The organism is Mesorhizobium sp. B2-8-9 (genome assembly GCF_006439475.1).
In the GTDB taxonomy this organism is placed as follows: domain Bacteria; phylum Pseudomonadota; class Alphaproteobacteria; order Rhizobiales; family Rhizobiaceae; genus Mesorhizobium.
In genome coordinates this window covers 1-56,443 of record NZ_VFTQ01000025.1, presented here as the reverse complement: position 1 = coordinate 56,443, position 56,443 = coordinate 1, and the positions used below count along the sequence as shown (strand labels likewise).

The following is a 56,443-nucleotide window of genomic DNA, read 5'->3' as shown; positions in this document are numbered from 1 at the left end:
GCGCGGCAACCAGTAGCTGGCGATGGTCTGACTGGCCGCGATCGACAGGCTGCCGGCGACGGTCTGCGAGACATCCTCCAGCACGCCACGGGCCGCCACGGCGCGATCCAGAACCGCCTTCGCCTCCGGCAGGAAGCGGTGGCCGGTCTGGGCCAGCTCGATGTTGCGGCCGACCCGGTTGAACAGGCGCACGCCGTGCTGGCTTTCGAGCGCGCGAATGGCAGCCGACGCCGCCGACTGCGAGATGCCGAGCCGCTCGGCAGCCTTGGTCATATGGCCGTGCTCGGCGACAGCGACGAAGATGCGCAACTGATCGAGTGTCATGGGCTAACTAAGAAGCAAAATCGATCGGAATTACAAGAGCTGCTTGTTAGACGCATCAATAGCTTTGTTCTAAGTTTTTATCGGAAGTTGGAAAAATTAGCTGCATTTCCGTCAACGGTTGAAATGATCGAGCGTTTCAAATCCTTGTTCGCGCATTGGAACCGCCGGCTGAAGCGGCAGCTCGCCGGCGAGCGCTATCATCCCGAGCTCCACTATATGCGCGGCCCGGGTCCCAAGACGAAGGCCAAGATGGCGACCGGCAAGAGCGTTCGCGGATCATGAACCCCGGCGCGCCGCGCGGCGCCAATTCCGCACCCTCGCAGCGGCCGCTGGCGGACAGCCGAGCACCAAACGAGGGCGATGGCGTCGAGACCTCGCCCGAAATCTCCGACCGCATCGCCAAGACCACCTGCTACATGTGCGCCTGCCGCTGCGGCATCGACGTCCACATCAAGGACGGCAAGGTGCGCTACATCAACGGCAACAAGGACCATCCGGTGAACCGCGGCGTGATCTGCGGCAAGGGCAGCGCCGGCATCATGCAGCATTACAGCCCGGCGCGGCTGAAGAAGCCGTTGCTGCGCACAGGTCCGCGCGGCTCCGGCGAATTCCGCGAGATCGAGTGGGAGGAAGCGCTGACCATCGCCACCGAGAGGCTGTCGGCGATCCGGCGCACCGACCCGAGGAAGCTTGCCTTCTTCACCGGGCGCGACCAGTCGCAATCGCTGACCGGCTGGTGGGCGTCAAAATTCGGCACACCCAACTTCGCCGCCCATGGCGGCTTCTGTTCGGTCAACATGGCGGCCGGCGGCCTCTATACGATCGGGGGCTCGTTCTGGGAATTCGGCGAGCCCGACTGGGACAACACCAGATACTTCATGCTGTTCGGCGTCGCCGAAGACCACGATTCCAACCCGATCAAGATCGGCCTAGGCAAGCTCAAGGCACGCGGGGCCAAGGTGGTTTCGATCAATCCCTGCCGCACCGGCTACAATGCCATCGCCGACGACTGGATCGGCATTCGCCCCGGCACCGACGGCCTGTTCGTGCTGGCGCTCGTCCACGAACTGCTCAAGGCCGGACGCGTCGATCTCGACTATCTGCTGCGCTACACCAACGCGCCCGTGCTGGTCGTGCAGGAACCGGGGACCGCCGACGACGGCCTGTTCGTGCGAGACGGCGACGGCAACCCGCTTGCTTGGGACAGAGTGGCCAAGCAACCGGTCAACGCAACCGACCCCGAAGCAAAACCGGCGCTGACCGGCAGCTATCAGATCGGCGAACAGCGCTGTGTGCCTGTCTTCCAGCTCATCGCCGAACGCTATCTTGACGAGACCTATTCGCCGGACGCGGTAGCGGAGCGCTGTGGTGTCGATGCCGACACGATCAGGCGCATCGCGGCGGAACTGGCGCATGTCGCCTTCGAGCAGACGATCGAGCTGCCGGTCGCCTGGACCGATTGGGCAGGCCGGCGACACGAGACGATCAGGGGCCGCCCCGTCTCGATGCATGCCATGCGCGGCATCTCGGCCCATTCCAACGGCTTTCACACCTGCCGCGCCATCCATCTGCTGCAGGTTCTGCTGGGCACCGTCGATGTTCCAGGCGGTTTCCGCTTCAAGCCGCCCTACCCGCGCCCGGCGCCGCCGGAGCCGAAGCCATGCGGAAAAAACGTTCGGCCGATGACGCCGCTGGACGGCATGCCGCTCGGCTTCGTCTGCGGCCCGGACGATCTTCTCGTCGACGAGGCCGGCCGGCCCACCCGCATAGACAAGGCCTATTCCTGGGAAGCACCCCTGGCCGCGCACGGGCTGATGCACTCGGTCATCCGCAATGCCTGGGCCGGCGATCCTTATCCGATCGACACACTGATGATGTACATGTCGAACATGGCGTGGAACTCGTCGATGAATACGGTCGAGACCGTTCGTATGCTGACCGACAAGGACGAGGCGGGCGCCTACAAGATCCCCTTCATCATCTATTCCGACGCCTATTATTCCGAGACGGTGGCGTTCGCCGACCTGGTGCTGCCAGACACCACCTATCTCGAGCGGCATGACTGCATCAGCCTGCTCGACCGGCCGATCAGCCATGCGGACGGTCCGGGCGACGCCATCCGCCATCCCGTGGTGCAACCGGACCGCGACGTGCGGCCGTTCCAGTCGGTGCTGATCGAGCTCGGCGCGCGGCTTGGCCTGCCCGGCTTCGTCGACGAGGACGGTTCGGCGAAATACCGCGACTATGCCGATTATATCGTCAATCACGAACGCACCCCCGGCATCGGCCCTTTAGCCGGCTGGCGTGGCGAGAATGGCGACTCGATCGGCAGGGGCGATGTCAACCCCGACCAGCTGCAGCGGTACATCGACAATGGCGGCTTCTGGCACCACGATTTTTCCGACGACCAGCGCTATTACAAGATGGGCAACCGCGCTTATCTCGATTTCGCGGTCGAGATGGGTTTCATTTCCAAGGCCGAGCCTATCGTCTTCCAGCTCTACTCGGAGCCGATGCAGCGGTTCAGGCTTGCCGGGCGCGGCCATGGCGAGGTGCAGCCGCCGGACGCCGAGCGCGGCCGCATCGAGGCCTATATGGACCCGCTGCCCTTCTGGTACGCGCCCTTCGAGGACAGTACCGTCGACCTGCAAAAATATCCGCTGCATGCGCTGACGCAGCGGCCGATGCACATGTACCATTCCTGGGGCTCGCAAAATGCGTGGCTGCGGCAGATCACCAGCCAGAACCGGCTGTTCGTGCATAGGCAGACCGCCACCGAGCTTGGCCTTTCCGACGACGACTGGGTGTGGATCGAAAGCGCCAACGGAAGGGTGAAAGGCCAGATTAAGCTGATCGACGGCGTGAACCCGGATACGGTGTGGACCTGGAACGCGATCGGCAAGCGGCGCGGCAGCTGGGGCCTGAAGGACGATGCGGCGGAGAGCAATCGCGGATTCCTGCTCAACCATATCATCGGCGACCAGACGGCGGCCGATGCCAACGGCAAGCGCTATTCGAATTCCGATCCGGTCACCGGACAGGCCGCGTGGTTTGACGTGCGCGTGCGGATCGTCAAATGCGCGGCGCAAGAAGCCGGCTTGACGGAGCCGCAATTCGAGCGTTTCGCCCAGCCGCCGCATTTCGAGCCTTCGCCGGACGTGCTTCGCTTCGGCGCGGAATTCCGCATGAAGAGGGAAGCCGCCGAATGACCTGTCTTCCCGCTCGAACCGAGAAAAAACTCGGCCTCGTCATCGACCTCGACACCTGCGTCGGCTGCCAGGCCTGCGTCACCGCCTGCAAGGAGTGGAACACTGGCGGCCACATGGCGCCGCTGACCGACATCGATCCCTATGGCGGGCATGTCGACGGCGTCTGGTTCAACCGGGTGCATAGTTATGAGCACACGACGGAACAAGGCGGCCGCACGGTGAACTTCCCGCGCTCCTGCCTGCATTGCGAGCAGCCGGCCTGCGTCACCGTCTGCCCGACCGGCGCCTCCTACAAGCGCGCCTCGGACGGCATCGTGCTGGTCGACGAGGACAAGTGCATTGGCTGCAAATTGTGCAGTTGGGCCTGTCCTTACGGCGCGCGTGAATTCGACACCGATGTCGGCGTGATGAAGAAATGCACGCTGTGCGTCGACCGGATCTACAACGACAATCTGGCTGAGGAGGACCGGGTGCCCGCCTGTGTCGCCGCCTGCCCGACCAGCGCCCGGCATTTCGGCGATTTCGGCGATCCGGCCTCGGCGATTTCGCAGCTTGTCGAGGAGCGTGGCGGCGTCGCGCTGATGCCGGAGCTCGGCTACCAGCCGACCAACAGATATCTGCCGCCGCGCGCCCGCAGCCAACGCCCGGCGAAGGTGGACGCGCCGGCGCTGGAGCCGATCCGGGCCGAGGGCGGCTTCCTCGGCTGGGTCGACCGCATGCTTTCGAACTGATCATGCATCCCGCCTTCTCGGTCGTCTTCTTCACCACTGCCACCGGCGCCGGCTACGGCCTGCTGGCACTGCTCGGCCTGCTTGGCGGATTTGGCGTGATCCCGGCCGATTTCTGGCTTGGCCTTGTCGGCATGGGGCTGGCGCTCGGCCTGATCGCGGCCGGCCTGTTGTCCTCGACCGGCCATCTTGGCCGCCCTGAGCGAGCCTGGCGCGCTTTCTCGCAATGGCGCAGCTCGTGGCTGTCGCGCGAAGGCGTGGCCTCGGTCGCCACCTTGATTCCGGCCGGCCTGTTCGGCATCGGCTGGGTGTTGCTCGGCAGGAGCGGCGGCTGGGTAGCGATCGCCGGCCTGCTGGCGGCGGCAGGCGCGGTCGTGACAATCTGCACGACCGCCATGATCTATGCTTCGTTGAAGCCGATCGCGCAGTGGCACAGTCGCTATACTTTGCCGGCCTATCTCATCTTCGCGGTGATGACCGGAAGCGTTCTCGCCAACGCCTTGCTCCAGGGGTTCAAGCTGGGTTCAACGGCGATGCCGATCTGGGCTCTGCTTGCCACGCTCGCCGGCTGGGGCTGGAAGCTTGCGACTTGGCGCTACAATGACCGGCTGGAAATCCCGACCACCGCCAACACAGCGACCGGCCTTGCCGGCGGCACGGTGCGTTCCATCGAGTGGCCGCACACGGAAGAGAACTATCTGCTGAAGGAAATGGGATTCCGCATCGCGCGCAAGCATAGCGCCAAGTTGCGGCTGATCACGCAGGTGCTGGCATTCGCGGTGCCAGCCATTCTGCTGGCGATCGCGTACTTCCTGCCAAGGCCCTTAAGCGCAATTGCATCCATGCTTGCAGCCGTCGCGCAGTTCGCCGGCATGCTGGTCGAGCGCTGGCTGTTCTTCGCCGAGGCGAAGCATACGGTCACCCTCTATTATGGCAGGGAGTAAGCTTCAGCCCGGTCTGAGCATCGAGCCGGAGATAGCAAAAATGCGTTCGGCGCCCAGCATATAGGCCATTAGCGTCTCCAGCCGGAACAGGCCGGCATAGGCGCGGTCGAGAACGTTGAGCGAGCCGGTATAGGCGCCGAAGGCCGGCATGATCATGCGGCCGCCATCGCCGGCAAAGCAGCGCCGCCTGACCGAGCGCCCGCGCTGAACGATGCGCGCGCATGGATGGAGGTGGCCTGATATCTCGCCCTCCACCCGGACCTTCGACGGCTCGTGACGGAAGAGCAGCGAGCCGATGGCGAGTTCCCGCATGGTCTCGCCCGGCAGGTCGGCTGGCGCATCCGGGTCGTGGTTGCCGGCGACCCAGAACCAGTCGCGGCCGGCCATCATCGCCTCCAGCCTTTCGCGGAAACTCAGATGCATGCGCTCGGCACCGCCGCCGTCATGGAAGGAATCGCCCAGGCTGACGACGATGCGCGGCTGATAGTCGGCGATCACCGCCTGAAGCCGCAGCAGGGTGGCCCCGGTGTCGTAAGGCGGGATCAGCGCGCCGCGCCTGGCGAAAGAAGAGCCTTTTTCGAGATGCAGATCGGAGACCGCGAGCAGCCGCAGATCGGGGAAATAGAGCACGCCGCGCCGGTCGCAGACCGCGCGCTCGCCGGCGATGCCGACAGGGTCGGCCTCGGCGATCAGCGTTGCGCGCGACAGCGAAAAATTCATCCCCTCTTAGGCCTTCTTTCAGTCCGCCATCTCCGGCCCCATGGCCTCTTCGACGAGCGTGGCGGCATCCATCAGCAGCGTCTCGTCTGCCTCGCCATTCACCGGCATCTTGCCGATTTCAAGCATGATCGGCACGGCCAACGGCGATATCTGCTCAAGGTTCTTATGCATGATTCGACCGCGGATGCGCGAGAGCATCTCGGCAAGTCTGCTGACATCGAGCAACCCGGTCGCGGCATCCGTACGGGTGGCCTGCAGCAGAATATGGTCGGGTTCATGGCTGCGCAACACGTCATAGATCAGGTCTGTCGACACGGTGACCTGGCGGCCGCTTTTTTCCTTGCCTGGGTGGCGCTTCTCGATCAATCCGGAAATCAGCGCGCAGTTGCGGAAGGTGCGCTTCAGCAGCCAGCTGTCGGCGAACCAGGCTTCGAGATCATCGCCCAGCATGTCCTGATCGAATAGCGTGGCCAGCGACGGTTTTCTGTTCTTGAACATCCAGCCCATGTCGGCTAGCGACCAGATGGCCAGCGCATAATCGGTAGCGACGAAGCCGACCGGCTTGGCGCCCGCCCGGTCAAGGCGACGCGTGAGCAGCATGCCGAGTGTCTGATGCGCGAGCCTGCCCTCAAACGGATAGGCTACGAGGTAGTAGCGGTTGCCGCGTGGAAAAGTCTCGATCAACAGGTCGTCGCGTTTCGGCAAAACGGACTTGTCCGCCTGAAATCTTAACCAGTCAGCGACCTGCTCAGGCAGTTTCTTCCAGCGTTGCGGGTCGTCGAGCATGGCCCGCACCTGCTCGGCGAGATAGGTCGAAAGCGGGAATTTGCCGCCGCCATAATAGGGCACCTTCGCGTCACTGCCCGGTGCGTTCGAGACGAAGCACTCGTTCTCGCGAATGCCTTCGAAGCGCAGGATCTTGCCACCGAACATGAAGGTGTCGCCGTGGGTCAAAGTCTCCAGAAACGCTTCCTCGATCTTTCCCAGCACCCTGCCGCCGCGCGAGGCCGCCCCTCTGCTGCCGGCCTGGACGTAACGCACATTGAGCGCCGGCACTTCGATGATGGTGCCGACATTCAGCCTGTATTGCTGGGCGACGGCCGGATTTGAAACCCGCCACAAGCCTTCCTTGGTCTGTCGGATGCGGGCATAGCGCTCGTAATTTCTCAGCGCGTAGCCGCCGGTGGCGACGAAGTCGATGACCCGGTCGAATGTCGGCCTGTCCAGGCTGGCGTAAGGCGCGGCCGTCCTTACTTCATCGAACAGCGTGTCGGCATGGAACGGCGCCCCGCAGGCGCAGCCCAGCACGTGTTGAGCCAAGACGTCCAGCCCGCCATTGACAAGCGGCGGCGTGTCCTGGGCGCCGAGATAGTTGGCATCGAGCGCCGCCCGGCATTCCAGCACTTCGAAGCGGTTGGCCGGGATGAGAATCGCCTTTGAGGGCTCGTCCATACGATGGTTGGCACGGCCGATGCGCTGCGCGAGCCGGCTGGCGCCTTTCGGTGCGCCGACATGCACGACCAGATCCACATCGCCCCAGTCGATGCCGAGATCCAGCGTCGAGGTAGCGACGATGGCGCGCAAGGCGTTTTCGCCCATGGCCTTCTCGACGCGGCGGCGCTGGGCGACATCCAGCGATCCGTGATGAAGCGCGATCGGCAGCGTGTCTTCATTGACGCGCCATAGTTCCTGGAACAGCAGCTCGGCCTGGCTGCGCGTGTTGACGAACAGCAGCGTGGTCTTGTGCCGCTTGATCTCGCGGTAGATCTCAGGCGTGGCGTAGCGGGCGGAGTGACCGGCCCAGGGCACCCGCTCTTCCGAGTCGAGGATCGATATCTCGGGCTTCGCGCCGCCGGTGACGACGATGAGCTCGGACATGGCGCCTGGAGAAGCCTGGCTTACCAGCCAGCGCCGCAACTCGTCCGGCTCGGCCACGGTCGCCGACAGGCCTATGGTTTGCAACCCGGGCACAAAGGCGCGCAAGCGCGCAAGGCCGAGCGCCAGCAGATGGCCGCGCTTCGAGGTGACAAGCGAATGCAATTCGTCGAGCACAACATAACGCAAATCCGCGAAGAAGCGCTTTGCGTCGTTTGAAGCGATCAGCAGCGCGAGTTGCTCGGGCGTGGTGAGCAATATGTCGGGCGGCGCCAGTTTCTGCCGCTGGCGCTTGTGCGAAGGCGTGTCGCCGGTGCGCGTCTCGATGGTGACAGGCAAGCCGATCTCCTGGACCGGCTTGCCGAGATTGCGCTCGATGTCGACGGCCAGCGCTTTCAGCGGCGAGATGTAGAGCGTGTGGATGCCGCGGCGGGCTTCGCCCGGCCTTCGCTTGGGACGGTTGGCCAACTCGGTCAGCGACGGCAGAAAGCCGGCCAGCGTCTTGCCGGCGCCGGTCGGCGCGATCAGCAGCACCGACTGGCCGCTTTGAGCCTTCGCCAGCAGCTTGAGCTGATGGACGCGCGGCGACCAGCCCTTTTCGCCGAACCATTTGACGAATGGCTCAGGCAGCAGGACGGCGGCATTCTGTTCGGCAAGGCGCGGCTGCTCGGTCACGCGCAAGAGGTAGCGCGGCGGCAAGCAATCGCCAAGGAAAATCGGAACAAAAGGGGATCAGCGCGATTCTTCCTTCCCCCCTTGTGGGGGAAGGTGGATTGCCGCGTAGCGGCAAGACGGATGAGGGGTGCTGGAAGAAACGAGACCTGACTAGATAAAGGTGCTAAAGACGCTTAGCTCTTCAACGTAGCGATCCGTCCAGCACCCCTCATCCGTCTCGGCGCTGCGCGCCGATCCACCTTCTCCCACAAGGGGAGAAGGGGAGGCTGGCGCTACGGCCTCCGAAACCCAGTCGGACCGCCATAAAGATAGCCGATGCGGTCGACAGCCTCTTTAAGGCCCTCGCGCGAGACGAGCATGGTGTGGCCGTTGGCGTGGATCATGTCTCTTTCGTCGGTCATGATCGCGACATGGCCTTTCCAGAAGACGAGATCGCCGCGCCGGAGACCTGAATAGTCCGGACCCGGCTCAAACGGCGTGCCGATCGACGCCGCCTGCATATCGGAGTCGCGCAGGACATCCTTGCCCGTCATGCGCATCGCCAACTGCACGAGGCCGGAGCAGTCGATGCCGAAGCCGGAGGCACCACCCCAGAGATAAGGCGTGCCGAGGAAGCTTTCGGCGACCGTGACGTAATCCTCGGCCAGCTCGGCGATCGGCCGCAGATGGTGGGCGACGATCGCCTGGCCGGAGGGCAGCAGCGCATAATGCGTGCCGCGCGTTTCGGCCGAACCGGTCACCGTCACGGTCGATCCCATCGACAGCTGCCCGCTGATCGGGAAGCGCAAATCGGGGCCTGGATAGAGGAAGGTGCGCGGCACGGAGACGACATGCGTGGGCGCATGTTCGCGTGCGCCAATCAGATTGTCGGCCACATAGCCGACATAACCGTCGCGCTCGGCCTGCACCCAGGCCCAGCCTTCCGCGTCCTCGAAAACGAGCACGACGTCGCCGAACAGCGCCTGCGTGTTGACGCCCGCGTCGGGGCGCGGCGCCTTGCGCAGGTCGGCGACAGCGGCCGTGATCCGCGCCGGGCGGCCGGTGACGAAACGGTCGGCCGCGACCTCGCCCTTCAGCCTCGCATCGGCAAGGTCGGAGCGGAAGGCATGAAGGCGGGCATCCCTGGCGGTCAAATCGATAATCCAGTCATATCAGATAAGGGCAATGAGGTCAGATGGGCAGTTCGTGCGCCCTGGCGACGATACCATCGCCGAAGCGCTCGACAAAGAGCGCGCCTTCCACCGTGCGCCGGATCAGCACGTTGCGCTTGTCGAGCTCGTCGCGGTGGCGCGAGACCAGCTTCAGCGCGCCCATCGTGTCCAGCGCCCGGGTGATGACCGGCTTGGTGACGTTGAGCTTGGCGGCCAGCCCGCGCACCGTATGGGGCGGCGGATCGAGATAGATGGTGAACAGGATAGCCGTCTGGCGCATGGTGAGATCGGGCTCGCCGTCGCGCACCTGGGCCAGCATCACCTGCTGCCACAGTCGCAAGGCCTGGCTCGGGCGCATCGAGATCGACATCGCCCAAGCATGCCGGCAAATTGTTTCGGTTCCGTTTCAGTGACGATCTGCCACCTTGGTCTTCCGGCCTAGGCAAATCGCTGCGTAATTATCCGCTCCAGCGCGCGAATGCCTTGCGCTTCGCCGCCGGTCAGGCCGTAGGGTCGGTCGGCCGGGTTCCAGGCGAAGATGTCGAAATGCGCCCAGCTGTGAGTCTTCTCGACAAAGCGCTTGAGGAAAAGCGCGGCGGTGATCGATCCGGCAAAGCCGTCCGTCGTCACATTGTTGATGTCAGCGATCTTCGAGGAAAGCTTTGCATCATAGGGGCGCCACAAAGGCATGCGCCACAGTGGATCCTCGACCGCGACCGACGCCGCGGCCAGGTCGGAGGCAAGCGTCTCGTCGTTGGTGTAGAAAGGCGGCAGATCGGGCCCCAGCGCGACGCGGGCGGCTCCGGTCAGCGTCGCCATGTCGACCAGCAAAGCGGGCTGCTCCTCGTCGGCCAGCGCCAGCGCGTCGGCCAGGATCAGCCTGCCTTCGGCGTCCGTGTTGCCGATCTCGACCGTGATGCCCTTGCGGCTCCTGAGCACGTCGCCGGGCCGGAAGGCATTGCCGGCGATCGAATTCTCGACGGCGGGGATCAGCACGCGCAGCCGGACATTCAGTCTCGCCGCCATGATCATGGCGGCGAGACCGAGCACGTTGGCGGCGCCCCCCATATCCTTCTTCATCAAAAGCATGCCCGACGACGGCTTGATGTCGAGGCCGCCGGTGTCGAAGCAGACGCCCTTGCCGACCAGCGTCACCTTCGGCGCGTCGCCCGGTCCCCAAGTTATGTCGATCAGCCGCGGCGCGCCGGTCGAGGCCCGGCCGACGGCGTGGATCATCGGGAAATTCCGCATCAGGAGATCGTCGCCATGGATCACCGAGATATCGGCGCCATGGGCGGTCGCCAGTTTTCGGGCGGCTTCTTCCAATTCGACCGGACCGAGGTCGCTGGTCGGCGTGTTGACGAGGTCGCGTGTCAGGAACACGCTGTCGGCGACACGGCGGACATGCGCCGCGTCGGCGCCCTCCGGAAGCGCGAAGCGCAAAGCCTTGCCGGGCTTCTTGCCGTAGCGAGTAAAGATATAGCCGCCGAGGACAAGCGCGAGCGCCGCGAGATCGGGTTGCGCCGGGCGCGACGCGAAATGCCAGTCGCCTTCCGGCAACGCCCTTGCGAGCGCGCCGAGGGCAAGAACGCTCTCGCCATCGCCTGTGCCGAACAACGCGCCGGCAAGGCCGCCACCCTCGCCCGGCAAGACCAGCGTGCGCCCTGCTTCGCCAGAAAAACCGTTGGCCCTTGCCCAGGCGATGGCGGAGGGCGGCAGTGCCGCGGCTTCAAGGGCGTCCTTCGCCACCAGATAGACAGGCAAGGCGGCTTCCGGCTTCTGCTCAACGAGTTCGACAGGCATGCTATGATCTCCGGCCGAACCGTCCGAGTCGGCGCTTCTTAACGGTCCGTTAGGGTTAACAGAATATTTCTGCCGGAGGGAAGACGGCCAGCCAATGGCCGCACAGGAATGGAGACCGGGCGATGCCGACCGAAGCGTTGAACCTTACAGCCAAGCGTCTGATCACCACGGCTTTCATGGCGGCGCTGGCGACCAGCGTGGCGGGTTGCGGCAGCACCAGCAAGTTCACCACGGGCTCCATCTCCCGCTCCGACAACAGGCCGCTGGAAACGATGTCGTCCGGCGAATTGCGTACCGCCACGTCCAGGCTCGGCCAGTCCTATGCCCGCAATCCGGGCGACAAGCGCATCGCGATGAATTTCGCGGCGGCGCTGCAGATGGATGGCGATGCCGACCAGTCGCTGGCGGTGATGCGCAAGCTGGCGATCGCCTATCCCAAGGATCGCGAGGTGCTTGCGGCCTATGGCAAGGCGCTCGCCGCCAACGGCCAGTTCGAACCGGCCCTCGATGCCGTGCGGCGCGCGCAGACGCCCGAATATCCGGACTGGAAGCTGGTGTCGGCGGAAGCCGCCATTCTCGACCAGATGGGACAGAAAGACGAAGCGCGGCAAGACTATCGCAAGGCGCTGGAACTGAAGCCGAACGAGCCTTCGGTGCTGTCCAATCTCGGCATGTCCTATGTGCTCGAAGGCGACCTGCGCACGGCAGAAACCTATATGCGCTCGGCCGCGCAGCAGCCCGGCGCCGACAGCAGGGTGCGGCAGAACCTCGCGCTGGTCGTCGGCCTGCAGGGCCGCTTCGACGAAGCCGAGAAGATCGCCTCGCAGGAACTGTCGCCCGAACAGGCGCAGGCCAACGTCGCCTATCTGCGCCAGATGCTTGCCCAGCAGAACGCCTGGAGCCAATTGAAGGATCAGGACAAGAACAAGGCGAAGGTCGCCACGAACTGACCGCGGACGGCATTGCCAATCGACCACCGTTGAAATCAAAAAAGCCGCGCGGATCCCGCGCGGCTTTTTTGATTTGAAGCGAACGGCCCTATCTCTTTGTTTTTACGCAATTCCGGACGGAAAACCGCTCAACACTTTTCCTGGAATTGCTTTACTGGCTCGAGGAGCTGTGCTGGTCGCCGAAGATGCCGCGCTGGCTGACCTGGATGCCGGCCGGTCCCAGAATGATGGCGAACAGAACCGGCAGGAAGAACAGGATCATCGGCACGGTAAGCTTCGGCGGAAGTGCCGCGGCCTTCTTCTCGGCGGCGTTCATGCGCATGTCGCGGCTTTCCGAGGCGAGCACGCGTAGCGCGTGCGCCACCGGCGTGCCGTAGCGTTCGGCCTGGACCAGGGCCTGGGACACCGACTTCACCGATTCCAGGCCGGTGCGGCTTGCCAGGTTCTCATAAGCGTTCTTGCGGTCCTGCAGATAGGACAGCTCCGCATTGGTGAGCACGAATTCCTCGGCAAGCGCAACCGACTGCGTGCCGATCTCGTCGGCAACCCTGCGCAGGGCCGCTTCCACCGACATGCCGGATTCCACGCAGATCAGCATCAGGTCGAGCGCATCCGGCCACGCCAGCTGGATCGACTGCTTGCGCTTGGTCGCGCGGTTGTTGACGTAGAGGATCGGCGCATAGAAGCCGCCATAGGCGACAACGACACAGACGAACAGCTTGATGAAGGCCGGCTGCTGCGGCAGGCCGCCGAGCATGAACAGATAGATGGCCGCCAAGGCAAAACCGACGAATGGCAGGACCAGGCGGAAAAAGAGGAAGCGCGTCAGCGGGTTCTGGCCGCGGAAGCCCGCGACCTTGAGCTTCTGGATCGTGCTTTCATCGGCAAGCGCCCGCCTGAGATCCAGGCGGTCGACGATGTTGCGCATGCCGATCGACTGTTCCTCGCGCAGGCCCTTGCGGCGGCGGTCGGCCTCGTTGGCCAGCCGCGCACGCTGCTCGGCGCGCATTTTGTCGCGTTCGAGCGCCACGCTTTTCATACGCGACTTGAGCGACGTGCCGCCGAACGCCGGCATGAGCGTGAAGACGGTCGCGAACACGGCGATGCCGACCAGCATCGCGATCAGGAAAGAAGGGTCGGTGAGTGTTTTGACGACCTGCTCTGTCACCGGATCCGCGCCCCTACACTTCGAAGTTCATCATCTTGCGCATCACCAGGATGCCGATCGACATCCACACACCCGAGCAGCCGAGGATCAGGTTGCCGACGTTGGTGGTGAACAGCGGCATGATGTAGTTCGGGCTCGACAGATAGACGAGGAAGGCGACGACGAAGGGCAAGGCGCCGATGATGACGGCCGATGCCTTGGCTTCCATCGACAGCGCCTGGACCTTGGCCTTCATCTTCTTGCGGTCGCGCAGGACGCGCGAAAGGTTGCCCAGCGCCTCGGACAGGTTGCCGCCGGCCTGCGACTGAATCTGGATGACGATGCCGAAGAAGCCGGCTTCGCTGCACGGCATCGTCTCGGGCATGCGCATGGCGGCGTCGGGCACCGACATGCCCATCTGCTGGGAATCGACAATGCGGCGGAACTCGGACCGGACCGGTTCGGGCGATTCGTTGGCGATCAGGCGGATCGCATCGTTGAGCGGCAGGCCGGACTTGACCGCGCGCACGATGATGTCGAGCGCGTTCGGAAATTCTTCCAGGAAGGCCTTGGTGCGACGTGTGCGGCGAAACGACACGAACCAGCGCGGCAGGCCGAGGCCGCCCACCAGCAGGGCACCGGGCAGCGCCCATAGAGGCGCGCCGAGGAAAAAGAGAACGGCCGTCAGGATGATCCCGCAGACAGCGGAATAGATATAGAAACGCTCGATCGGAACCTGCATGCCGGCTTGGCGGATCTGAACCTTCAGCGGCGGTTTCTTGACGTTGCGATCATTGGCCTTCTGCTTCTCGTCGAGCTGCTTCAGCGTGTCCTGAACATTTTTTCGCCGCTTGACCGCCTCCGCGGCGCGGTCGCGCGTCGCTTTCACCACCGACCGGTCCGTCTCGGCTGTCTTGATGGTCTGAAGCCGTTTGCCGGCCTGCTTCTCGTTGTCGATGCGCGTGAACAGGAAAGCATAGGCCACCGCGCCGGCGCTGAAGCCGGCAAGCACGATGAAAGCCAGTACGGTGGTGTCAATTCCGAACATCGACCGGGGTCCCTAGGGCATTTCGCCGTTCCAAGGAAACGGCGAACCGTCCTGTCTCTTTGCCTTGACGCAATTGCGGACGGAAAGTTACGGCGAAGTCACCGAACCCGACCGCATCACACCTTTCCTGGAATTGCTTCCAACCTCCAGATGCATCAGTCAGCGCGTTTCTCCATCGCCTCGAGCGCATTGGCGAGGCGCTGCTCCTCGCCATAGTAGCGGGCGCGGTCCCAGAAATGCGGGCGGCCGATTCCTGTCGACACATGCTCGCCGACCAGCCGGCCGCCGGCGTCTTCACCCTTGATGTTGTAGAGCACAAGATCCTGGGTGATGATGACATCGCCTTCCATGCCGACCACCTCGGTGATGTGGGTGATGCGGCGTGAGCCATCGCGCAGGCGAGCCGCCTGGATGATCACGTCGATCGAGCCGACGACGATCTCACGCACCGTCCGCTGCGGCAGGGAATAGCCGCCCATGGCGATCATCGATTCGATACGATTGAGGCATTCGCGCGGGCTGTTCGAGTGGATCGTCCCCATCGAGCCGTCGTGACCGGTATTCATCGCCTGCAGCAGGTCGAACACCTCCGGTCCGCGCACTTCGCCGACGATGATCCGCTCCGGCCGCATGCGCAGGCAGTTCTTGACCAGGTCGCGCATGGTCACCTCACCTTCGCCCTCCAGATTGGGCGGCCGGGTTTCGAGACGGACCACATGCGGCTGCTGCAGCTGCAGTTCCGCCGAATCCTCACAGGTGATGACGCGCTCCTCGCGGTCGATATAGTTGGTCAGACAGTTGAGCAGCGTCGTCTTGCCGGAGCCCGTGCCGCCCGAGATGACGATGTTGCAGCGGACGCGGCCTATGATCTTGAGGATTTCCGCGCCTTGCGGCGAGATGGCGCCGAACTTGACCAGCTGGTCCAGCGTCAGCTTGTCCTTCTTGAACTTGCGGATGGTGAGTGCGGTGCCGTCGATCGACAGCGGCGGCGCAATGACGTTGACGCGCGAGCCGTCGGGCAGGCGTGCGTCGCAGATCGGGCTCGATTCGTCGACGCGGCGGCCGACCTGGCTGACGATGCGCTGGCAGATGTTGAGCAGCTGCTGGTTGTCGCGGAAACGGACGCCGGTCTGTTCGACCTTGCCATTGACTTCGATGTAGACGTTCTTGGAGCCGTTGACCATGATGTCGGCTATGTCGTCGCGGGCAAGCAACGGCTCCAGCGGTCCATAGCCCAGAACGTCGTTGCAGATGTCCTCGAGCAGCTCTTCCTGCTCGGAAATCGACATCGCGAAGTTCTTGATCGCGATGATGTCGTTTACGATGTCGCGGATTTCTTCGCGCGCGCTTTCGGGATCGAGCTTGGCGAGCTGCGACAGGTCGATCGTGTCGATGAGTGCCGAAAACACCTGGCTTTTGGTGTCGTAATAGGTCTCGGAGCGCTCGCGCGGGACCCTTCTTGGCGGCTCCGGCGCCATAGGCGGCGCCTCGACGGGCCGGCGCGCCGGCGGCGTGGCCGGCGTGCCGGACGGCGGCGCGACCGGTCGTTCGGCCGTCATCGTCCCGGTTGGAGCGGCGGCGGGAGCGGATGCCGGCGGACGGAATTCGGGCGTTGCCCGGCCGCCGTCGTCTTTGCCTCTTTTACCAAACATGATCGACTACCCGATGCCGCTCAAATCAGCGTCACTTCTTGTTGCGCGAGAGCTTGCCGAGGATCGAGCCCAGGCCTGCTTTCTTCCTTGTCTTGATTTCGCTGCGTCCGGTCAGCACATGCGCTATTTCATTGATGGTGGTCACGACCGGGCTTTTGGCGTCCATCTCGGAGAGCATGCGGCCGTTGTTGGCGGCATTGCCGAACAGCAGCGGTTCGAAGTTGATCACCGCCATCGGCGTGATGCCGAGCGGTTCGGCGAAATCGGACGCCGCGATCTCGGGCCGTTTCGGCACGCCTGCCTGGTTGATGATCAGCTTCGGCGGCGGATCGTTCGGACGCAGCCGCTTCAGCATGTCCACCATGTTCTTGGTGTTGCGAAGATTTGCGAGCTCTGGCGTGGCCGTGATGACGATCTCGTCCGCCTTGATCAGCGTGCTCTTGGTCCACCCGCTCCAGACGTGCGGGACATCGAGGACAAGCAGAGGCGCGCTGCGCTGCGCTGTCTCTATGATCTGCGCGAAGGCCTCGGACTCGAAATCGTAGACGCGCTCGAGCGTGGAGGGAGCCGCGAGCAACGACAGATGCTCGGCGCATTGCGCAAGCAGACGGTCGAGATAGACCTCGTCGACCCGCTCCGGTGAAAACACCGCCTCGGCGATGCCTTGCGCCGGATCCTGATCGAAATTGATGTTGGCGGTGCCGAAGGCGAGATCAAGATCGGCGATGACGACCTCGGACTTGAACAGGGAAGACATCGCCCAAGCGACATTGTGAGCGATGGTCGAGGAGCCGACGCCGCCCTTGGCGCCGATGAACGCGATCGAGCGGCCGATCGGCTCCGAATCCGGATCGACGAAGATCGACGACACGACACTGACGATGTCTGTCATCGAGACCGGCGCGATGACATATTCGGAAATGCCCGAACGGATCAGCTCGCGGTAGAGCCCGACATCGTTGTAGTGGCCGATAACCACCACCTTGGAGGATGGATCACAATATTCCGAGAGGTGGCCGAGCTGTTCGAGCAGCTGCTGCGGTTCGCTGCGCGATTCCAGCAGGATCAGGTTCGGTGTCGGCGCGGACTGGTAGAACTCGATCGCGGTCGGGATGCCGCCCATATGAACCTTGAGATGGGCCTTGGCCATCCGGCGATCCTCGCCGGCGCGCTCGACGGGGTTCGCGACCCCCTCGGTCTCGCAGAAGGCCTGGATTGAAATGCGCGGCACGGGGCGCAGCGCCTGCATGGCGGCGATGTCCTGCTGCGAAAGGTCGCCGGTTTCCGCGGGCGTGTCGTAGGCAAGATTGGTCATCGTCATGCTCTTTCCGTGACTGCTTTCTTCGTCGTCCGGCGCAGCTCAGTAAGTTACTTCCGAATTGGCGAGGAACTCGTCCGAGATGCCCCTGCTCCGATAGATATCGATCACCGCGCCGCGATTTTCGGCGTCGATGTCGGACTGTTTGCGCGGCCCGATCAGATCGTTGGGATTGGCGATTTGAGCCGCGAGGTTGTTCTGATAGGAGCAGCCGAAATCGGCGTAGTGCTTGTTCTCCGACGTCTCCAGCATGTCGTCGGGCCAACGCCCGCATTTGTCGGTCTGGGCCCGCACCGCGACGAAGGCGACGCGCACCGGCGCTGACGCCTCCGGCACCGCCGACTGATAGGATGTCATGACGATACGGTTGCGCTTGACGCCTGCTGCCATGGCGAGCCTGGCAAAATCGCGACCGGCGGCACGGGCGGCAAGCTCATTGGCGGACCCGGCCGGCATCGCGATCGTCAGCGCCGGCGCGGCGCTCTTGTCGTAGCGGTCGAGAAAACCGAGCAGCGTATCGCGCTGCGCACCGGTCATGCCGCGATCACCGGCGCCGACCGGCAGGTCGATCTTCTGGTTCTTCTCGGCAATGACGATCGGATGGGTCGTGCGGTAGTCGTCCGGGATCGACCCGACGGTTACGCTGTCGCGGTTGGCGCAACCTGCGAGCGACGCGGCAAGCATGACCGCCAATGCCGGGACCACCTGCCGACGGATCCTTGCGATACCGGATGCTGTCCGGACCGTCATGACCTTCGATGCTGACTTGGACATATCCGCATTCCCACTCATTTGTAGATGAAGCCTACGACGCCGTGGTAGCGGCCGGCCGGCCTGTCGGTCTGCATGGTGCCGTAGACGCGGTTGACGCGGCCGAGGAACATGCCGGCGCCGTCGCTTGCCGCATTGAAGTTGTCGTCCGGCTTGGCCAGATCGTTGCGCGCCACCGGCCGCGTCAGATAGGGCGTGATGATGATGATGAGCTCGCTCTCGTTGCGCACAAAATCGCGGCTGCGGAACAGCGTGCCGAGGACAGGGATCTTGCCCAAGCCAGGGAACTGGCTGATAGCCTGGCGAACATCGTCGCGGACAAGGCCTGCGATCATCATCGAGCCGCCCGAAGGGAGCTCGACAGTGGTGTCGGCGAGACGCTTGCGAATAGAGAGAATGTTCGCGGCGGGAACGTTCTTTGAGCCGGTCGAAAATGCGGCGGAGCCTTCGGTCGTCGGCTCGGAAACCGCCGTCCGGACCTTCAGGCTGATGCGACCGGCGGACAGGACGACCGGCTGAAATTCCAGTCCGATGCCGTAATCGACCTTGTCGAGCTGGTAGGTCAGCTTCGCAGGAATGCCTTTGGTGATGTCAGGATCGGTAATGGCCTGGCTGGAGACAATATTGTACTCGCCGCCAACCTTGAATGTGGCTTTCTCGCCCGAAACTGCCGTCAGAGTCGGCTCGGCTAGCGTCTTCATCACCCCCGACTGTTCCATGGCGTTGACATAGGCCTGCAGCGACGACGAGCCGATGTTAAATCCCGAATTGCTGAGGGGCTTGCCGAGCCCCATCGGGTTGTCGCCTGTCGACATCCAGCTGATGCCGTTGCTCTCGCCGCTGCCGAACATGTTGACGCCGAGCTGCTTCATCACCGAGCGGCTGACTTCGGCGACGGTCACCTTGAGCGTCACCTGGTCGTCGCCGATGATCTGCAAGAGGTTGACGATCTTGGAGGTCCGGCGCTCCTGGTCGGGATTGTTGATGTCGACGCCGCCATTGACCGAGCCGCCGGCGGCGGTCTGCGAATATTGGCCCGTCGTCGCTTCACCGCCGGACACGAAGATGGTGGCCAGGTCAACGGCACGCTTGGAATCGAGCGGCGTGTCGACCGTGCCCGTCAGCACGACGTTGTCATTGAGAAGCTCGACCTTGATCTGCGAGGACGGGATGAAGCGCTTGAGATAGTCTTCCAGTCCTGCGACGTCACGCTCGACGGCCAGATCCAGGCTGACGATCTGCTCGCCATTGGGGCCGAAGACGAAGATGTTGGTCTCGCCGACCGTCTTGCCGAACAGGTAGATGCGCCGCGCGGTGCGCGTCACGGCATCGGCAACCGCCGGATTGGCGACGAGGATATCATAGGCGTCGCTCGGCAAGTCGATGACCACGGATTTGTTGAGGCCGAGCTTGACGCGCTGCGTGGCAACGGAAGCCGACACGCCGGCTCCCGCGGCTTTGGCTTCGACCAGCCCCGGGGCGCCGGTGCCGAGCACGAAAAAACCGATCGCCGCGGCGGCCAGGAAGGGCAGCAGTTTACCGTTCAGCCTCATTTCCTTGCTCCCACCTCGGAAACCTCGCCGGACTTGATCAGCCGCACGGTTCCGCGTCGGCCGTTGCCGTTGACCAGATAGTCGGCCTCGCCCGTATTCTTTTCATGGATGTCGGTGATCGGGCGCAGCGCCAGCGTCAGGCGGTCGGCCATCTGCTGCGCCACCGTGATGATCTCCGCCTGCTGCGGCGTCAGCTCCAGCGTCGCGGTCTGGCCGACCCTGGTCTTCTTACCTTCCTCGTCTTCCTGGATGGTCTGGTCGATGGCCAGCACGCGGATGTTCTTGAGAATCGTCTCGGTGTTGAAGCCGCTGCCGCCGTTGCCGGTGTCGGCGCGGCGGGTCATGATGACGTCGACGAAGTCGTTGGGCAGGATGAAGCCGCCGGCGGACGTGTCGGCCGATATCGCGGTGGCGACGGCGCGCATGCCGGAAGGCAGGATCGACGACATGAAGCTCTGCCCCTCGCCGACCAGCTTGGAGCGCCGCAACGGCTCGCCGGTATACATGGCTACGCGGGCGACCGAGCCCTTGAGCTTTTCGATCGCGTCAGGCTCGGCGGCGCGCGTGATGAAATTGGCGTTGACGCCATCGGCCGGCCATTGTTCCCAGCCGATGTTGGTGCCGAGCTGGCTTCCCATCGGCACGTCCCCGGAAAGCACCAGCACATCCTGCAGTGCGATCGCCGGCTGCTTGGGCGCATCGACGACGACCTGAGGCGGCGGTGCCACGACCATGTTCTTCGCCACATAGCCCGCGCCACCCGCCGCGATCGCAGCCACGCCCAGAATAATCAATCGGGATGCTGGCATTCGTCCGAAACCCTTCGCCTCAAGGCAAACCACCTCGCCAGGCCGGACTTTGCAGCTGCAATCGTCAAAACAAGGTTAATGCAATACTTACGATCGTGATTAATTTAAGGTTTACTCAAATTAGATGAAACGGCCTGCCGTTAACAAAAAAGAGGCGGCCTGGCCGCCTCCGATCTGACAGAAGGCGGTCAAGCCACCGGGGACCGCCGACATCGATGGTGTCGTCGACATCGACGTAACCAGGCCTATGCCGTGACCCTCTGCAGTGCCCACACCATCAGCGGTGAATCCGGGAAGGTGATCAGCCCACCGGCGCCAAGCGCGATGCCATATGGGATGCCAACATTCTCGTCCGCGAAATGGCGCAGAAATCGGCTGTGACCGGTGTACGTGACGAGCGGCGATTTCCGGTAGGCAAGGATTGCGAGGGTAAGCAGGCCGCCGATGAAAGCCGACGTCACCAGATAGCCGACCAGGTTGATGTTGAGGCCCATCCACAGAGCGGTCGCGGCCAGAAGCTTGGCGTCGCCGCCGCCCATGCCGCCGAGCGCAAAAAGGCCGAAGGTCGTGGCAAGCACAAGGGCGCCGGCGGCGAAATGCCAGCCATAGGTTGCCCAGTCCATACCGGCGAGCGGCGCAACAAGGGCGAATGTCGCCACCAACAGCACGGGAACGCGGTTGGCGATCGTCATCGACAGCGTGTCCGAGATCGCAGCAAACAGCATGCAGAAAGGAAAAACGACGAAGATCACGGCTTCAAGCATGGATGCGGCCTGCCTGTGGCATGTTTCAGCGTCATCCTAGGCGCGCTGGATTAACGATCGATGAGGCCGGACGATCAAATCGGCCGACTGCATAAAAAAGGGCCGCCAGCCGGCGGCCCTTTTTCTTTCTGTCGAAAAGGCGCGATACGCAGCCTTATTACGGAGCAGTGGCGCCGTTGAGGGTGGCGGCGATGTTGGCGAACTTGGCGTTCAGCGCGCCGCCGAGCTGGGTAGCACCAACCATGATGGCAAGCGCGATGAGAGCGGCGATCAGACCGTATTCGATGGCGGTCGCGCCGGATTCGTCCTTCACGAAACGTGCGATGAGATTAGACATTCGAGAGCTCCTACTCCACGTGTTACAGCACTACCGTCAACTTCTCTTCCGGGTTGATCGGATGGCGCAAATCTAGGGAGAAGCCGTTTCGATCGGCTTAATAAACAGCCTTACCGATTCCTTTCCGGTGACGAACGCACTGTGTGGTTAACCGTGGCCTAAACGTCGTCAGGCGGCCCGGATCCCCGGAAACCGGCGCTTGTGCAATAATCCTAAAACAGTAAGCACCGTCGACGCATGACGCACCAGGCGAGCCCGTCTTTAATCATGGCGGGCCCGGCTTAACCGTTGGTTCACCAATCTCGTTCATGTTCCGTTGAAGAATCTGCCTGCCGGGAGCGCTTCAATGACGTTGTCGAGATCGCTGTTTCCAGTCGCCGCGCTGCTGGCAACTGCTGCCTTGGTCATGCCGGCCAGGGCCGGCGCCGGTATAGAAGTCACCATGAACCAGGCCAAGATCGTCAAGTTGTCACGCGGGGCCGATACGGTCGTCATCGGCAATCCGGCAATCGCCGACGCCTCCGTGCAGGACGCCTCGACCATCGTTCTCACCGGCAAGGGCTTCGGTGTCACCAATCTGGTCGTGCTCGATTCGGAAGGCAGCCCGATCATCGACGAACAGGTGACCGTCGTGCGACAAGCCGCCTCCTCGGTGCGCATCTACCGACGCGCCGAAGTCCAGACCATGTCCTGCACGCCCTATTGCGAGAGCGCATTCAAGAGCGAGGCCGAGAAAACTTCCGAAGCCGAAATGAGCGCCGGGCACTGAGCCCTGCAAGGGCAAACCTACGGGCATTAAAGACGGCTTAAAGCTTGCCCGACGAATTTAACGATCATCAAAACCGGAACTCAATGGGTTATCGCTAACCTTGCCGCCGGTACCGCAAAGGGGATCGGCAGGAACGCAATATGAGCAAGGATGCCACATCCGGCAACGGCATGGACAACAGCGCGCGCGCCAGATCGCGCCCTGGCTTCTTCAGCGACAGGCGCGGCAGCACGGCGATGGAATTCGCGATGCTGGCCATCCCGTTCGCGCTTCTCGTCTTCGCCATCCTCGAGAGCTGCATTTCGTTCGCCGGCCAGGAAGTGATGGCCAACGTCACCGACGATGTCGCCCGCCAGCTGCGGACCGGGCAGTTGCAGAAGACGAACGTCACAGAAGCCTCCATCAAGCAGCTGATCTGCAGCAGGCTTGAGATCATGGTGGCCAAGGACTGCCCGGGATTGCTGGTCGATTTGCGCGAATATCCGAGTTTCGCCGACGCCGCCACGGCGGGCTTCAAGATCGTGGATGGCGACATCGTGCTGGTGCAAGGCACCAACTCGATGAATTTCACGGTGTCGCCCGGACTGGCGGAGTCCATCAACATGCTGCGGGTGTTCTACAAATGGCCGGTGATGACCGATTTCCTGGCCAAGTCGATGGCAAATCTGAAGGACAGCAAAACGCTGCATTTCGCGTCGGTGACCTGGCAGAACGAACCATTCGACGACAATTGAGACTGCTCGACGGCTGAAGCCGCGGCGTGGAGGACGATAATGCATAGTGCGGGGGCACTCCGGGGGATTTCGGCGAAGGTCAAGCGGTTTTGCCGCGATCGCCGCGGCGTCGCGGCGATCGAGTTCGCGTTCATCGTGCCGGTGCTCCTGATCATGTATTTCATCACGATGGAGGCCTCGCAGGCCATCGAGACCGGCAAGAAGGTCAGCCGCATCGGCAGCATGGTCGCGGACCTCGTCACGCAGCAGCAGGCCGTCTTGAAGACTAACCTCGATGCAATGATGAAGATCGGCGTATCGACGCTTCGGCCCTACAATCGCTCAGATCCGACGATCATCATCACCGGCATACAGATATCCGACGAGGCGTCGCCGACAGTGAAGGTGGCGTGGTCGCGCAAGCTGGTGGGCAACACCTACAGCGTCGATGCCAATCCCGGCGACACCACGACCGTCCCCTCGACGCTGAAGATCCGCAACACTTTCCTAGTCCGCGTGGAAAGCGACCTCGGCTATGTGCCCGTCATCGCCTGGAGCGAGAACAACAACCAGCAGAAGGCGCTTGGATTGTTGTCGACCTTCAGCCACATAAACATGAGCGAGACCTATTATCTCCGGCCTCGCCGGAGCCCAACGATCCCCTGCAGCGATTGCTGACTGTCAGTCCCGGCCGTCGGATGCGTGCCGCACAATGGCCGTGGCCATAGCGTAATCCTTGGACGCCGCCGGCACAAAGCCACCGGAATGCGCCGCCTCCAGCAGGTCGTATATGTCGGGCGTCTGGGATCTGAGATTGGTCAGGAAGACCGTCAGCCGGCGCTTTGCCTCGGGATCGAGATCGTTGCGGACGGCGTGCGGGCCGTAGCGCAAGAGGCCCGAGGTCCACAACACCCGAAGCGACGCCCCGGGGATGCCGGCAGCCTCAAGTCGAGCGACGGTGCCCTCGGAACGGGTGGATCGGCCGTCGGCATCGGCCGGTTCCCAGCCGAACAAGGCGTCCGCCTCGCCGCCGGCGAGCATCGTCTCGGCCGCGGTGGCCGAAGCGGCGAGCGCCAGGAAGGGCGAATCCCGCGTGATGTTGACGCCTTCGGCCGGCAGCGCCGCCAGCGGCAGCAGCGCGCCGCCGACATTTTCGGCCGGCGCTATCGCGATCCGGTGCGAAACCATGGCGGCAAGGTCCGCAAGCCTGCCATCGCGCGTCACCAGGACGGAACGGATGCCGACGGCGCCGTCCGCATCGACCGGCGCCACCAGAGGCTCGACGCAGCCGCAGCGCTCCGAGGCCGTGGCATAGGCGAGAGCGGAATAGATCGCATAGTGCACGCGCCCGCTCGCCTGCGCCTCGATCAGCGCCGCATAGTCGCGCGCAACGACGAACTCGACCTTCATGCCGAGCGCATTGGCATAGGCGTCGGTCAGGCGCGCGAGCCCCGGGACGGTGTTGCCGCCGCCCGGTTCGGCGACGATGCCGATGCGGAATGTGCCGATGTCGTCACGCCAGTCGGCGCGTGCCGGCGAGGAGGCGGCGCCTAAGACCGCGAGAGCGGCCGCGCACATCTTCACGGCCTGCCTTGCCGCGATTTTGCCGCGCCTTGCCATACCTGCTTCGCTCCCGCCGCATCCGCGCCTCGCCGCAACTATGGCGCCAAGCCGTTGCGGTTTGGTTTCCGATTTGCCAACGCTGCCGGGGAACCTTATGTCTGGCGATCAAGGCTGACAACAAAGATACCCATGGCGCGCGCGTTCCTGTTCGTTCTCGATTCTTTCGGCATCGGCGGCGCGGCCGACGCCGAACGCTATGGAGATGCCGGCGCCGACACGTTCGGACATATTTTTCAGGCTTGCGCCGATGGTCGTGCCGATCGGCAAGGTTTGCGCAAAGGGCCGCTCGCCGTGCCCAACATGATGGCGCTCGGACTTGGCCGGGCGGCGCAAACCGCGACGGGACTGAAAACCGGTATCGACGCGCCGCTGGTCGCCTCGGCCTTTCATGGAGCCGCCCAGGAAGTGTCGAGCGGCAAGGATACGCCCTCCGGCCACTGGGAGATCGCCGGCCTGCCGGTGCGTTTCGACTGGGGCTATTTCCCCGATACGGTGCCCGCCTTTCCGACCGAACTGACCGACGCCATCATCCGCGAGGGCAAGCTGCCGGGTATCCTCGGCAACTGCCATGCACCCGGAACCGAGATCATCGAGCGGCTCGGCGAAGAGCATATCCGCACCGGCAAGCCGATCTGCTACACGTCGATCGATTCCGTGCTTCAGATCGCCGCGCATGAGACGCATTTCGGCCTGGAGCGGCTTTATGAGCTTTGCCTCACGGTGCGTCGGCTGGTCGAGCCGCTCAAGATCGGGCGGGTGATCGCTCGGCCATTCGTGGGCGAGACGCCGGCCACGTTCCAGCGCACCCACAATCGCCGCGACTATGCGGTGCCGCCGCCGGAGCCCACCCTGCTCGACCGGCAGACCGGGCGCGGCAACAAGGTCATCGCCGTCGGCAAGATCGGCGACATCTTCGCTCATCGCGGCATTTCGGAAGTGCGCAAGGCCGGTGGTAACATGGCGATGTTCGACAAGGCGCTCGGCGCGATGGACGATGCCGGCGACGGCGACTTGGTCTTTGCCAATTTTGTCGATTTCGATACCGAGTTCGGTCACCGGCGCGACGTCGCCGGCTATGCCGGAGCGCTCGAAGCGTTCGACCGCCGGCTGCCGGAGGCCCTGTCGCGGATAAGGCCTGGCGACCTGCTCATCCTCACGGCCGATCATGGCAACGATCCGACATGGCGCGGCACCGACCATACGCGCGAACGCATTCCGGTGATCGGTATCGGGCCGGGACTGACGGGCGGCGACATCGGGCTCAGGCCGACCTTCGCCGATATCGGCGAGACCGTCGCGGACCACCTCGGCCTGGCTGCCGGTCGCCACGGAACATCGTTCCTTGCGATGATAGGCGGCCATGCCTGAGCTGCCCGAAGTCGAGACCGTCCGGCGCGGGCTGCAGCCGGTCCTGGAAGGGTCGCGGCTCGTCAACGTCGAGGCGCGCAGGCCCGACCTTCGCTTTCCTTTCCCCGAACGCTTTTCGGAACGGCTTGCCGGCAAGACCGTGACGGCGCTTGGCCGGCGCGCCAAATACCTGACGATGCATATCGAAAACGGTCCGGTTCTCATCTGCCATCTCGGCATGTCGGGGTCGTTCCGGATCGAAGCCGCGGAAAGCAGCGACGTCCCCGGCGCCTTCCACCACGAGCGCCCGAAAAGCGCGGCGCATGACCATGTCGTGTTCGACGTCGTCTCTCCGAGGGACGAGCGCTCCCGCGTCATCTTCAACGACCCGCGCCGCTTCGGCTTCATGCTGTTTGCCGAAGGAGCGCCGGACACGCATCCAATGCTGGCGGGGCTCGGCATCGAGCCAACTGGCAACGCGCTCGACGGTCCCCTGCTTGCCTCGCTGTTGAAGGGTCGCAGATCGCCGCTCAAGGCAGCGCTGCTCGACCAGCGGCTGATCGCCGGACTCGGCAATATATATGTGGCGGAGGCCTTGTGGCGCGCCGGCTTATCGCCGCTGCGTGAAGCCGGCACCATCGCCGGGCCGGCCAAGAAGGCGAAAGAGCAAAGCGCTCGCCTTGCCGAGGCGATCCGCTCGGTCATCGCCGATGCGATCGCCGCCGGCGGCTCCTCGCTGCGCGACTATGTCCAGGCCGACGGATCGCTCGGCTATTTCCAGCATTCCTTCGCGGTCTACGATCGCGAGGGGGAGCCATGCCCGAAGCCGGGCTGCCGCGGCCACATCGAGCGCATCGTGCAAAGCGGCCGCTCGACCTTCCATTGCCGGACCTGTCAGCGGTAAGCTAGGAACGTATCGATCGTCCCACTGCCGCGGAAGGAAGCGAACCATGGCCTATGAAACCGTTATCGTGGAAACACGCGGCAAGGTCGGGCTGATCACGCTGAATCGGCCCAAGGCGCTCAATGCGCTGAATTCGCAGGTCCTTGCGGAGGTCGTGGCGGCGGCGCGCGCGTTCGATGCCGATCCCGAGATCGGCGCGATGGTGCTTACAGGCTCGGAGAAGGCGTTTGCCGCCGGCGCCGACATCAAGGAAATGCAGGCGATGTCCTTCGCCGACGCCTACACGCAGGACTTCTTCGTCGGCTGGGAGGAATTCACGCGCACGCGCAAGCCCATCATCGCGGCGGTCGCGGGCTATGCGCTCGGCGGCGGCTGCGAATTGGCGATGATGTGCGACTTCATCATCGCCGGCGACAACGCCAAGTTCGGCCAGCCCGAGATCACGCTCGGCGTCATGCCGGGCATGGGCGGCTCGCAGCGGCTGACCCGATTCGTCGGCAAGTCGAAGGCGATGGACATGTGCCTGACCGGGCGGATGATGGACGCTGCCGAAGCCGAGCGCAGCGGACTGGTATCGCGGGTGGTGCCGGTCGCCGAGCTCGCCGAGGAGGCGCTGAAGGCGGCGGCCAAGATCGCCGAGTTCTCGCTGCCGTCGGTCATGATGACCAAGGAGGCCATCAACCGCGCCTACGAGACGACGCTCGCCGAAGGGCTGCGCTTCGAGCGCCGCCTGTTCCACTCGCTGTTCGCGCTCGACGACCAGAAGGAAGGCATGGCCGCGTTCGTGGAGAAGCGGAAGCCGAATTTCACCAACCGCTAGAGCATGATGCCGAATGACTGAAGGCGGGTCACGACGTGACGCGCTTTCAGTCTCCAAAAAGACCGCCAAGCGGCGTTGACGCGCCGGAAAAGCTGAACTATAAGCCGCACCAACCGAGGCGGCCCGTGGCTGCCCGTTTGTTTTTTGCGCCCTGCGGCACCCCGCTGGCGCCCACCAGATCGGAAGAGAGGCATCATGGCCAACACGTCTTCGGCCAAAAAGGCAACGCGCAAGATCGCCCGCCGCGCGGCGATCAACAAGAACCGTCGCTCGCGTGTCCGCACCTATGTGCGCCAGGTCGAAGAGGCGCTGGCCGCCGGCGACAAGGCCGCGGCGGTGGCAGCCTTCAAGGCGGCGGAGCCGGAATTGATGCGCGCCGCCACCAAGGGCGTCGTTCACAAGAACACGGCTTCCCGCAAGGTTTCGCGGCTGGCCCAGCGGGTCAAGACGCTGTCGGCCTGACCGACTTAATCCTTACTCCATCGATGTTGAACCCGGTCGCATAGACCGGGTTTTTTTCGTTTGCCGGCAAGTACTTAAAAAAATTGCTCGTGAGCAACGCTCGCGACGTGATTCCAACGCCAGTAATGTTTTGCCGGCATATTCAACGCCGCTGACAACGGAACGCCCTCCCCGCGGCAACTGCCTAAATTTGTCTGGCAAAAAATCCGCAGTTTTTTCAGAGGCTTACAGCCGGTCGTCCACAGCTTGTTCAGCTCAAGGTCGAGCGGCGGGGGAGAAGTAGCTGTCAAGACAATTATTTCAGAATATTTCGTTTCGGGCGGCCTTTTTCATATTCGCCGGAAAAGGGTTTGAATCACAATGGCTTTGTCAAAACGTGCCGGCGCAGCACCCGATTTCAAGCCCGGTCCGGTAACCAGATTCGTTAAAAAACCGTTAGATGTGGCCTTGCCCTATCCACAGCGATTTCGGTAATGTCCATCCATCGAAGGGACGGGCTCTAGCCCCTGACCCAGCCTGAATCGGCCAGCACAAAATGGCGGAATTCATGACGTGGAGCAATTCCGCGTACGGCTTGGTTTGTCTCTTTGGTGCGGGTAGGGGACTGGCGTAATTGTACATGGCAGTCGATGTCTCGCCGGCGTTTTCGCCGGAGGGTGGGGTATTGACTTGTTTTTGTCGGAGGCCGGCGTGCGGAGCCGGCAGCTGGTCCCTTGCGCGAGTTGCGACGATCGTTGCCGGCGGCGGCAATGACATCGCGGCTGAATGAGGGTCGCCGGACCAAGGATGCAGGAGGCGCATCCCCGGCGGAAAAGGGTACGAGAAGACAAAGGGACTTTGATCATGCAGAGCGGCATTGAAAGGGAGATAGCGGGCGAGCTCCCATTTCCAGCAACTTTTGTCGGAGGGGGCGACGTGGCGGTATCCAGCGACGCGGAACAGAAGTTCGAACGGGTCAAGGCCCAGCTGAAGGCGCGTCTTGGAGCCGAGGTCTATTCGAGCTGGTTCGGTCGCATGAAGGTCGCCGAGGCTTCCCGCGGCGTTGTTCGCATCTCGGTGCCTACAGCCTTCCTGCGGTCCTGGATCAACGGCCATTATCTCGAGCTTATCGCGGAGCTGTGGCGGCATGAGGATGCGGACGTCCTCAAGATCGAGATCGTCGTGCGCACCGCGACGCGCCAGGGGCGCAACCCTGTCGAGCCCGAGATCGCGCCGGCGCGCAAGATGACCAAGCAGACGCATACGGCGCTTGCCAATGGCACCGCGAGCGCCGGGCGTGTGGAGCAACGGGCGCCGGCGCCCCGCCAGGGCGTGTCAGCGGAACCGGAGTTCCGCCACAATGTGCTGGGGTCGCCGCTTGACCCGCGTTACACGTTCTCCTCCTTCATCGAAGGACCGTCGAACAGGGTGGCCTTCGCCGCGGCCAGGGCGGTGGCGGAATCGCAGTCGAGCGCGGTACGTTTCAACCCGCTTTTCCTGCACGCGACCGTCGGGCTCGGCAAGACGCACCTCCTGCAAGCGATCGCCGCGGAATCGCTGCGGCAAAACCCGAAGTCGCGCGTCGTCTACCTGACGGCGGAATATTTCATGTGGCGCTTCGCCACCGCGATCCGCGACAACAACGCGCTGACGCTGAAGGAGCAGCTGCGCGATATCGATCTCTTGATCATCGACGACATGCAGTTCCTGCAGGGCAAGTCGATCCAGCACGAATTCTGCCATCTCATCAACATGCTGCTCGACAGCGCCAAGCAGGTGGTGGTCGCGGCCGACCGGCCGCCCTCGGAACTGGAATCGCTGGAGCCGCGCGTGCGTTCGCGCCTCAATGGCGGCGTGGCGCTGGAGATGTCGGCGCCGGATTTCGCCATGCGGCTCGGCATGCTGAAACTGCGCCGCGCCAGCACCAAGACCGATGACACCTCGCTGGATATCTCGGACGAGATCCTGGAGCATGTCGCGCGCACGGTGACCGGCAGCGGGCGCGAGCTCGAAGGCGCCTTCAACCAGCTTCTGTTCCGCCAGTCCTTCGAGCCGCAGATCACCATCGACCGCATCGACGAGATCCTCGGCCACATCTACCGCTCCGGCGAGCCGAAGCGGGTGCGCATCGAGGACATCCAGCGCATCGTGGCGCGCCACTACAACGTGTCGAAGACCGAGCTTCTGTCCAATCGGCGCACGCGCACGATCGTCAAGCCGCGGCAAGTGGCGATGTATCTGTCGAAAGTGATGACACCGCGCTCATTGCCGGAGATCGGGCGGCGGTTCGGCGGCCGCGACCACACGACCGTGCTGCATGCCGTGCGCAAGATCGAGGACCTTTCGGGCGGGGACAATACGCTGGCGCAGGAACTCGAACTGCTCAGAAGGCTGATCAACGACCAGGCCTGAGGGGCGCAGAAATAGCCGGCGGCACGCTTCGCCGGCTTTATCCCCAGAAAGCCCGCGCCGCCGGCCGGAACCGGTGCCGCGGGCTTGCGTTTGCAGGCTTTTTACTGTCAGCTTACACAGATTCTGAAAGCCTTTCAGAGCTTTCACGGGATGCCGCCTGCCGGTGACCTGTTCATTCTTGAAGCGAGCCTGTTTCGTCATGCGTGTTATCCTGGAACGGTCAAATCTCTTGAAGTCCCTCAACCACGTCCACCGCGTGGTCGAGCGGCGCAACACCATACCGATCCTGTCCAACGTGCTGCTCAGCGCCGAGGGCGCCAGCCTCGAGATGAAGGCGACCGACCTCGACCTCGAAGTGACGGAGGCGACGCCCGCCAAGGTCGAGCGCGGCGGCGCGACGACGGTGCCGGCGCATCTGCTCTACGACATCGTGCGCAAGCTTTCCGACGGCGCGGAGGTGATGCTGAAGACGGACGAGGACGGCAATGCGATGACCGTCACCTCCGGCCGTTCGAGCTTCCGCCTGCAGTGCCTGCCGCAATCCGACTTCCCGGAGCTTTCTGCCGGTTCGTTCTCGCATATCTTCCGGCTGGAATCGGCGGCGCTCAAAGGGCTGATTGACAAGACGCAATTCGCCATCTCCACCGAAGAGACGCGCTATTATCTCAACGGCATCTTCCTGCACACGCATGAGGTGGGCGGCAAATTGAAGCTGCGCTCGGTGGCGACCGACGGGCATCGCCTGGCGCGGGCCGAGATCGATGCGCCGGCAGGCTCCGAAGGCATGCCCGGGATCATCATTCCGCGCAAGACGGTGAGCGAGCTGCAGAAGCTTGTCGACGATCCCGACGTGGCAGTGACCACGGAGCTGTCGGAAACCAAGATCCGCTTCACCATCGGCAGCGTCGTTTTGACCTCGAAGCTGATCGACGGCACCTTCCCCGACTATCAGCGCGTCATTCCGACAGGCAACGACAAGAAGCTGATCATCGACCGGCAGAGCTTCGCCGCGGCGGTAGACCGCGTTTCGACCATTTCCTCCGAACGCGGCCGGGCGGTGAAGCTTTCGATCAATGACGGCCAGGTGACGCTCGCGGTCAACAATCCGGATTCGGGCAGCGCCACCGAGGAACTGGCGGCCGACTACTCGTCGGACCCGATCGAGATCGGCTTCAACGCCAAATATCTCCTCGACGTCGCGGCCCAGCTCACCGGCACGGAGGCGAAATTCATGCTGGCCGATGCCGGCTCGCCGACGCTGATCCACGACATGGCCGACGAGACCGCGCTCTACGTGCTGATGCCGATGCGGGTCTAGGCTCAGTCTCTTGACGCAATTCCGGACGGAAAACCGCTGTGCACTTTTCCTGGAATTGCGTTTTTGTCGTTCGCAATTCCGGACGGAAAACCGCTGTGCACCTTTCCTGGAATTGCGCTTTTGTCTTTCGCAATTCCGGACGGAAAACCGCTGTGCACTTTTCCTGGAATTGCTCTGACGGACCTGATGTGTCGCCGTGAACTCGGATGCGAAACAGCTTCGGCAGCAAAGCTACGTAAGTAAGCTTATACTTACTAATTTCCGCAATTACGCGACGCTGTCGCTCGAGCTCGCGCCCGGCGCTGTGGTGCTGTCGGGCGACAATGGCGCCGGCAAGACCAATCTCCTGGAAGCGATCTCGTTGCTGACCCCGGGCCGCGGCCTGCGCCGCGCGCCCTATGGCGATGTGGCGCGCGAAGGCGGCGATGGCGGCTTCGCCTTGCATGCGCGCATCGAGGGGCCGGAAGGCCAGGTCGAGATCGGCACCGGAATTTCCGGCGGAGACGCCGCCGGCGAAGGCGGCAGGAAGATACGGATCAACGGCGCGCCGGCGCGGTCGGCCGAGGATATGCTGGAATGGCTGCGGGTCGTGTGGCTGACGCCGGCGATGGACGGGCTGTTTCCAGGGCCGGCGGCGGACCGTCGCCGTTTCCTTGACCGGCTGGTGCTGGCGATCGACCCTGGCCATGGCCAGCGCGCGCTCGACTATGAGAAAGCCATGCGCGGCCGTAACCGATTGCTTACCGACGGCTCCCGCGACGGCGCCTGGTTCGACGCGATCGAGACGCAGATGGCCGAGACCGGGGTGGCGATCGCCGCGGCGCGGGCCGAGCTGGTAAGGCTGCTTGCCGCCATGATCGACAGATTGCCGGGCAGCGGACCGTTTCCGCAGGCTGACATCAGCCTTGCCGGCGACCTGGAGAGCGAGGTCGCCGTCGCACCGGCCGTCGATGTCGAGGAGCGCTTCCGCCGCGCGCTTGCCAATGGCCGCGAGCGCGATCGCGCCGCCGGCCGCACGCTGGACGGTCCGCATCGTTCCGATCTCGTGGTGCGGCACCGGCCGAAGTCGATGCCGGCCGAGCTTTGTTCGACCGGCGAGCAGAAGGCGCTGCTGGTCGGCATCGTGCTGTCGCATGCCAGGCTGACCGGCGAGATGTCGGGCCTGACGCCGATCCTTCTGCTGGACGAGATTGCCGCGCATCTCGACGCGGGCCGGCGCGCGGCGCTGTTCGCCATCCTGGAAGAGCTGAACTGCCAGGCCTTCATGACCGGCACCGATGCCGCCTTGTTCTCCAGCCTTGCCGGCCGGGCGCAGTTCCTGACCGTCGATCACGGCAACGTCGAGCCGACCGGCTGACCTTTTGAAGCGAGTTCTGCACTTGCGCATACGCGCCAAGGCCGCGCCTTGCGCTTACTGACAAGGCCTCGCCACGGCGATATGGTCCAGCCATGACCAATGCTGCGCTGACCGACGAAGAGCTCGAACGCTATGCCCGCCACATCGTGCTGCCGGAGATCGGCGGGCCGGGCCAGCAGAAGCTGAAACGGGCACGGGTGCTGGTGATCGGTGCCGGCGGGCTCGGCGCGCCGGTGCTCGAATATCTTGCCGCCGCCGGCGTCGGCACACTCGGCATCGTCGATGACGACACCGTCTCCTTGTCCAACCTGCAACGGCAGGTGATCCATGGCAGCGACAGGGTCGGCATGGCCAAGACCGACAGCGCACGGGAAGCGATCATGCGCATCAACCCCAACGTCACAGTGGAATCGCATCGCCTGAGGTTGACGGAGGAGAATGCCCCTGCCCTCGTCGCCGGCTACGATATCATCGTCGACGGCTCCGATAATTTCGAAACGCGCTACGCGGTCGCCGATGCCTGCGCGGGCGAGAAGAAACCCCTCGTCACGGCGGCCGTCGGGCGCTTCGACGGCTCGGTGACGGTGCTGAAGCCGTTCGAGGCTGGCGCCGACGGCAAGCGCAATCCCAGCTACCGCGACCTGTTTCCGGAAGCCCCGCCCGAAGGGCTGGTGCCGTCCTGCGCCGTCGCCGGCATCGTCGGCGCGCTGACGGGCGTCATCGGCACGCTGGAGGCGATGGAAGCGATCAAGCTGATTACCGGCATAGGCGAGCCGCTGATAGGCCGGCTGCTGCTCTATGACGGGCTCACGGCCCGCTTCGACACCGTCCGCTACAAGGCCGTCTGAGCGCATGGACCAGAACGTCGGCATCTCCATAACCGGCCTTCCAGCGGATTTCGATCGGTGGGACGACCTGCTCGCGCTGATCCGGCGCGCCTTCGCCTATATGGACGGGGTGATCGATCCGCCGTCATCGGCCCATCTTTTAACCGCCGAGGCGCTTGCCGCGAAGGCGAAGCGGGAGACGGGGTTTCTGGCCGTCGAGAACGGCCGCATCGTCGGCTGCGTCTTCGCTCTGGAACGGTCGCGGGATTTCTATGTCGGCAAGCTGGCGGTCGAGCCACGGCTGCAGGGCCAAGGGGTCGGAACCCGGCTGATGCGGGCGGTGGAGGATCTTGCCCGCGAGCGCGGCATGGACGCGATCGAGCTGCAGACCCGTATCGAACTGACCGCAAACCATGCAGCCTTCGCCCGGCTCGGCTTCCGCGAGACCGAGCGCACGGCGCATGCGGGCTATGACAGGCCGACCTCCATCACCATGCGCAAGGTGCTGTCTTGAGCCTGGTCCTCAGCCCGGAAGAACGGGCGATCGCCGCCGGCCGGGACGGCGCGGGCATGGCGATGCGCATCGTCGCCGAAAGCGCTCGCCTGCTCGGCGCGCCTCGGCTGATCCCGATCGCCTCCACGCATATCGATGGCGCTCTGTATCACGGCGATTCCGGCACGCTGTTCGCTGAAAAACTGGTCGAAGGCGGTGCGAAGGTCGCGGTGCGCTCGACGCTCAATGTCGGGGCGCTCGACCTGATGGGTTGCTCGCGCATCCGCCTCGAGGAGCCGCAGCGCGGCATGGCGCGGCGGATGATGGAGGCCTATCGCAAGCTGGGCTGCGAGCAGAGCTGGACCTGCGCCCCCTACCAGGCCGGACACAGGCCCGCGCTCGGCAGCGACGTCGCCTGGGGGGAGTCCAACGCGGTCGTCTTCTGCAATTCGGTGCTGGGCGCGCGCACCAACCGCTATGGCGATTTCCTGGACATTGCCTGCGCCATCACTGCCAGAGCGCCTGACTACGGCCTGCATCGGACGGAGAACCGCCGCGCGCGGCTCGTTTTCGATGTCTCGGGCCTGTCGCCGTCCTTCCTTGCCTCGGAGATCGCCTGGCCGGTGTTGGGCAGCCTCTATGGCCGCGAGGTAGGCAACGCCATCGCCGTCGTCAGAGGTGTGACGGCTCATCCCGGCGAAGACGCGCTGAAAGCCTTCGGCGCGGCGGCCGCATCATCCGGCGCGGTCGGCCTGTTCCACATTGCCGGCGTGACGCCCGAGGCTCCAGACGCCGAAGCCATTCTGGCCGGGCCGGAGCCGGAAGCGGTGATCCGCGTGACGCCCGACATGGTGGCGACGGCCCGCGCGGGCCTGTCGACCGCGGCCGCGACCAAGACCATCGATGCGGTGGCGATCGGCAGCCCGCATCTGTCGCACGCGGAGTTCGACTACCTGGAGCGGCTGATCGCCGGACGGCGGCTCGCGGTGCCGATCTACGCCTGCACCGGTCGCCATGCGCTTGCCCTGCTGGAGCAGAACGGCCGGCGGAAGCGGCTCGAAGCCAGCGGCGTCGTTGTCGTCGCCGACACCTGCGTGGTGGTGACGCCGATCATGCCGGTCCTTGCCGGCGGCGTTTTGATGACCAATTCGGGCAAGTTCGCGCATTACGCGCCGGGCAACACCGGCTATGCGGTGCTCTACGCCTCGCTCGCCGACTGCGTCGAAAGCGCGGTCCTCGGCAAGCCGGTCTTCACGGATATCGCGGCATGAGCGCGAGGGCCGAAATCCTGGTGCCGGGCAAGGCGGGCGAAGGCGACGCGCTGGTGCTGACGGCGCCGATCAGCTTCTGGGGCGGCGTCGACCCCAGGACCGGGCGTATCGCCGACGTTCGCCACCCGCAACATTGCGAAGTCATCGCCGGCCGGGTTCTGTTCCTGCCTGGCACGATCGGCTCGTCATCCGCTTCAGCGGTGCTGATGGAGCTCGTCCACAACGGCCGCGCGCCGGCCGCCCTGGTGCTGCACGAGCCGGACGCCATCCTGCTGCTCGGCCTGATCGTAGCCCGTGAGATGGGCTGGGAAACGCCGATGGCGGTGAGGCTCGAACGCGGCGCGTTCGACAATTACCGCGGAGCCGCCGTCACGGTCGCTTCGGACGGCGCAGTGAGCGCCGCCGTCTAAAGCTTTTCAGGTCCTGAGCGGCAGGACACGATCCGGCGGACGGTGGCCATCGAAGAAGGCGCGGATGTTGATGATCACCTTCTCGCCCATGTCGATGCGGCCCTCGAGCGTGGCCGAGCCCATATGCGGCAACAGCACCACCTTGCCCTTGGCGGCGAGCTTCAACAGCTTGCTGTTCAGCGCCGGCTCATGCTCGTAGACGTCGAGGCCGGCGCCGGCGATCTTGCCGTCATGGATGAGCTTGATCAGCGATTCCTCGTCGATGATATCGCCGCGCGCGGTGTTGACGAGGTAGGCCGAAGGCTGCATCAGCGCGAGCCGACGGCCGGACAAAAGGTGGAACGTCGCCGGCGTCGACGGGCAATTGACCGAGATGATGTCCATGCGGGCCAGCATCTGGTCGAGGCTTTCCCAGTAGGTCGCCTCCAGTTCCTCCTCGACCGCCGGCAGCACGCGGTGCCGATTGTGGTAGTGGATCGACAGGCCGAAGGCCTTGGCCCGCCTGGCGACCGCCGTGCCGATGCGGCCCATGCCGACGATGCCGAGACGTTTGCCCCAGATGCGCCGGCCGAGCATCCAGGTCGGCGACCAGCCGGCCCATTTCTTGTCACCCGTCAGCACATTGGCGCCTTCGGCGAGCCTGCGCGGCACGGCGAGCATCAGCGCCATGGTCATGTCGGCGGTGTCTTCGGTGAGCACGTTCGGCGTGTTGGTGACGGTGATGCCTTTCTTGGCGGCCGCCGCGACATCGATCTTGTCGACGCCGTTGCCGAAATTCGCGATCAGCTTGAGGTTCTCGCCGGCCTGGGCGATCAGCGCGGCGTCGATATGGTCGGTGATGGTGGGGACCAGCACATCGGCTTCCTTGACCGCCGCGACCAGCTCCGGCTGCGTCATCGGCCGGTCCTCGACATTCAGCCTTGCGTCGAACAGCTCGCGCATGCGCGTTTCGACCGGATCGGGCAGCTTGCGCGTGATGACGACGAGGGGCCGTTTTTTGCCTGCCATTTTATCCCCGAAGCTTCTTCGATCAGGATGACGTTTCGTCGAATCGTCATCCTGATCCTACTCTTTGTAGGAGCATGATCTTTTCCGAAAACCGGTCCCCACTTTTCGGGATCATGCTCTCGAAACCGATCTCGTTGAGACCTCTTTAACCAAGACCGGCGAAACTTGCAGCCAGTCGCGGCATCAGTCCACTCCTGTAACAAGCGGTGCCGCCGAAGACAAAGAAAAAGGGGCGCTCATCCGCACGGACCGGCGCCGAAAGGAACGAAAGTGTCTGGTTTCGCGTCGCTTCGCCTGGCCTTCAGTGCAGCCATTCTTGGCGCCCTGCTTTGCGCGCCGCAGGCATTCGCGCAAAGCGCGGCCGCGCCGGCGCAAACCATAACGCTTGGCCCGAGCGGGCTGCCGCTGCCGCGTTTCGTCAGCCTCAAGCCGGCCCGGGTCAACTCGCGCGTCGGCCCCGGCGCCAATTATTCCGTCAACTGGATGTATCTGAAGGCCGGCCTGCCGATGGAAGTCATCCAGGAATTCGACACATGGCGCCGCGTGCGCGATGCCGACGGTTCGGAAGGCTGGATCAACCAGTCGCTGCTCTCCGGCCGCCGCACCGCGATCGTCGCGCCCTGGCAGCGCGGCAAGGGCGGGCGAATCAACCTGCTCGACGAGCCCGACAAGGATGCGGGTGTCATCGCCATCATCGAGCCGGGCGTGATCGGCTCGATCAAGAAATGCGACGGCCAATGGTGCGAGATGACCTTCGACGGTCACACCGGCTGGATGGCGCAGTCGCAAGTGTGGGGCGCCTATCCCGGCGAGAAGGTCAAGAACTGAGTTCGCCGGCCTTGCTGTTGCGGTCGCGGCCGATACGGCCGAGATGCGTCTCCTGAAAACCGGTAGGCAGCTTGAGGCCGTAGCCGAGGGCACGGTCGATGGCGATGTGCGCGATCCAGATCAGCGCCACCGCGGTGGTGATCGGGCCGGCGAGCAACGCGCCCGCAAGCAGAAGCACGAGCGGGGCGATCAGGATATGCAAGGCGTTGTAGGTGACGGCGCCGACGCTTGGCCCGGCGAGGTAGCCCAGCATCGACAGGTCCGGAGCGAGGATGAGCAGCGCAAACAGCCACCAGGAAAAGCCGGAGATCGCATAGCAAACGATAGCCAATGCGGCGACGGTGGCCCATTCAAACCGGACAATCAAATCGACGGGCCGCATCGCCACGGGATCAGTCGCCGCGCTTCGGGCGAAGCCTCACGACGATGTCGACATTGGCGATCTCCATGCCTTCCGGAGGCGCCGGCAGGTTGGAGACGGTCACCGGTCCGCTTTCAATATCGAAAATCCGGTTCTCGCCCTCGACGTAGAAGTGATGGTGGTCGGAGGTGTTGGTGTCGAAATAGGTTTTCGAGCCTTCGACCGCCAGGATGCGCAGCAGTCCGGCCTGGGTGAACTGGTGGAGCGCGTTATAGACCGTCGCCAGCGAAACCGGCACGCCGGCGGCGATTGCCTCTTCGTGCAGTTCCTCGGCCGAAAGGTGGCGGTCGCCCTTGGCGAAAAGCAGATCGGCCAGCGCAATGCGCTGACGCGTCGGCCTCAGGCCGGCTTCGCGAACCCGCTTGTCCACAGCGACATTTTCCTTCCGGTAGCCCGAATCCATCTCTTCGCGTCGAAGCTTTGCTGCCCAGCCCACCAACAGGTCCAGAATGGCAAAAAGACGTCAAAAGCCAAAACCGGACATCTGCCGACATATATTCTGTAGTCCGAATGCGATCAATAGCGCGCATTGACCCGGGCAGGCGCACGGGTTAAGCGCAAACGCCGGTTTCCGGCCGCAAACAGAGTGTGTTAGGAAACCAACGAGAAGGGCGCCCTGCCGCCCGCGAAGGAACACGGGGACAGAAATTTGATGGCGGATCAAAAGTCCAGCTACGATTATGAGGAACTGCTTGCCTGCGCCCGCGGCGAGCTGTTCGGTCCGGGCAATGCCCAGCTGCCCTACCCGCCGATGCTGATGTTCGACCGCATCACCGAGATCAGCGAGACCGGCGGCGCTTTCGACAAGGGCTTCATCCGCGCCGAGTTCGACATCAAGCCGGACCTGTGGTTCTTCGCCTGCCACTTCATCGGCAACCCGATCATGCCGGGCTGCCTCGGCCTCGACGCCATGTGGCAGTTGACCGGCTTCTATCTCGGCTGGCTGGGCGAACCGGGCAAAGGCATGGCGCTTTCGACCGGCGAGGTGAAGTTCAAGGGCATGGTGACGCCGTCGGTGAAGAAGGTCGAATACGGCATCGACTTCAAGCGCGTGATGCGCGGTCGCCTGGTCCTCGGCATCGCCGATGGGTGGCTCAAGGCGGATGGCGAACCCATATATGCGGCTACGGATCTGAAGGTCGGCCTGTCCAAGCAGCCGGCCGCCTGACCGTTTTCCGCCACGGCGCCCGCGTAGCCAACGGATGCCACGTCAGTTTGTTTGCGTATGATCAAGGGCGAAGCCGGCTAGGTCTTTCGCCCGAATACGCGGGAAGGAGTTGCGAATGAGACGGGTCGTAGTGACAGGGCTCGGCATTGTGTCGTCGATCGGCAACAATGCCAATGAGGTGCAGAGCTCGCTTTACGATGCCAAATCAGGCATCAGCTTTTCCAATTCCTTCGCCGAACACGGCTTCCGCTGCCAGGTCTGGGGCGCGCCGACGCTCGATCCCACCCCGATGATCGACCGCCGCGCCATGCGCTTCCTGAGCCAGGGCGCCGCCTGGAATCACGTCGCCATGGACCAGGCGATCGCCGATGCCGGCTTAAGCGAAGGCGACATCACCAATGAGCGGACCGGCATCGTGATGGGTTCCGGCGGGCCCTCGACCCGCACCATCGTCGAAGCCGCCGAAACCACGATCAAGAACAACAGCCCCAAGCGTATCGGCCCGTTCGCCGTGCCGAAAGCCATGTCGTCGACGGCGTCGGCCACCTTGGCCACATGGTTCAAGATCCACGGCGTCAATTATTCGATCTCGTCGGCCTGCTCGACCTCCGCGCATTGCATAGGCAATGCCTATGAGCTCATCCAGTGGGGCAAGCAGGACGTGATGTTTGCCGGCGGCCACGAGGACCTCGACTGGACCATGTCTGACCTGTTCGACGCCATGGGCGCCATGTCGTCGAAGTTCAACGACAACGCATCGGCCGCTTCGCGCGCCTATGACGTCAACCGCGACGGTTTCGTCATCGCCGGCGGCGCCGGCGTGCTGGTGCTGGAGGAACTGGAGCACGCCAAGGCGCGCGGCGCCAAGATCTACGCCGAGGTCGTCGGCTACGGCGCGACTTCCGACGGCTACGACATGGTCGCACCTTCGGGCGAAGGTGCGATCCGCTGCATGCGCCAGGCGCTTGCCACGGTGTCTTCGCCGGTTGACTACATCAACACCCACGGCACCTCGACGCCGGTCGGCGATTCCAAGGAAATGGGCGCCATCCGCGAGGTGTTCGGCGACAAGATGCCTTACATCACCTCGACCAAATCGCTCACCGGCCATTCGCTGGGCGCAGCCGGCGTGCAGGAATCGATCTATTCGATCCTGATGATGCAGGGCGGTTTCATCGGCGAGAGCGCCCATATCGAGGAGCTCGATCCGGAATTCGAGGGCATGCCGATCGTGCGCAAGCGTATCGACGACGCCAGGATCGACACCGTCCTGTCCAACTCCTTCGGTTTCGGCGGCACCAACGCAACGCTGATTTTCCAGCGCTATTCCGCATAAGACAGCGTTTTTCATAAGGATTGCCAGGCATGGAAGGGTTGATGAAGGGCAAGCGCGGGCTTGTCATGGGTGTTGCCAACGACCATTCGATTGCCTGGGGCATCGCCAAGAAGCTGTCGGAACATGGGGCCGAGCTCGCCTTCACCTATCAGGGCGACGCCTTCGGGCGGCGGGTCAAGCCGCTTGCCGAGAAAGTTGGAGCCTCGCTGATCGTGCCCTGCGATGTCGAGGACAGTGCCTCGGTCACCGCGACCTTCGAGACCCTCGGCAAGGCCTGGGGCGGGCTGGATTTCGTGGTGCACGCCATCGGCTTTTCCGACAAGAACGAGCTGAAGGGCCTTTATGCCGACACCAGCCGCGACAACTTCGTGCGCACCATGGTGATCTCCTGCTATTCCTTCACCGAGATCGCCCGCAACGCCGCCGCGTTGATGGGCAATGGCGGCTCGATGATCACACTCACCTATGCCGGCTCGGTCAGGGTGATGCCGAACTACAACGTCATGGGCGTCGCCAAGGCCGGGCTGGAAGCCAGCGTGCGCTACCTAGCCAACGACTACGGCCCGCGCGGCATCAGGGTGAACGGCATCTCGGCCGGGCCGGTGCGGACGCTGGCCGGCTCCGGCGTGTCCGATGCCCGCCACATGTTCTCCTACCAGCAGCGCAACTCGCCTTTGCGGCGCACCGTGACCATCGACGAAGTCGGCGGCTCGGCGCTTTACCTGCTTTCCGATCTGTCGTCGGGCGTCACCGGTGAAATCCACTATGTCGATTCCGGCTATCATATCGTTTCGATGCCGGCACTGGAGGAATTGAAGCAGAACGACGGCACGCGGGAATAGTTCGCGGCGGCGACAGTTGCGCTCCAGTAAAATTGGATGCATCGGCGGAAACTCATTTTAAGGAGATATCCGCTATAAGGCCCCGTAATCTGGGGACAATGCATGCCTGCAGTCAGCAATCCCAAACGGACTCCGCTGTTCCGGCTGATCACCATCGCCAGCTCGGGCATGGGCAGTTTCATCCTTGGACTGTGGGGGCTGAGGTTCGGCTTCGGCGACGGCATGGCCGGCATGCCGGCCGAAACGATGGCGGGCGTCATTGCCGCTCTCTGCGCCCTTGCCGCCGGCGGAGCAGCACTCTCGTTCTTTGCCGGGGTCGACGAATCGGCGGCCTATGTCTTCAAGGAAACCCATTTCGACAAGCTGACCGGCCTTTTGTCGCGCCAGGCCATGGTCGGCAAGATAGCCGAGGCCGCCTCTGGGACGATCCGAACCGGCGAGCCGGTATTCCTGATCGACATCGATATCGACCGCTTCAAGCAGATCAACGACGCCATCGGCTACAGCCAGGGAGACGAACTGATCTGCGCCTTCACCAGCAGGCTGACGGAGAATATGCCGGAGGATGCGGTGATCGGCCGTATCGGCGCCGGCGAATTTGCGGTGCTTTTGCCGGACCGCCAGATCAGGGGCTCGATCGAGCGGCTGATCGAGAAGCTCATCAACGAGATGATGGAGCCCTATCAGCTGCAGACGCATCTGCAGTCGGTCAGCCTGTCGGTCGGCATCGTGGCGATGCCAAAGGACGGCGTCGATCCGGTCCTGGTCCTGCGCCGCTCGAACCTGGCGCTGCAGAACGCGCGCGCCAGCGGCATCGGCAACTGGTCTGTCTTCAACGCCGACATGGGCCGCGTTGCGGACTATCGGCAATGGATCGAGTCGGAGCTGAAGACCGCTTTCGACCGAGGCGACTTCAGTCTTCACTACCAGCCGCAGCTCGACCTGCCGAGCGGCCGCATCGTCGGTTATGAGGCGCTGATCCGCTGGAAGCACCCGGAGCGCGGCATGATCCCGCCGATGGAATTCATTCCGATCGCCGAGGAAACCGGCATGATCAATCCGATCGGCGAGTGGGTGCTGCGCAAGGCTTGCAGCGACGCCCGGTACCTGCCGGAGGAATGCTTCGTCGCCGTCAACATCTCGCCTGTCCAGTTCATGACCAGGGATTTCGTCGGCATCGTGCGGGAGGTGATGGAATCGACCGGCATCAAGCCCTCACGGCTGGAACTCGAGGTCACCGAGACGGCGATGATGCAGGACCGCGACCGCGCCGCAGCCATCCTGGAACAGCTTGCCGAGATGGGTATCTCTGTGGCCGTCGACGATTTCGGCACAGGCTATTCCAATTTGAGCTACCTGATCGATTTCTCCTTCGGCAAGCTGAAGATCGACCGTTCCTTCGTCAGCCGCATCGACACCGATTCCAGCTCCGGCGCGATCGTGTCGACCATTGTCGGCCTGTCACGGGCGCTGGGCGTGGGCATCATCGCCGAGGGCGTAGAGACCGAGAACCAGGCCACCCTGCTCCGAGCGGCCGGCTGCGAGGTTGTGCAGGGCTATCTGTTCGGCCGGCCGGCGCCGCTCAAGGTCGAGCTTGGCGAAGCGCGGTCCGCCTTCGGCACGCACGAGCCGGCCCGCATCGTCAGCCTGCAATAGAACAAGTATTCTTCCCGCCGCGATTGTGGATCCAAGGCTGCGGCGAAGGCGCCGAATCCACCCCGCTGCACGCTTTTCCTTGATTGCTTCAGCGGCGCGCCGAAAACACCTTGAACATGCCATCGCGGGCGATCTCGGCATGGCTGGCGAAGACCGCCGAGAGCGCTTGTTCGTAAGGAAGCTGGCGGTTGGCGACCATGAACAGGCGGCCGCCCGGTCTCAGCGCCTTCGACGCGGCGCGGATCATGCCGGAACCGATCTCCGGCTCGGACGCGCGGCCGCGGTGAAAGGGTGGGTTCATGACGATCGCGTCGTAGCGCCGTTCGACCGCCTCGGTGAGCAGATCGGTCCAGAAGAAACGCGGCTCGATGGCGCCGCCCTGGACGTTCAACCTGGCTGCTTCCAGGGCCTCAAAATCCGCTTCGTAGAGATCGAGTGCGGTGAGGCCTTGCGGGCGCTGCAGGACTTCCACCGCCAGATAACCCCAGCCGGCGCAGAAATCAGCGACGTTGCCTTTGAGATCGTCAGGCAGGTTCGCGGCCAGCAGTTTCGAACCGGCATCGATCCGATCGAAGGAGAACATGCCAGGCCTGGTCTTGAAACCGCCTTCGATGATCAAATCGGGGTTGCCGGCGCGCAGCATCGCGGCCGTCTCCGCGCCGGCACGCTTGAACCAGAAGGCAACGCCGTGATGCTTCGGCAAATGGCCTTCGAGCGGCACCAGGGCGTTGATCCGTTTGCGCAGGCTGTCGATGCCGTCCTCCTTGCCGCCGGCAACGACAACCAGCCCGCCCGGCTGGACGCGCTCTATCGCCTCGGCGACACGCTGCTCGTTCTGGCCGCGATGGCGGCCCGCAAGCATCAACGCCAGGTCGAAGCCGGTATCCTCAGCGCGCGGCGTGACCGCGTAGCCGGACGCCTGCAGCGTTCGAAAATGTGGCCGAAAGCCTTGCACGAGATGCAGCGCCGCCTCGAAACCGGCGGGCAAGCGGAAGCCGGACTCGGCGCCGAGAAACAGGACGCGGGCATCCTTTCGCGGCAGAGGCAGCGCCTCGGCCTCGAACGGGTAGAACAGCGTCTTCAGCGGCTCCGCGGCCATTCACCTGCTCCGTAGGACCTTTGCCCGACGCAATTCCGGACGGAAACGGTTGCCGCTTTCCTGGAACTGCCCTGAAACAAAACGGGCGCGACCTCGCGGCGCGCCCGTCTAAATTATCCGGTCAAACCGATCAGGCGGCGTCTTCCTCGCCGTCCGACTTCTTCTTGTCCTGGACGATTTCCTTGCCGGTCGCCTGGTCGACGACCTTCATCGACAGGCGGACCTTGCCGCGCTCGTCGAAGCCCATCAACTTGACCCAAACCTTGTCGCCTTCCTTGACGACGTCCGAGGTCTTGGCGACACGCTCATTGGCGAGCTGCGAGATATGGACGAGACCGTCGCGCGGGCCGAAGAAATTGACGAACGCGCCGAAGTCGGCCGTCTTGACGACGGTGCCTTCATAGATCTCGCCGACTTCCGGCTCGGCGACGATGGTGTGGATCCACTTCTTCGCCGCCTCGATCTCCTTGGCGTTCGCCGAAGCGATCTTGACCGTGCCGTCGTCCTCGATGTTGATCTTGGCGCCGGTCTTCTCGACGATCTCGCGGATCACCTTACCGCCGGAACCGATGACGTCGCGGATCTTGTCGGTCGGGATATGCATGACCTCGATGCGCGGCGCGAATTCGCCGAGCTCGGCGCGGGCGCCGGACAGCGCATGCGCCATCTCGCCGAGGATATGCAGGCGGCCGTCCTTGGCCTGGGCAAGGGCGATGCCCATGATCTCCTCGGTGATGCCATCGATCTTGATGTCCATCTGCAGCGAGGTGACGCCGTTGGCGGTGCCGGCGACCTTGAAGTCCATGTCGCCGAGGTGGTCCTCGTCACCGAGGATGTCGGAGAGCACTGCGAAGCGCTCGCCTTCCTTGATCAGGCCCATGGCGATGCCGGCGACCGGCTTTGCCAGCGGCACGCCGGCATCCATCAGCGCCAGCGAGGTGCCGCAGACGGTCGCCATCGAGGACGAGCCGTTGGACTCGGTGATCTCCGAAACGACGCGCAGCGTGTAGGGGAACTGGTCCGCGCTGGGCAGCATCGGGCGGATGGCGCGCCAGGCGAGCTTGCCGTGGCCGATTTCGCGGCGGCCCGGCGAACCCATGCGGCCCGTCTCGCCGACGGAATAGGGCGGGAAGTTGTAGTGAAGGAGGAACTTCTCCTTGTACATGCCGGTCAGCGAATCGACATACTGCTCGTCCTCGCCGGTGCCGAGCGTGGCAACGACCAGCGCCTGGGTCTCGCCGCGTGTGAACAGCGCCGAACCATGGGTGCGCGCCAGGACGCCGACTTCGGAGACGATCTTGCGGACCGTCTTCAGGTCGCGGCCGTCAATGCGCGAGCCGGTGTCGAGGATGTTCCAGCGCACGACCTTGGCCTGGAGTTCCTTGAACACCGAGCCGATCTGCTCGGAGGTGTATTTGGCCTCTTCGCCTTCGGCCGGCGCAAACGCGGCCTTGACCTTCGACTTGACGGCGTCGACGGCGGCATAGCGCTTCTGCTTGTCGGTGATCTTGTAGGCCTCGCGAAGCTCGTCGCCGACGATCTTCAGCATCTCGGCTTCAAGCGCTGAGTAATCCGGCGCGGTGAAGTCGCGCGGCTCCTTGGCGGCGACCTCGGCCAGCTTGATGATCGCGTCGATCACAGGCTGGAAGCTCTTGTGGCCGAACACGACGGCACCGAGCATCAGTTCCTCGGAGAGTTCCTTGGCCTCGGATTCGACCATAAGCACGGCGTCGCCGGTGCCGGCGACGACGAGGTCGAGCTTGGATTCCTGCATTTCGTCGATGTGCGGATTGAGCACATACTCGCCGTTGATGTAGCCGACGCGGGCGCCGCCGATCGGACCCATGAACGGCACGCCGGAAAGCGTGAGCGCAGCGGAGGTGGCCACGATCGACAGGATATCGGGATCGTTCTCGAGATCATGCTGGACGACGGTGACGACGATCTGGGTGTCGTTCTTGTAGCCGTCGGCGAAAAGCGGGCGGATCGGGCGGTCGATCAGGCGGGAAACCAGCGTTTCCTTTTCGCTCGGGCGGCCCTCACGCTTGAAGTAGCCGCCCGGGATCTTGCCGGCGGCGTAGGTCTTTTCCTGGTAGTTGACGGTAAGCGGGAAGAAATCGAGGCCGGGCTTCGGCTCCTTCATCGAAACGACGGTGGCGAGAACGACGGTCTCGCCATAGGTGGCGAGCACCGCGCCGTCAGCCTGGCGTGCAATCTTGCCGGTTTCCAGGATGAGCGGACGGCCGCCCCATTCGATTTCCACTTTGTGTTGATTGAACATGTCTTGTCCTTCATATGCGGAAAGGGCCGCGCCGTCCTAACGGTCACGGGTTCTCCCTTTCCTGGCTTCCTTCGGGCAGCCACGGGCAAGACAACGGGAAGCTCGTAGGTCCGGCTCATAAGCCGAGCGAGCATCCTGCAATCCTGCCCCATGACCGTCCATGGGGCGGTTCCGAATGGCCCTCTGCGCGTCCGGAACCGTGTTTGGCCGACCGATCGGCCGGCTTTTGCGCATGACGCCGGAAACCGCTGTTTCCGGAACGCGCCCTGCGCGAATGCGAATTTCTAGAGCGCGCCGCGCTCCGGCATTATCGCACCGGATCGACCGATGCGCCAATGCGCGACCGGCGGGCCCTCCGAGGAAGACCCGCCGGTCAATTCGTCAGCGACGCAGACCGAGCTTGTCGATCAGCGTCTGATAGCGCCCGTCATCCTTGCGCTTGAGGTAGTCAAGCAGGCTGCGGCGCTGGGAGACCAGAGCAAGCAGGCCACGGCGGGAATGATTATCCTTCTTGTGGTCCTTGAAGTGCTCGGTCAGGTTCTTGATGCGCTCGGAAAGAATGGCAACCTGGACTTCCGGAGATCCGGTGTCGCCCTTGGCGGTTGCGAATTCGGTCATCAATTCCTTCTTGCGGTCGGCAGTAATCGACATCGTGCTTTTCCTTATCTGTTGGAGGAAACGGGACGCCCACAGCCGGGATGTCGTCCAGCAGGGGCCAGTGCAAGCGACGCGTCAGGGCGCGAAGCTGTGGCGCATATAGTCCAATTCCGGAATAAACACCAGCCCAAATGTCAAGCCGGCTTGTCGCAGGTCTTGCCACGAAAACAAAGGGTTCAGCGGCTATAGCCACTTCTTCCATTTGAAGAAGAAGATCAGTCCGGCGGCGACAAGCGCCATGAACAGAATTGCCACCGGATAACCGTAATAGGCTTTCAGCTCCGGCATGTTCCAGGGCGAGCTTTGCGGATCGAAATTCATCCCCCAGACGCCGACCAGGAAGGTCAGCGGCATGAAGATCACCGAGACGATCGTCAGATAGGAGATGACGTCGTTGGTGCGGGCCTGGGTCAACGAGACGTGCATCTCGATCAGGCCGGTGAGCATGTCGCGCTGGTTCTCGACCAGCTCGATCAGACGCAGCGAATGGTCGAGCGTATCGTTGAAGAAGATCTTGGTCTCCGCCTTCACGAAGGCCACTTCATTGCGGATCAGCGTCGCCAGCGTGTCGCGCATCGGCCACAGCACGCCTTTGAGCACGTTGGCGTCACGCCGCAATTCATGCAGCTGCCGCATCTGGTGCTTGTGCGGCTTATTCAGCATCTGGTCCTCGATGCCGTCGACCAATTCGCTCGCCGCCTCGATCGGTGGGAAATAGCTGTCGACGATGGCATCGATCAGCGCATAGGCAAGATAGTCGGCACCGCGCGAGCGCAGGCGGTTGGGCATCGCGGCCGCAATGCGCTTGCGCACCGGATCGAACGGATCGCCTTCGCGCTCCTGGAACGTGACGACGAAATTGCCGCCGAAGAACAACGCGATCTGCTCGTAGCGATGCGAGGTGACATCGTCGATCATGCGCATGACGACGAAGGCATGATCCTCGAAGAAATCCACCTTGGGCCGCTGTCCAGTGTTGACGACGTCCTCCAGCGCCAGCGGATGCAGGCTGAAGATGCGGCCGATCTCCTCGATCAGCGGGATATTGGCAAGTCCGGTGCAATCCAGCCAGACGACAGGCCATTTCTCGCAATGCGCGTTGAGATCGTCGATCGAGGCATTGTCGATTGTTTTGTATTTCTCGGGCGAGATCAGCGTCAGCCGCAGCTCGCTGCGGCGCGCCGCCGGATCGGCGATAAGCGTGCCTGGCGACGCCCCAACCGGCGGCCGGCGGGTTTTCAGCGGTTCCCGCTTCTTGCCTGCATCAGCCTTGGCCATGAGATATCCTCGGGACTCAGCATTCGGCCTAGATTAGAGCAATTCCAGCAAAAGTGCGCAGCGGTTTCCCGTCCGGAATTGCGTAATAACAAACAGTTAGGCCGGATTCACCCGACAAAGACCCGCTTGGGCTTGAACATGCCCTGCTCGATGGCGCCGATAGCGACGAGCTTGCCGCGCGAGGTGGCGCAGGCCTCTTCGGCCTCGACCGGCGCGTCGCGACCGCGAATGATGACGGGATTGCCGAGGCGGATCTTCGTCGCCGCGTCGTCGCTGACCGCGACCTGCGGCAGGCAGTCGAGCGCCGCCGCCGTTTCGACAAGCAGGGCATCGATGGCGCTGAAGTCGACCGGGGCGTCTATTTTATCGGATTTGTCGTCATCCTTTTCGCCAAAGCGAGCCGCTTCCAGTTCGGCGACAGTGACGAAATCCTCCGGCGTGAACGGCTCGACCTCGACGCGGCGCAATTCGGCGATGTGGCCGAAGCAGCCGAGATCGCGGCCCAGGTCGCGGGCCAGCGAGCGCACATAGGTGCCCTTGCCGCATTCGACCTCGAAGACAGTCTTGTCGGCACCATGTTCGACAATATCCAAACGGCCGATTTCAATTTCCCGCGCGGGTATCTCGACCGTCTCGCCTTCACGGGCAAGGTCATAGGCGCGTTCGCCGGCGATCTTGATGGCCGAGAATTGCGGCGGCGTCTGCATGATGACGCCGGTGTATTTCGGCAGCAGCGCCCTCACCTCCGCCTCGTCCGGCCGACGGTCGGAATTGTTGGTCACCGGGCCTTCGAGGTCGTCGGTAGAGCGCTCTTCGCCCCACGCGACGGTGAAGCGGTAGACCTTGGCGCCGTCCTGCACATAGGGAACAGTCTTGGTCGCCTCGCCGAGCGCGATCGGCAACATGCCGGAAGCCAGCGGATCGAGCGTGCCGGCATGGCCGGCCTTCTCAGCTTGAAACAGCCATTTGATCTTGGAAACCGCCTCGGTCGAGCCCATGCCGACCGGCTTGTCCAGCACCACCCAACCGGAGACCGGCCGCCCCTTCTTCTTACCGCGACGCGCCACCTATTCCTCGTCCTTGTCGTTGTCCTTGCCGTCACCGAGATCGCGTGCGACTTCCGGCGATTTCAGCAGTTCATTGATCTTCGCGAAATTGTCGAAGGAAGTGTCGAGCCTAAAGCGAAACTCCGGCATGTACTTCATCTGCCTGAGCGCGCCGGAGACCCGGCCGCGGATGAATTTCGCGTGCCTGTTGAGCGCCTCGATCACGGCGCTCTCGTCGCCTGCGCCAAGCGGCGAGACGAAGGCGGTGGCAATCTTGAGGTCGGGCGACATGCGCACCTCGGACACAGAGACGACGCTGTTCTCGATAACCGGATCGATGATCTCGCCGCGCTGCAAGGTCTCGGAAAGGGCATGGCGCACCTGCTCGCCGACGCGCAGCATGCGCTGGGAGGGGCCTGACGGTGTCGAACGGGGCATTTTCTCTGGTCCTGAAATCGTGAAGCGCGGGATGGGACCGCGCCACATGTCTCAACATGCATGAGGGATCTGGGCGGCAGCCTTTCGGCCGCCGCCCTTTATTATTCGGCAAGTATACCCGAATTAGAGCGTTCTGGTTACCATCTCGACGCGGAAGCACTCGATGATGTCGCCGACACGCATGTCCTCGTAGTTCTGGAAGGCCATGCCGCATTCCTGGCCGCCCGGCACTTCCGCAACCTCGTCCTTGAAGCGCTTCAGCGTCTTCAGCGTGCCTTCGTGGATCACGACGTTGTCGCGGATCAGGCGAACACCCGCGCCACGCTCGACCTTGCCTTCGGTGACACGGCAGCCGGCGATCTTGCCGACCTTGGAGATGTCGAAGATCTCGAGTATCTCGGCATTGCCGATGAAGGTCTCGCGCCGCTCCGGCGAAAGCATGCCGGAAAGCGCTGCCTTCACGTCATCGACGAGGTTGTAGATGATCGAGTAGTAGCGGATCTCGATGCCGGCCGCGGCCGCGGCCGCACGCGCCTGCGCATTGGCGCGGACGTTGAAGCCGATGATCGCCGCTCCGGACGTCTCGGCGAGCGAGACATCGCTTTCGGTAATGCCGCCGGCGCCGGCATGGACGATGCGCGCGCGCACCTCGTCATTGCCGAGCTTTTCAAGGGCGGCATTGATCGCCTCGATCGAACCCTGCACGTCGCCCTTGATGACCAGCGGGAATTCCTTCAATCCGCTCGTCTGCAGCTGCGACATCATCTGCTCGAGCGAGCCGCGCTGGCCGGCATGCTTGGCCACTGCCTTGTCGCGCGCCAGGCGCTGGCGGTATTCGGTGATCTCACGGGCGCGCGCCTCGTTGTTGACGACGGCGAAGCGGTCGCCCGCCTGCGGCGTGCCCTGGAGGCCAAGCACCTCGACCGGCATTGCCGGCGGCGCTTCCGGCACATGCTCGCCGCGATCGTTGACGAGCGCGCGCACACGGCCCCACTCGTTGCCGGCGACGATGATGTCGCCCGGCATCAGCGTGCCGGTCTGCACCAGCACCGTGGCGACGGGACCGCGTCCCTTGTCCAGCTGCGCCTCGATGACCGCGCCTTCGGCGGTGCGGTCCGGATTGGCCTTGAGGTCGAGGACTTCGGACTGCAGCAGGATCGCTTCCAAGAGCTTGTCGAGATTGATGCCCTTGGTCGCCGAAACCTCGACGTCCAACACCTCACCGCCCATCGATTCCACGAACACTTCGTGGCGCAGCAGTTCGGTCCGCACCTTCTGCGGGTCGGCATCGCGCTTGTCGATCTTGTTGATGGCCACGATGATCGGCACGCCGGCCGCCTTGGCGTGATTGATCGATTCGATCGTCTGCGGCATCACGCTGTCGTCGGCCGCCACCACCAGCACCGCGATGTCGGTAACCTGGGCGCCACGGGCGCGCATGGCCGTGAAGGCCGCGTGGCCGGGCGTGTCGATGAAGGTGATCTTCTGACCGTTCTTCTCGATCTGGTAGGCACCGATATGCTGGGTGATGCCGCCGGCCTCGCCGGAGACGACATTGGCGTTGCGGATCGCGTCGAGCAGCGAGGTCTTGCCGTGGTCGACATGGCCCATGATCGTCACGACCGGCGGACGCGACACAAGGTCTTCCGGGCGGTCGGCGATGTTGAACAGGCCTTCCTCGATGTCGGATTCGGCGACGCGGCGGACCGTGTGGCCGAATTCGGAGGCGACCAGTTCGGCCGTGTCGGCGTCGATGACGTCGCCCGGCTTCAGGATCTGGCCCTGCTTCATGAAGAACTTGACCACGTCCACGGCGCGCTCGGACATGCGTTGCGCCAGTTCCTGGATGGTGATGGTTTCGGGCAGGATCACTTCGCGCATGACTTTCTCGCGCGGCTCATTGTGAAGCGCGCGTTTGAATTTTTCCTGGCGGCGACGCATCGACGATAGCGAACGGGCGCGTGCGTCGTCATCCGACAGCGCCGAGTTCAGCGTCAGTTTGCCACGGCGGCGATCTTCCTCGCCCTTTGTCGGCTTGGCAGGCCTTGCCACTTCCGGAGTCGCAAGACGGCGCGGTGGCGCACTCGCGGCACCGGCACCGGTACGCCTCGGCTTGGCCTCCTCCTCGTCGTCAGCGGTGGCGACATCCGCAGCCAGCGGCGCGCGGCGGCGAGCCTCTTCCTCGGCGCGCCGGCGGGCCTCGGCCTCAGTCTGCAGGCGTGCCTCCTCCTCGGCCTGACGGCGCGCGGATTCGTCGCGCTCGCGCTTGCGGCGTTCCTCTTCCTCGGCGCGGCGCTTGGCATCTTCCTGAGCGCGCAAGCGATCCTCGGCCTCGCGGGCCTTGGAGCCTTCCAGCGCCTTGCGGCGCGCTTCCATCTCGCCGCGCGAGAGCTCGTTCAGGACCATGCCGGAACGCTCCGGCGGCGGAGGCGGCGCCTTCGGCGCTTCCTGCACGACAGGCGCGGCGGCAACGGCGGGCTTCGGCGTGAAGACGGACGCAGCCACCGGTTCCGGCTTGTCGCCGGGCAGCGAGAACTTGCGCTTCTTGGTCTCGACCACGACCGACTTGGTGCGGCCATGCGAGAAATTCTGGCGCACGGTGCCCTGCTCGAGGCCGGGGCGCTTCAGCGTCAAGGTCTTCTTCGGCGTCACGCTCAACGTCTTGTCGTCGCCCGATTTCGTATCGCTCATTCCATATCCTCTGCGGCATCATCTTCGTCAGCAACGGCCGCAAGCATTGCCAGATCGTTCGGGGTACCGCCCCGATATCGGTCGAGCGCAACTACGCGCTTCTCAACCGCCTGTCCCGCGTCCTGCGCGAGAACGGCAGCATGTATCACATTTGTACCCCCCAATGCCAAGCTCAACTCGGCTTCGGGGAAAAGTTTGTAGGCAAGGATGGCCGGTCCGCCGAGATGGAGGGTTGCCCGCCGCGCCTGACTGATCTTGCGGACACCGTCGTCCGAAGCCTCGGTCGCATGCAGCACCAGAAGCGCCAGCCCGTCGCGCACGGCGCCTTCGACCTTGGCGGCGCCAAGGACGACGGCGCCAGCCTTGCGAGCAAGGCCGAGCATGCCCAGAGCGGATCTGGAGAGCAGCCCGTCGACCATGCCGCCGAGATCGGCCGGAACGGTCACCTGCGCCTTGAAGGCACGGGCAAACAGGTTCTTGGCCGCTGCCTTCTCGATATGTAGGCGATCGGCAGTAACCCAGCAACCGCGGCCGGGCAGATTTCTCTTGATGTCCGGAACGACGACCGAATCCGGGCCGACGACGAAGCGGATCAGTTCATCCGCTTCGGCCTGCCTGCGCGTAACGATGCAAGTGCGATCGTTCATCTCGTCCACGGGCTTTGCGATTGGTGGTCACCTCACGCACCGACGGTTTCGTCGGCCGCTGCCTCTTCGGCAGCGAGTTCTTCCTCGGTGATCCAGCCGGCCTGCTTGCGGGCGGCGAGCACCATCTGCTCCGCCTCCGCGCGCGAGACGCCGTGGCTGGCGAGCACGCCCGGATAGACCTTGGTCTCGCCGTCCTTGCGCTCCTTCCAGCCGATCAGATCGTCGGCGGCATAGCCGGCGAAGTCCTCGACCGTCTTCACGCCGTCCTCGCCGAGCGTCACCATCATAGCGGTGGTGATGCCGGGGATGTCGCGCAGCTCGTCCTTGACGCCCAGCGCCTTGCGCTTTTCGTCGTGCTCGGCCTCGATCTTCTCCAGATATTCGCGGGCGCGGGTCTGGATTTCCGAAGCGGTGTCCTCGTCGAAGCCATCGATCGAGGAAATTTCGCCAGAGTCGACATAAGCGACTTCCTCGACGCTGGTGAAGCCTTCGGAGGCAAGCACCTGGCCGACCATCTCGTCGACGTCGAGCGCTTCCATGAAGAGCGCCGAACGCTCGACGAATTCCTTCTGGCGACGCTCGCTTTCTTCCTGCTCGGTCAGGATGTCGATATCCCAGCCGGTGAGCTGCGAGGCAAGGCGCACGTTCTGGCCGCGGCGGCCGATGGCCAGCGACAGCTGGTCGTCCGGTACCACCACCTCGATGCGCTCGGCGTCCTCGTCGAGCACCACCTTGGCGACCTCGGCCGGCTGCAGCGCGTTGACGATGAAGGACGCGGCCGATGGCGACCACGGAATGATGTCGATCTTCTCGCCCTGCAATTCGCCGACCACGGCCTGGACGCGGCTGCCGCGCATGCCGACGCAGGCGCCGACCGGATCGATCGAGGAATCGCGCGAGATGACCGCGATCTTGGCGCGCGAGCCCGGATCGCGGGCGACCGACTTGATCTCGATGATGCCGTCGTAGATTTCCGGCACTTCCATGGTGAAGAGCTTGGCCATGAACTGCGGATGGGTGCGCGACAGGAAGATCTGCGGGCCGCGCTGCTCGCGGCGCACGTCATAGACATAGGCCCGCACGCGGTCGCCATATTTGTAGTTCTCGCGCGGGATCAGCTCGTCGCGGCGGATGATTGCCTCGCCTCGGCCGAGATCGACGATGACATTGCCGTACTCGACGCGCTTGACGGTGCCGTTGACGATCTCGCCGATGCGATCCTTGTACTCGTCATACTGGCGATCGCGCTCAGCCTCACGCACCTTCTGGACGATGACCTGCTTGGCCGACTGCGCGGCGATGCGGCCGAAATCCATGGGCGGCAGCTGCTCGGCGATGAAGTCACCGATCTGGGCGTCGGGGTTGCGCTCGCGCGCCGTGGAAAGCGCGATCTGCGTCGCGTAGTCCTCGACCTTCTCGACCACTTCCATCAGCCGCTGCAGCTTCATCTCGCCGGTGTTCGGGTTGATGTCGGCGCGGATGTTGGTCTCCTGGCCGTAACGAGAGCGCGCTGCCTTCTGGATCGCATCGGCCATGGCGGCGATAACGATCTGCTTGTCGATCGACTTTTCACGCGCGACCGCGTCGGCGATCTGCAGCAGTTCAAGCCTGTTGGCGCTTACAACCATTGTCTTTCTCCCGATTTCGCGCCGGGCATACGGCCCGGCTACTCAATCAACTTTCCTGTTCGGTTTCATTTTCCTCGCCGTCGGCGGCGTCTTCCGCTTCGCCACGGCGCTTCCTGGCTTCCTTGCGCGCCCGGTTGTCCTTCGACAGGGCATCGCGGATGAGATTGTCGGTCAGCACCAGCCGGGCCTCGGCGATCGCGTCGTAAGGCACGCGCACCGTCGGCTCTTCGCCATAGGCCGCCTTGTCGCGCTCGATCAGGATGCCATCGGCATCCGCCTCGGCGATCTTGCCCTTGAAGCGTTTGCGGTCGCCGACAAGAACCGATGTCTCCAGCTTGACCAGATGGCCGGTCCAGGCGGTGAAATCCGACTTGCGCACCAGCGGCCGGTCGATGCCTGGCGAGGAAACTTCCAAATGATACGCCTTTTCGATCGGATCATCGACATCGAGCGCCGGCGACACGGCGCGGCTGACCTCTTCGCAATCCTCGACGGTCATGGTGCCGTCCTCGCGTTCGGCCATGATCTGCAGCGTCAGCCCGTTCTGGCCGGTCAACTGCACCCGCACGAGCCGGAAGCCGATGGCCTTGAGCACCGGCTGCACGATCAGCGCAATGCGCGCATCGATACCGCTTTCGCGGATGATACGGTCGTCGGCCTCGCTTGCCGCTGCAGTCATCAGATCCCTGTCGCTTTTTGCTTCCGGCCGGCAGGTAACAAAAAAGAGCGGGACCGGGTGGACCCACTCTTCGTCATACCGACCAAGAATTTGAAGTTGATATAGACGATTGCCGCCGGCGTTTCAAGCCTTCAGGCACAGGCCAGCGGTGGTGTCTACAACTGGCGCGGCCATCGTTGGGCCGCATGCATCACGGTGAGTATCTCGATCTCCTCGCCGATAACACGGTAGGGAATTATGTATGGGACATCAGCGAG

At 63.7% G+C, this 56,443-nt stretch carries 53 protein-coding genes (1 of these 53 cut by a window edge); 24 read left to right on the top strand and 29 right to left on the bottom strand.

The annotated features are described in order from the left end of the window. Positions 1–324: the beginning of a LysR substrate-binding domain-containing protein gene (locus FJ423_RS24985; protein WP_140845682.1), read on the bottom strand. It extends 564 nt beyond the left edge of the window; the window shows 324 of its 888 coding nt (coding positions 1–324); the start codon lies at positions 322–324; the stop codon falls past the left edge of the window. On the opposite strand from FJ423_RS24985, the gene FJ423_RS33690 reads away from it, so the two are divergent. From FJ423_RS33690 to FJ423_RS24970, 4 genes are read left to right on the top strand one after another with little or no spacing between them, the layout of a single operon-like run. Continuing rightward, positions 274–606, top strand: coding sequence for a hypothetical protein (locus FJ423_RS33690; protein ID WP_181174893.1), 333 nt, complete (start codon positions 274–276; stop codon positions 604–606). The genes FJ423_RS24985 and FJ423_RS33690 overlap by 51 nt on opposite strands. Further along, complete coding sequence (locus FJ423_RS24980) at positions 603–3,533, top strand: molybdopterin oxidoreductase family protein (protein WP_140845681.1); 2,931 nt, start codon at positions 603–605, stop codon at positions 3,531–3,533. The genes FJ423_RS33690 and FJ423_RS24980 overlap by 4 nt, the downstream gene beginning before the upstream one ends. Beyond that, positions 3,530–4,264, top strand: a complete 735-nt coding sequence (locus tag FJ423_RS24975) for a 4Fe-4S dicluster domain-containing protein (protein WP_140845680.1) — start codon at positions 3,530–3,532, stop codon at positions 4,262–4,264. The genes FJ423_RS24980 and FJ423_RS24975 overlap by 4 nt, the downstream gene beginning before the upstream one ends. A 2-nt stretch (positions 4,265–4,266) precedes the next feature. Next, a complete protein-coding gene (locus tag FJ423_RS24970) occupies positions 4,267–5,205 on the top strand; it encodes a DmsC/YnfH family molybdoenzyme membrane anchor subunit (protein ID WP_140845679.1) in 939 nt (312 codons plus the stop codon). Positions 5,206–5,208: 3 nt separating this feature from the next. On the opposite strand, the gene pdeM is transcribed toward FJ423_RS24970, so the two are convergent. The 5 genes from pdeM to FJ423_RS24945 form a co-directional block, all read right to left on the bottom strand. Further along, on the bottom strand, positions 5,209–5,925 hold the full coding sequence (gene pdeM / locus FJ423_RS24965; RefSeq protein WP_140845678.1) for a ligase-associated DNA damage response endonuclease PdeM: 717 nt from the start codon (positions 5,923–5,925) through the stop codon (positions 5,209–5,211). Between the two features lie 18 nt (positions 5,926–5,943). Beyond that, on the bottom strand, positions 5,944–8,475 hold the full coding sequence (locus tag FJ423_RS24960) for a ligase-associated DNA damage response DEXH box helicase (protein ID WP_140845706.1): 2,532 nt from the start codon (positions 8,473–8,475) through the stop codon (positions 5,944–5,946). 272 nt (positions 8,476–8,747) lie between these two features. Beyond that, the gene (locus tag FJ423_RS24955; RefSeq protein WP_140845677.1) at positions 8,748–9,608 is read right to left on the bottom strand and encodes an NlpC/P60 family protein; all 861 of its coding nucleotides are present in this window, start codon (positions 9,606–9,608) and stop codon (positions 8,748–8,750) included. Between the two features lie 37 nt (positions 9,609–9,645). Next, positions 9,646–9,996 (bottom strand): MarR family winged helix-turn-helix transcriptional regulator, encoded by a 351-nt coding sequence (locus FJ423_RS24950; RefSeq protein ID WP_040985896.1) that lies wholly within the window; start codon positions 9,994–9,996, stop codon positions 9,646–9,648. A gap of 68 nt (positions 9,997–10,064) precedes the next feature. Continuing rightward, positions 10,065–11,429 (bottom strand): leucyl aminopeptidase family protein, encoded by a 1,365-nt coding sequence (locus FJ423_RS24945; protein ID WP_140845676.1) that lies wholly within the window; start codon positions 11,427–11,429, stop codon positions 10,065–10,067. Positions 11,430–11,551: 122 nt separating this feature from the next. On the opposite strand from FJ423_RS24945, the gene FJ423_RS24940 reads away from it, so the two are divergent. Beyond that, positions 11,552–12,379 carry a tetratricopeptide repeat protein gene (locus tag FJ423_RS24940; RefSeq protein WP_140845675.1) on the top strand — a complete coding sequence of 276 codons (828 nt, stop codon included), beginning with the start codon at positions 11,552–11,554 and terminating at the stop codon, positions 12,377–12,379. A 151-nt stretch (positions 12,380–12,530) separates the two neighbouring features. Here FJ423_RS24940 and FJ423_RS24935 read toward each other — a convergent pair whose 3' ends face one another. From FJ423_RS24935 to FJ423_RS24895, 9 genes are all read right to left on the bottom strand, one after another. Then, positions 12,531–13,547 (bottom strand): type II secretion system F family protein, encoded by a 1,017-nt coding sequence (locus tag FJ423_RS24935; RefSeq protein ID WP_140845674.1) that lies wholly within the window; start codon positions 13,545–13,547, stop codon positions 12,531–12,533. A 13-nt stretch (positions 13,548–13,560) separates the two neighbouring features. After that, entirely contained in the window at positions 13,561–14,574 is a 1,014-nt protein-coding gene (locus FJ423_RS24930; RefSeq protein WP_095765926.1) for a type II secretion system F family protein, read from the bottom strand. 155 nt (positions 14,575–14,729) lie between these two features. Beyond that, positions 14,730–16,226: a CpaF family protein gene (locus FJ423_RS24925; protein ID WP_140845673.1), complete on the bottom strand. Its 1,497-nt coding sequence runs from the start codon at positions 16,224–16,226 to the stop codon at positions 14,730–14,732. A gap of 31 nt (positions 16,227–16,257) precedes the next feature. Beyond that, positions 16,258–17,547 (bottom strand): CpaE family protein, encoded by a 1,290-nt coding sequence (locus FJ423_RS24920; RefSeq protein WP_140845672.1) that lies wholly within the window; start codon positions 17,545–17,547, stop codon positions 16,258–16,260. Between the two features lie 39 nt (positions 17,548–17,586). Continuing rightward, entirely contained in the window at positions 17,587–18,318 is a 732-nt protein-coding gene (locus FJ423_RS24915) for a CpaD family pilus assembly protein (RefSeq protein ID WP_140845671.1), read from the bottom strand. Between the two features lie 14 nt (positions 18,319–18,332). Then, on the bottom strand, positions 18,333–19,868 hold the full coding sequence (locus tag FJ423_RS24910) for a type II and III secretion system protein family protein (RefSeq protein ID WP_140845670.1): 1,536 nt from the start codon (positions 19,866–19,868) through the stop codon (positions 18,333–18,335). Beyond that, positions 19,865–20,677, bottom strand: a complete 813-nt coding sequence (cpaB, locus tag FJ423_RS24905; RefSeq protein ID WP_140845669.1) for a Flp pilus assembly protein CpaB — start codon at positions 20,675–20,677, stop codon at positions 19,865–19,867. The genes FJ423_RS24910 and cpaB overlap by 4 nt, the downstream gene beginning before the upstream one ends. A gap of 245 nt (positions 20,678–20,922) precedes the next feature. Beyond that, positions 20,923–21,441, bottom strand: a complete 519-nt coding sequence (locus FJ423_RS24900; RefSeq protein WP_140845668.1) for a prepilin peptidase — start codon at positions 21,439–21,441, stop codon at positions 20,923–20,925. A 157-nt stretch (positions 21,442–21,598) separates the two neighbouring features. Beyond that, entirely contained in the window at positions 21,599–21,778 is a 180-nt protein-coding gene (locus tag FJ423_RS24895) for a Flp family type IVb pilin (RefSeq protein WP_095765933.1), read from the bottom strand. 346 nt (positions 21,779–22,124) lie between these two features. Here FJ423_RS24895 and FJ423_RS24890 point away from each other — a divergent pair, with 346 nt between their 5' ends. The 3 genes from FJ423_RS24890 (at position 22,125) to FJ423_RS24880 (ending at position 23,938) form a co-directional block, all read left to right on the top strand. Further along, positions 22,125–22,547 carry a pilus assembly protein N-terminal domain-containing protein gene (locus FJ423_RS24890; protein ID WP_140687731.1) on the top strand — a complete coding sequence of 141 codons (423 nt, stop codon included), beginning with the start codon at positions 22,125–22,127 and terminating at the stop codon, positions 22,545–22,547. A 170-nt stretch (positions 22,548–22,717) separates the two neighbouring features. Further along, entirely contained in the window at positions 22,718–23,281 is a 564-nt protein-coding gene (locus tag FJ423_RS24885; protein ID WP_246680292.1) for a TadE/TadG family type IV pilus assembly protein, read from the top strand. A 39-nt stretch (positions 23,282–23,320) separates the two neighbouring features. Next, entirely contained in the window at positions 23,321–23,938 is a 618-nt protein-coding gene (locus FJ423_RS24880; RefSeq protein WP_140845666.1) for a TadE/TadG family type IV pilus assembly protein, read from the top strand. A 3-nt stretch (positions 23,939–23,941) separates the two neighbouring features. Here the strand turns inward: FJ423_RS24880 and FJ423_RS24875 are convergent, their stop codons facing one another. Beyond that, complete coding sequence (locus FJ423_RS24875; protein WP_140845665.1) at positions 23,942–24,880, bottom strand: PhnD/SsuA/transferrin family substrate-binding protein; 939 nt, start codon at positions 24,878–24,880, stop codon at positions 23,942–23,944. Between the two features lie 132 nt (positions 24,881–25,012). Here FJ423_RS24875 and FJ423_RS24870 point away from each other — a divergent pair, with 132 nt between their 5' ends. From FJ423_RS24870 to FJ423_RS24820, 11 genes are all read left to right on the top strand, one after another. Continuing rightward, positions 25,013–26,251: a phosphopentomutase gene (locus FJ423_RS24870; RefSeq protein WP_140845664.1), complete on the top strand. Its 1,239-nt coding sequence runs from the start codon at positions 25,013–25,015 to the stop codon at positions 26,249–26,251. Beyond that, positions 26,244–27,134: a bifunctional DNA-formamidopyrimidine glycosylase/DNA-(apurinic or apyrimidinic site) lyase gene (gene mutM, locus FJ423_RS24865; protein ID WP_140845663.1), complete on the top strand. Its 891-nt coding sequence runs from the start codon at positions 26,244–26,246 to the stop codon at positions 27,132–27,134. Before FJ423_RS24870 ends, mutM begins: the two co-directional genes overlap by 8 nt. 46 nt (positions 27,135–27,180) lie before the next feature. Further along, entirely contained in the window at positions 27,181–27,954 is a 774-nt protein-coding gene (locus FJ423_RS24860) for an enoyl-CoA hydratase (protein ID WP_140845662.1), read from the top strand. 195 nt (positions 27,955–28,149) lie between these two features. Then, positions 28,150–28,416, top strand: coding sequence for a 30S ribosomal protein S20 (gene rpsT, locus FJ423_RS24855; RefSeq protein WP_095765940.1), 267 nt, complete (start codon positions 28,150–28,152; stop codon positions 28,414–28,416). Positions 28,417–29,259: 843 nt separating this feature from the next. Continuing rightward, positions 29,260–30,807 (top strand): chromosomal replication initiator protein DnaA, encoded by a 1,548-nt coding sequence (gene dnaA / locus FJ423_RS24850; protein ID WP_095765941.1) that lies wholly within the window; start codon positions 29,260–29,262, stop codon positions 30,805–30,807. 199 nt (positions 30,808–31,006) lie between these two features. Next, positions 31,007–32,125: a DNA polymerase III subunit beta gene (gene dnaN, locus FJ423_RS24845; RefSeq protein ID WP_140845661.1), complete on the top strand. Its 1,119-nt coding sequence runs from the start codon at positions 31,007–31,009 to the stop codon at positions 32,123–32,125. A 196-nt stretch (positions 32,126–32,321) separates the two neighbouring features. After that, positions 32,322–33,482, top strand: a complete 1,161-nt coding sequence (gene recF, locus FJ423_RS24840) for a DNA replication/repair protein RecF (protein ID WP_140845660.1) — start codon at positions 32,322–32,324, stop codon at positions 33,480–33,482. 92 nt (positions 33,483–33,574) lie between these two features. Beyond that, positions 33,575–34,330 (top strand): molybdopterin-synthase adenylyltransferase MoeB, encoded by a 756-nt coding sequence (locus FJ423_RS24835; protein ID WP_140845659.1) that lies wholly within the window; start codon positions 33,575–33,577, stop codon positions 34,328–34,330. Between the two features lie 4 nt (positions 34,331–34,334). Beyond that, positions 34,335–34,823: a GNAT family N-acetyltransferase gene (locus FJ423_RS24830; RefSeq protein ID WP_140845658.1), complete on the top strand. Its 489-nt coding sequence runs from the start codon at positions 34,335–34,337 to the stop codon at positions 34,821–34,823. After that, positions 34,820–36,073 (top strand): aconitase X catalytic domain-containing protein, encoded by a 1,254-nt coding sequence (locus FJ423_RS24825; RefSeq protein ID WP_140845657.1) that lies wholly within the window; start codon positions 34,820–34,822, stop codon positions 36,071–36,073. Before FJ423_RS24830 ends, FJ423_RS24825 begins: the two co-directional genes overlap by 4 nt. Then, a complete protein-coding gene (locus tag FJ423_RS24820) occupies positions 36,070–36,483 on the top strand; it encodes a DUF126 domain-containing protein (RefSeq protein ID WP_140845656.1) in 414 nt (137 codons plus the stop codon). Before FJ423_RS24825 ends, FJ423_RS24820 begins: the two co-directional genes overlap by 4 nt. Positions 36,484–36,489: 6 nt before the next feature. On the opposite strand, the gene FJ423_RS24815 is transcribed toward FJ423_RS24820, so the two are convergent. Further along, positions 36,490–37,491, bottom strand: coding sequence for a D-glycerate dehydrogenase (locus FJ423_RS24815; protein ID WP_140546041.1), 1,002 nt, complete (start codon positions 37,489–37,491; stop codon positions 36,490–36,492). Between the two features lie 270 nt (positions 37,492–37,761). Between FJ423_RS24815 and FJ423_RS24810 the strand changes: the two genes are divergently transcribed. After that, positions 37,762–38,319: an SH3 domain-containing protein gene (locus tag FJ423_RS24810; RefSeq protein WP_095765950.1), complete on the top strand. Its 558-nt coding sequence runs from the start codon at positions 37,762–37,764 to the stop codon at positions 38,317–38,319. Here FJ423_RS24810 and FJ423_RS24805 read toward each other — a convergent pair. Continuing rightward, positions 38,309–38,701 carry a DUF4260 domain-containing protein gene (locus FJ423_RS24805; protein ID WP_140845705.1) on the bottom strand — a complete coding sequence of 131 codons (393 nt, stop codon included), beginning with the start codon at positions 38,699–38,701 and terminating at the stop codon, positions 38,309–38,311. The genes FJ423_RS24810 and FJ423_RS24805 overlap by 11 nt on opposite strands. Before the next feature lie 10 nt (positions 38,702–38,711). Next, the gene (gene irrA, locus FJ423_RS24800) at positions 38,712–39,143 is read right to left on the bottom strand and encodes an iron response transcriptional regulator IrrA (RefSeq protein WP_112101799.1); all 432 of its coding nucleotides are present in this window, start codon (positions 39,141–39,143) and stop codon (positions 38,712–38,714) included. A 249-nt stretch (positions 39,144–39,392) separates the two neighbouring features. Between irrA and fabA the strand changes: the two genes are divergently transcribed. The 4 genes from fabA (at position 39,393) to FJ423_RS24780 (ending at position 43,742) form a co-directional block, all read left to right on the top strand. Further along, positions 39,393–39,908 carry a 3-hydroxyacyl-[acyl-carrier-protein] dehydratase FabA gene (gene fabA / locus FJ423_RS24795; RefSeq protein ID WP_140845655.1) on the top strand — a complete coding sequence of 172 codons (516 nt, stop codon included), beginning with the start codon at positions 39,393–39,395 and terminating at the stop codon, positions 39,906–39,908. A 115-nt stretch (positions 39,909–40,023) separates the two neighbouring features. Then, positions 40,024–41,244: a beta-ketoacyl-ACP synthase I gene (fabB, locus tag FJ423_RS24790; protein ID WP_095765953.1), complete on the top strand. Its 1,221-nt coding sequence runs from the start codon at positions 40,024–40,026 to the stop codon at positions 41,242–41,244. Between the two features lie 29 nt (positions 41,245–41,273). Further along, positions 41,274–42,086 (top strand): enoyl-ACP reductase FabI, encoded by an 813-nt coding sequence (fabI, locus tag FJ423_RS24785; RefSeq protein ID WP_095765954.1) that lies wholly within the window; start codon positions 41,274–41,276, stop codon positions 42,084–42,086. A 102-nt stretch (positions 42,087–42,188) separates the two neighbouring features. Then, complete coding sequence (locus FJ423_RS24780; protein WP_140845654.1) at positions 42,189–43,742, top strand: bifunctional diguanylate cyclase/phosphodiesterase; 1,554 nt, start codon at positions 42,189–42,191, stop codon at positions 43,740–43,742. A gap of 88 nt (positions 43,743–43,830) precedes the next feature. Here the strand turns inward: FJ423_RS24780 and FJ423_RS24775 are convergent, their stop codons facing one another. From FJ423_RS24775 to rimP, 10 genes are all read right to left on the bottom strand, one after another. Beyond that, positions 43,831–44,841, bottom strand: a complete 1,011-nt coding sequence (locus FJ423_RS24775) for a class I SAM-dependent methyltransferase (protein WP_140845653.1) — start codon at positions 44,839–44,841, stop codon at positions 43,831–43,833. Between the two features lie 130 nt (positions 44,842–44,971). After that, positions 44,972–47,122, bottom strand: a complete 2,151-nt coding sequence (pnp, locus tag FJ423_RS24770) for a polyribonucleotide nucleotidyltransferase (protein WP_095765957.1) — start codon at positions 47,120–47,122, stop codon at positions 44,972–44,974. A gap of 381 nt (positions 47,123–47,503) precedes the next feature. Beyond that, a complete protein-coding gene (gene rpsO / locus FJ423_RS24765) occupies positions 47,504–47,815 on the bottom strand; it encodes a 30S ribosomal protein S15 (protein WP_280950871.1) in 312 nt (103 codons plus the stop codon). 147 nt (positions 47,816–47,962) lie between these two features. Then, complete coding sequence (corA, locus tag FJ423_RS24760; protein ID WP_140845652.1) at positions 47,963–49,057, bottom strand: magnesium/cobalt transporter CorA; 1,095 nt, start codon at positions 49,055–49,057, stop codon at positions 47,963–47,965. Between the two features lie 107 nt (positions 49,058–49,164). Continuing rightward, positions 49,165–50,124, bottom strand: a complete 960-nt coding sequence (gene truB / locus FJ423_RS24755) for a tRNA pseudouridine(55) synthase TruB (protein ID WP_140845651.1) — start codon at positions 50,122–50,124, stop codon at positions 49,165–49,167. Next, entirely contained in the window at positions 50,125–50,541 is a 417-nt protein-coding gene (gene rbfA / locus FJ423_RS24750; protein WP_140845650.1) for a 30S ribosome-binding factor RbfA, read from the bottom strand. A gap of 123 nt (positions 50,542–50,664) precedes the next feature. Next, positions 50,665–53,232, bottom strand: a complete 2,568-nt coding sequence (gene infB / locus FJ423_RS24745; protein ID WP_095765962.1) for a translation initiation factor IF-2 — start codon at positions 53,230–53,232, stop codon at positions 50,665–50,667. Next, a complete protein-coding gene (locus FJ423_RS24740; RefSeq protein WP_140845649.1) occupies positions 53,229–53,879 on the bottom strand; it encodes an RNA-binding protein in 651 nt (216 codons plus the stop codon). The genes infB and FJ423_RS24740 overlap by 4 nt, the downstream gene beginning before the upstream one ends. A gap of 32 nt (positions 53,880–53,911) precedes the next feature. Continuing rightward, positions 53,912–55,507, bottom strand: a complete 1,596-nt coding sequence (gene nusA, locus FJ423_RS24735; protein ID WP_095765964.1) for a transcription termination factor NusA — start codon at positions 55,505–55,507, stop codon at positions 53,912–53,914. Between the two features lie 46 nt (positions 55,508–55,553). Further along, on the bottom strand, positions 55,554–56,186 hold the full coding sequence (rimP, locus tag FJ423_RS24730) for a ribosome maturation factor RimP (RefSeq protein ID WP_140845648.1): 633 nt from the start codon (positions 56,184–56,186) through the stop codon (positions 55,554–55,556). Between the last annotated feature and the right edge of the window lie 257 nt (positions 56,187–56,443).

Bases quoted from the DNA above. Each gene is read 5' to 3' on its own strand.
- FJ423_RS24870 (WP_140845664.1), top strand. From the start codon at position 25,013: ATGGCGCGCGCGTTCCTGTTCGTTCTCGATTCTTTCGGCATCGGCGGC.
- FJ423_RS24820 (WP_140845656.1), top strand. From the start codon at position 36,070: ATGAGCGCGAGGGCCGAAATCCTGGTGCCGGGCAAGGCGGGCGAAGGC.
- rbfA (WP_140845650.1), bottom strand. From the start codon at position 50,541: ATGCCCCGTTCGACACCGTCAGGCCCCTCCCAGCGCATGCTGCGCGTC.
- FJ423_RS24970 (WP_140845679.1), top strand. From the start codon at position 4,267: ATGCATCCCGCCTTCTCGGTCGTCTTCTTCACCACTGCCACCGGCGCC.
- FJ423_RS24980 (WP_140845681.1), top strand. From the start codon at position 603: ATGAACCCCGGCGCGCCGCGCGGCGCCAATTCCGCACCCTCGCAGCGG.
- FJ423_RS24885 (WP_246680292.1), top strand. From the start codon at position 22,718: ATGGACAACAGCGCGCGCGCCAGATCGCGCCCTGGCTTCTTCAGCGAC.
- corA (WP_140845652.1), bottom strand. From the start codon at position 49,057: ATGGCCAAGGCTGATGCAGGCAAGAAGCGGGAACCGCTGAAAACCCGC.
- rimP (WP_140845648.1), bottom strand. From the start codon at position 56,186: ATGACTGCAGCGGCAAGCGAGGCCGACGACCGTATCATCCGCGAAAGC.
- FJ423_RS33690 (WP_181174893.1), top strand. From the start codon at position 274: ATGGCCGTGCTCGGCGACAGCGACGAAGATGCGCAACTGATCGAGTGT.
- FJ423_RS24740 (WP_140845649.1), bottom strand. From the start codon at position 53,879: ATGAACGATCGCACTTGCATCGTTACGCGCAGGCAGGCCGAAGCGGAT.
- FJ423_RS24945 (WP_140845676.1), bottom strand. From the start codon at position 11,429: ATGCCTGTCGAACTCGTTGAGCAGAAGCCGGAAGCCGCCTTGCCTGTC.
- mutM (WP_140845663.1), top strand. From the start codon at position 26,244: ATGCCTGAGCTGCCCGAAGTCGAGACCGTCCGGCGCGGGCTGCAGCCG.
- FJ423_RS24975 (WP_140845680.1), top strand. From the start codon at position 3,530: ATGACCTGTCTTCCCGCTCGAACCGAGAAAAAACTCGGCCTCGTCATC.
- FJ423_RS24875 (WP_140845665.1), bottom strand. From the start codon at position 24,880: ATGGCAAGGCGCGGCAAAATCGCGGCAAGGCAGGCCGTGAAGATGTGC.
- FJ423_RS24915 (WP_140845671.1), bottom strand. From the start codon at position 18,318: ATGTCCAAGTCAGCATCGAAGGTCATGACGGTCCGGACAGCATCCGGT.
- nusA (WP_095765964.1), bottom strand. From the start codon at position 55,507: ATGGTTGTAAGCGCCAACAGGCTTGAACTGCTGCAGATCGCCGACGCG.
- fabA (WP_140845655.1), top strand. From the start codon at position 39,393: ATGGCGGATCAAAAGTCCAGCTACGATTATGAGGAACTGCTTGCCTGC.
- FJ423_RS24930 (WP_095765926.1), bottom strand. From the start codon at position 14,574: ATGTTCGGAATTGACACCACCGTACTGGCTTTCATCGTGCTTGCCGGC.
- FJ423_RS24860 (WP_140845662.1), top strand. From the start codon at position 27,181: ATGGCCTATGAAACCGTTATCGTGGAAACACGCGGCAAGGTCGGGCTG.
- FJ423_RS24835 (WP_140845659.1), top strand. From the start codon at position 33,575: ATGACCAATGCTGCGCTGACCGACGAAGAGCTCGAACGCTATGCCCGC.
- FJ423_RS24920 (WP_140845672.1), bottom strand. From the start codon at position 17,547: ATGACGATGACCAATCTTGCCTACGACACGCCCGCGGAAACCGGCGAC.
- FJ423_RS24830 (WP_140845658.1), top strand. From the start codon at position 34,335: ATGGACCAGAACGTCGGCATCTCCATAACCGGCCTTCCAGCGGATTTC.
- FJ423_RS24940 (WP_140845675.1), top strand. From the start codon at position 11,552: ATGCCGACCGAAGCGTTGAACCTTACAGCCAAGCGTCTGATCACCACG.
- FJ423_RS24880 (WP_140845666.1), top strand. From the start codon at position 23,321: ATGCATAGTGCGGGGGCACTCCGGGGGATTTCGGCGAAGGTCAAGCGG.
- FJ423_RS24910 (WP_140845670.1), bottom strand. From the start codon at position 19,868: ATGAGGCTGAACGGTAAACTGCTGCCCTTCCTGGCCGCCGCGGCGATC.
- dnaN (WP_140845661.1), top strand. From the start codon at position 31,007: ATGCGTGTTATCCTGGAACGGTCAAATCTCTTGAAGTCCCTCAACCAC.
- FJ423_RS24900 (WP_140845668.1), bottom strand. From the start codon at position 21,441: ATGCTTGAAGCCGTGATCTTCGTCGTTTTTCCTTTCTGCATGCTGTTT.
- FJ423_RS24890 (WP_140687731.1), top strand. From the start codon at position 22,125: ATGACGTTGTCGAGATCGCTGTTTCCAGTCGCCGCGCTGCTGGCAACT.
- fabI (WP_095765954.1), top strand. From the start codon at position 41,274: ATGGAAGGGTTGATGAAGGGCAAGCGCGGGCTTGTCATGGGTGTTGCC.
- infB (WP_095765962.1), bottom strand. From the start codon at position 53,232: ATGAGCGATACGAAATCGGGCGACGACAAGACGTTGAGCGTGACGCCG.
- pdeM (WP_140845678.1), bottom strand. From the start codon at position 5,925: ATGAATTTTTCGCTGTCGCGCGCAACGCTGATCGCCGAGGCCGACCCT.
- fabB (WP_095765953.1), top strand. From the start codon at position 40,024: ATGAGACGGGTCGTAGTGACAGGGCTCGGCATTGTGTCGTCGATCGGC.
- FJ423_RS24805 (WP_140845705.1), bottom strand. From the start codon at position 38,701: ATGCGGCCCGTCGATTTGATTGTCCGGTTTGAATGGGCCACCGTCGCC.
- FJ423_RS24775 (WP_140845653.1), bottom strand. From the start codon at position 44,841: ATGGCCGCGGAGCCGCTGAAGACGCTGTTCTACCCGTTCGAGGCCGAG.
- rpsT (WP_095765940.1), top strand. From the start codon at position 28,150: ATGGCCAACACGTCTTCGGCCAAAAAGGCAACGCGCAAGATCGCCCGC.
- FJ423_RS24925 (WP_140845673.1), bottom strand. From the start codon at position 16,226: ATGTTTGGTAAAAGAGGCAAAGACGACGGCGGCCGGGCAACGCCCGAA.
- dnaA (WP_095765941.1), top strand. From the start codon at position 29,260: ATGCAGAGCGGCATTGAAAGGGAGATAGCGGGCGAGCTCCCATTTCCA.
- pnp (WP_095765957.1), bottom strand. From the start codon at position 47,122: ATGTTCAATCAACACAAAGTGGAAATCGAATGGGGCGGCCGTCCGCTC.
- cpaB (WP_140845669.1), bottom strand. From the start codon at position 20,677: ATGCCAGCATCCCGATTGATTATTCTGGGCGTGGCTGCGATCGCGGCG.
- irrA (WP_112101799.1), bottom strand. From the start codon at position 39,143: ATGGATTCGGGCTACCGGAAGGAAAATGTCGCTGTGGACAAGCGGGTT.
- FJ423_RS24895 (WP_095765933.1), bottom strand. From the start codon at position 21,778: ATGTCTAATCTCATCGCACGTTTCGTGAAGGACGAATCCGGCGCGACC.
- FJ423_RS24950 (WP_040985896.1), bottom strand. From the start codon at position 9,996: ATGTCGATCTCGATGCGCCCGAGCCAGGCCTTGCGACTGTGGCAGCAG.
- FJ423_RS24780 (WP_140845654.1), top strand. From the start codon at position 42,189: ATGCCTGCAGTCAGCAATCCCAAACGGACTCCGCTGTTCCGGCTGATC.
- FJ423_RS24815 (WP_140546041.1), bottom strand. From the start codon at position 37,491: ATGGCAGGCAAAAAACGGCCCCTCGTCGTCATCACGCGCAAGCTGCCC.